The organism is Paenibacillus sp. P36 (assembly GCF_045866505.1).
GTDB lineage: Bacteria > Bacillota > Bacilli > Paenibacillales > NBRC-103111 > Paenibacillus_E > Paenibacillus_E chondroitinus.
In genome coordinates, this window is the sequence record NZ_AP038372.1 from 3,658,584 (window position 1) to 3,714,933 (window position 56,350).

The 56,350-nt window shown below is 46.9% G+C and carries 60 protein-coding genes and 1 riboswitch (2 of these 61 only partly in view); of the genes, 45 read left to right on the top strand and 15 right to left on the bottom strand.

The window, feature by feature from the left end; genetic code table 11:
• From ACKTT9_RS16320 to ACKTT9_RS16340, 5 genes are all read left to right on the top strand, one after another.
• On the top strand, positions 1-645 hold the 3' portion of the coding sequence (locus tag ACKTT9_RS16320; RefSeq protein WP_407872376.1) for an exosporium glycoprotein BclB-related protein. The gene continues 519 nt to the left of window position 1, outside the view; 645 of the gene's 1,164 nt are visible here — the last part of the coding sequence; its start codon lies beyond the left edge, outside the window; its stop codon occupies positions 643-645.
• A gap of 100 nt (positions 646-745) precedes the next feature.
• Positions 746-2,203 carry a BclA C-terminal domain-containing protein gene (locus tag ACKTT9_RS16325; protein WP_407872377.1) on the top strand — a complete coding sequence of 486 codons (1,458 nt, stop codon included), beginning with the start codon at positions 746-748 and terminating at the stop codon, positions 2,201-2,203.
• Positions 2,204-2,344: 141 nt separating this feature from the next.
• Positions 2,345-4,609 carry a DNA topoisomerase 3 gene (locus tag ACKTT9_RS16330; RefSeq protein WP_407872378.1) on the top strand — a complete coding sequence of 755 codons (2,265 nt, stop codon included), beginning with the start codon at positions 2,345-2,347 and terminating at the stop codon, positions 4,607-4,609.
• A gap of 6 nt (positions 4,610-4,615) precedes the next feature.
• Positions 4,616-5,299, top strand: a complete 684-nt coding sequence (locus ACKTT9_RS16335) for a uracil-DNA glycosylase (RefSeq protein ID WP_407873052.1) — start codon at positions 4,616-4,618, stop codon at positions 5,297-5,299.
• Positions 5,300-5,353: 54 nt separating this feature from the next.
• A complete protein-coding gene (locus tag ACKTT9_RS16340) occupies positions 5,354-7,048 on the top strand; it encodes a M3 family oligoendopeptidase (protein ID WP_407872379.1) in 1,695 nt (564 codons plus the stop codon).
• Here ACKTT9_RS16340 and ACKTT9_RS16345 read toward each other — a convergent pair.
• On the bottom strand, positions 7,045-7,977 hold the full coding sequence (locus ACKTT9_RS16345; RefSeq protein ID WP_407872380.1) for a zinc dependent phospholipase C family protein: 933 nt from the start codon (positions 7,975-7,977) through the stop codon (positions 7,045-7,047). The two genes, ACKTT9_RS16340 and ACKTT9_RS16345, sit on opposite strands and share 4 nt — an antisense overlap.
• 203 nt (positions 7,978-8,180) lie before the next feature.
• On the opposite strand from ACKTT9_RS16345, the gene ACKTT9_RS16350 reads away from it, so the two are divergent.
• A complete protein-coding gene (locus ACKTT9_RS16350; protein WP_407872381.1) occupies positions 8,181-10,427 on the top strand; it encodes a PAS domain S-box protein in 2,247 nt (748 codons plus the stop codon).
• 54 nt (positions 10,428-10,481) lie between these two features.
• Here the strand turns inward: ACKTT9_RS16350 and ACKTT9_RS16355 are convergent, their stop codons facing one another.
• Complete coding sequence (locus tag ACKTT9_RS16355) at positions 10,482-10,712, bottom strand: hypothetical protein (RefSeq protein WP_157326617.1); 231 nt, start codon at positions 10,710-10,712, stop codon at positions 10,482-10,484.
• A 232-nt stretch (positions 10,713-10,944) separates the two neighbouring features.
• On the opposite strand from ACKTT9_RS16355, the gene ACKTT9_RS16360 reads away from it, so the two are divergent.
• From ACKTT9_RS16360 to ACKTT9_RS16375, 4 genes are all read left to right on the top strand, one after another.
• Complete coding sequence (locus ACKTT9_RS16360; RefSeq protein WP_407872382.1) at positions 10,945-11,601, top strand: deoxynucleoside kinase; 657 nt, start codon at positions 10,945-10,947, stop codon at positions 11,599-11,601.
• A gap of 448 nt (positions 11,602-12,049) precedes the next feature.
• A complete protein-coding gene (locus ACKTT9_RS16365; RefSeq protein WP_407872383.1) occupies positions 12,050-13,261 on the top strand; it encodes an FAD-dependent monooxygenase in 1,212 nt (403 codons plus the stop codon).
• 33 nt (positions 13,262-13,294) lie between these two features.
• Positions 13,295-14,275, top strand: coding sequence for an NAD-dependent epimerase/dehydratase family protein (locus ACKTT9_RS16370; protein WP_407872384.1), 981 nt, complete (start codon positions 13,295-13,297; stop codon positions 14,273-14,275).
• 79 nt (positions 14,276-14,354) lie between these two features.
• Complete coding sequence (locus ACKTT9_RS16375; protein ID WP_127456473.1) at positions 14,355-14,663, top strand: DUF4870 domain-containing protein; 309 nt, start codon at positions 14,355-14,357, stop codon at positions 14,661-14,663.
• Between the two features lie 88 nt (positions 14,664-14,751).
• Here the strand turns inward: ACKTT9_RS16375 and ACKTT9_RS16380 are convergent, their stop codons facing one another.
• Entirely contained in the window at positions 14,752-15,504 is a 753-nt protein-coding gene (locus tag ACKTT9_RS16380) for an MBL fold metallo-hydrolase (protein ID WP_407872385.1), read from the bottom strand.
• 237 nt (positions 15,505-15,741) lie between these two features.
• On the opposite strand from ACKTT9_RS16380, the gene ACKTT9_RS16385 reads away from it, so the two are divergent.
• The 5 genes from ACKTT9_RS16385 (at position 15,742) to cyoD (ending at position 20,238) form a co-directional block, all read left to right on the top strand.
• The gene (locus ACKTT9_RS16385; protein ID WP_407872386.1) at positions 15,742-16,005 is read left to right on the top strand and encodes a hypothetical protein; all 264 of its coding nucleotides are present in this window, start codon (positions 15,742-15,744) and stop codon (positions 16,003-16,005) included.
• A 275-nt stretch (positions 16,006-16,280) separates the two neighbouring features.
• Positions 16,281-17,270 (top strand): ubiquinol oxidase subunit II, encoded by a 990-nt coding sequence (gene cyoA / locus ACKTT9_RS16390; RefSeq protein ID WP_407872387.1) that lies wholly within the window; start codon positions 16,281-16,283, stop codon positions 17,268-17,270.
• Between the two features lie 34 nt (positions 17,271-17,304).
• Entirely contained in the window at positions 17,305-19,287 is a 1,983-nt protein-coding gene (locus ACKTT9_RS16395) for a cbb3-type cytochrome c oxidase subunit I (protein ID WP_407872388.1), read from the top strand.
• Positions 19,287-19,904 carry a cytochrome o ubiquinol oxidase subunit III gene (gene cyoC, locus ACKTT9_RS16400; protein WP_157326611.1) on the top strand — a complete coding sequence of 206 codons (618 nt, stop codon included), beginning with the start codon at positions 19,287-19,289 and terminating at the stop codon, positions 19,902-19,904. Before ACKTT9_RS16395 ends, cyoC begins: the two co-directional genes overlap by 1 nt.
• 1 nt (position 19,905) lies before the next feature.
• Positions 19,906-20,238, top strand: a complete 333-nt coding sequence (gene cyoD, locus ACKTT9_RS16405) for a cytochrome o ubiquinol oxidase subunit IV (RefSeq protein WP_157326610.1) — start codon at positions 19,906-19,908, stop codon at positions 20,236-20,238.
• A 73-nt stretch (positions 20,239-20,311) separates the two neighbouring features.
• Here the strand turns inward: cyoD and ACKTT9_RS16410 are convergent, their stop codons facing one another.
• Positions 20,312-20,446 (bottom strand): hypothetical protein, encoded by a 135-nt coding sequence (locus ACKTT9_RS16410; protein WP_258567612.1) that lies wholly within the window; start codon positions 20,444-20,446, stop codon positions 20,312-20,314.
• A gap of 177 nt (positions 20,447-20,623) precedes the next feature.
• Between ACKTT9_RS16410 and ACKTT9_RS16415 the strand changes: the two genes are divergently transcribed.
• Positions 20,624-22,105 carry a L,D-transpeptidase family protein gene (locus tag ACKTT9_RS16415; RefSeq protein WP_407872389.1) on the top strand — a complete coding sequence of 494 codons (1,482 nt, stop codon included), beginning with the start codon at positions 20,624-20,626 and terminating at the stop codon, positions 22,103-22,105.
• 84 nt (positions 22,106-22,189) lie between these two features.
• On the opposite strand, the gene ACKTT9_RS16420 is transcribed toward ACKTT9_RS16415, so the two are convergent.
• Entirely contained in the window at positions 22,190-23,305 is a 1,116-nt protein-coding gene (locus tag ACKTT9_RS16420; RefSeq protein ID WP_127456465.1) for an aminopeptidase, read from the bottom strand.
• Positions 23,306-23,474: 169 nt separating this feature from the next.
• Between ACKTT9_RS16420 and ACKTT9_RS16425 the strand changes: the two genes are divergently transcribed.
• Entirely contained in the window at positions 23,475-24,017 is a 543-nt protein-coding gene (locus tag ACKTT9_RS16425; RefSeq protein WP_407872390.1) for a hypothetical protein, read from the top strand.
• Complete coding sequence (locus tag ACKTT9_RS16430) at positions 23,932-25,167, top strand: MFS transporter (RefSeq protein ID WP_407872391.1); 1,236 nt, start codon at positions 23,932-23,934, stop codon at positions 25,165-25,167. The genes ACKTT9_RS16425 and ACKTT9_RS16430 overlap by 86 nt, the downstream gene beginning before the upstream one ends.
• A 45-nt stretch (positions 25,168-25,212) precedes the next feature.
• Here the strand turns inward: ACKTT9_RS16430 and udk are convergent, their stop codons facing one another.
• Both udk and ACKTT9_RS16440 read right to left on the bottom strand, forming a co-directional pair.
• Positions 25,213-25,848, bottom strand: coding sequence for a uridine kinase (udk, locus tag ACKTT9_RS16435; protein ID WP_407872392.1), 636 nt, complete (start codon positions 25,846-25,848; stop codon positions 25,213-25,215).
• 115 nt (positions 25,849-25,963) lie between these two features.
• The gene (locus ACKTT9_RS16440) at positions 25,964-26,281 is read right to left on the bottom strand and encodes a hypothetical protein (protein WP_157326606.1); all 318 of its coding nucleotides are present in this window, start codon (positions 26,279-26,281) and stop codon (positions 25,964-25,966) included.
• A 401-nt stretch (positions 26,282-26,682) separates the two neighbouring features.
• Between ACKTT9_RS16440 and ACKTT9_RS16445 the strand changes: the two genes are divergently transcribed.
• From ACKTT9_RS16445 to ACKTT9_RS16495, 11 genes are all read left to right on the top strand, one after another.
• Entirely contained in the window at positions 26,683-27,063 is a 381-nt protein-coding gene (locus tag ACKTT9_RS16445) for a hypothetical protein (RefSeq protein WP_407872393.1), read from the top strand.
• Between the two features lie 13 nt (positions 27,064-27,076).
• On the top strand, positions 27,077-28,612 hold the full coding sequence (locus ACKTT9_RS16450) for an ATP-binding protein (RefSeq protein ID WP_407872394.1): 1,536 nt from the start codon (positions 27,077-27,079) through the stop codon (positions 28,610-28,612).
• Positions 28,609-30,174 carry a DUF3369 domain-containing protein gene (locus ACKTT9_RS16455; RefSeq protein WP_407872395.1) on the top strand — a complete coding sequence of 522 codons (1,566 nt, stop codon included), beginning with the start codon at positions 28,609-28,611 and terminating at the stop codon, positions 30,172-30,174. The genes ACKTT9_RS16450 and ACKTT9_RS16455 overlap by 4 nt, the downstream gene beginning before the upstream one ends.
• Positions 30,175-30,250: 76 nt before the next feature.
• The gene (locus tag ACKTT9_RS16460; RefSeq protein WP_164819706.1) at positions 30,251-30,391 is read left to right on the top strand and encodes a hypothetical protein; all 141 of its coding nucleotides are present in this window, start codon (positions 30,251-30,253) and stop codon (positions 30,389-30,391) included.
• 236 nt (positions 30,392-30,627) lie between these two features.
• Entirely contained in the window at positions 30,628-31,479 is an 852-nt protein-coding gene (locus tag ACKTT9_RS16465) for a patatin family protein (RefSeq protein WP_407872396.1), read from the top strand.
• Between the two features lie 117 nt (positions 31,480-31,596).
• Positions 31,597-31,704, top strand: a riboswitch (TPP riboswitch).
• A gap of 112 nt (positions 31,705-31,816) precedes the next feature.
• Positions 31,817-32,860, top strand: coding sequence for an ABC transporter substrate-binding protein (locus ACKTT9_RS16470; protein ID WP_407872397.1), 1,044 nt, complete (start codon positions 31,817-31,819; stop codon positions 32,858-32,860).
• Between the two features lie 27 nt (positions 32,861-32,887).
• A complete protein-coding gene (locus ACKTT9_RS16475) occupies positions 32,888-33,178 on the top strand; it encodes an MTH1187 family thiamine-binding protein (protein ID WP_407872398.1) in 291 nt (96 codons plus the stop codon).
• A complete protein-coding gene (locus ACKTT9_RS16480; RefSeq protein WP_407872399.1) occupies positions 33,178-33,945 on the top strand; it encodes an ABC transporter permease in 768 nt (255 codons plus the stop codon). Before ACKTT9_RS16475 ends, ACKTT9_RS16480 begins: the two co-directional genes overlap by 1 nt.
• 18 nt (positions 33,946-33,963) lie before the next feature.
• Positions 33,964-34,728, top strand: coding sequence for an ABC transporter ATP-binding protein (locus ACKTT9_RS16485; RefSeq protein ID WP_407872400.1), 765 nt, complete (start codon positions 33,964-33,966; stop codon positions 34,726-34,728).
• On the top strand, positions 34,725-35,531 hold the full coding sequence (locus tag ACKTT9_RS16490) for a TatD family hydrolase (protein ID WP_407872401.1): 807 nt from the start codon (positions 34,725-34,727) through the stop codon (positions 35,529-35,531). Before ACKTT9_RS16485 ends, ACKTT9_RS16490 begins: the two co-directional genes overlap by 4 nt.
• 81 nt (positions 35,532-35,612) lie before the next feature.
• Entirely contained in the window at positions 35,613-36,176 is a 564-nt protein-coding gene (locus ACKTT9_RS16495) for a DNA-3-methyladenine glycosylase I (RefSeq protein WP_407872402.1), read from the top strand.
• A gap of 63 nt (positions 36,177-36,239) precedes the next feature.
• Here the strand turns inward: ACKTT9_RS16495 and ACKTT9_RS16500 are convergent, their stop codons facing one another.
• The 3 genes from ACKTT9_RS16500 to ACKTT9_RS16510 form a co-directional block, all read right to left on the bottom strand.
• Entirely contained in the window at positions 36,240-36,542 is a 303-nt protein-coding gene (locus tag ACKTT9_RS16500) for a hypothetical protein (protein WP_407872403.1), read from the bottom strand.
• Between the two features lie 121 nt (positions 36,543-36,663).
• Positions 36,664-37,653 (bottom strand): YpdA family putative bacillithiol disulfide reductase, encoded by a 990-nt coding sequence (locus tag ACKTT9_RS16505; RefSeq protein WP_407872404.1) that lies wholly within the window; start codon positions 37,651-37,653, stop codon positions 36,664-36,666.
• A gap of 146 nt (positions 37,654-37,799) precedes the next feature.
• Positions 37,800-37,976, bottom strand: a complete 177-nt coding sequence (locus tag ACKTT9_RS16510; RefSeq protein WP_407872405.1) for a hypothetical protein — start codon at positions 37,974-37,976, stop codon at positions 37,800-37,802.
• Between the two features lie 200 nt (positions 37,977-38,176).
• Here ACKTT9_RS16510 and ACKTT9_RS16515 point away from each other — a divergent pair, with 200 nt between their 5' ends.
• From ACKTT9_RS16515 to ACKTT9_RS16525, 3 genes are read left to right on the top strand one after another with little or no spacing between them, the layout of a single operon-like run.
• Positions 38,177-38,485 (top strand): Dabb family protein, encoded by a 309-nt coding sequence (locus ACKTT9_RS16515; protein ID WP_127456444.1) that lies wholly within the window; start codon positions 38,177-38,179, stop codon positions 38,483-38,485.
• A gap of 11 nt (positions 38,486-38,496) precedes the next feature.
• On the top strand, positions 38,497-38,751 hold the full coding sequence (locus tag ACKTT9_RS16520) for a DUF2164 domain-containing protein (protein WP_407872406.1): 255 nt from the start codon (positions 38,497-38,499) through the stop codon (positions 38,749-38,751).
• Positions 38,752-38,788: 37 nt separating this feature from the next.
• Positions 38,789-39,427 (top strand): NUDIX hydrolase, encoded by a 639-nt coding sequence (locus tag ACKTT9_RS16525; RefSeq protein ID WP_407872407.1) that lies wholly within the window; start codon positions 38,789-38,791, stop codon positions 39,425-39,427.
• Positions 39,428-39,856: 429 nt separating this feature from the next.
• Here ACKTT9_RS16525 and ACKTT9_RS16530 read toward each other — a convergent pair whose 3' ends face one another.
• Positions 39,857-40,021, bottom strand: coding sequence for a hypothetical protein (locus tag ACKTT9_RS16530; RefSeq protein WP_157326596.1), 165 nt, complete (start codon positions 40,019-40,021; stop codon positions 39,857-39,859).
• 13 nt (positions 40,022-40,034) lie between these two features.
• Positions 40,035-40,289 (bottom strand): YpbS family protein, encoded by a 255-nt coding sequence (locus ACKTT9_RS16535; protein WP_127456441.1) that lies wholly within the window; start codon positions 40,287-40,289, stop codon positions 40,035-40,037.
• Positions 40,290-40,484: 195 nt separating this feature from the next.
• On the opposite strand from ACKTT9_RS16535, the gene hrpB reads away from it, so the two are divergent.
• The 11 genes from hrpB (at position 40,485) to ACKTT9_RS16590 (ending at position 51,589) form a co-directional block, all read left to right on the top strand.
• A complete protein-coding gene (gene hrpB / locus ACKTT9_RS16540; protein ID WP_407872408.1) occupies positions 40,485-42,977 on the top strand; it encodes an ATP-dependent helicase HrpB in 2,493 nt (830 codons plus the stop codon).
• A 43-nt stretch (positions 42,978-43,020) separates the two neighbouring features.
• Positions 43,021-43,755 carry a hypothetical protein gene (locus ACKTT9_RS16545; RefSeq protein WP_407872409.1) on the top strand — a complete coding sequence of 245 codons (735 nt, stop codon included), beginning with the start codon at positions 43,021-43,023 and terminating at the stop codon, positions 43,753-43,755.
• Complete coding sequence (locus tag ACKTT9_RS16550; RefSeq protein WP_157326592.1) at positions 43,748-44,011, top strand: hypothetical protein; 264 nt, start codon at positions 43,748-43,750, stop codon at positions 44,009-44,011. Before ACKTT9_RS16545 ends, ACKTT9_RS16550 begins: the two co-directional genes overlap by 8 nt.
• Before the next feature lie 35 nt (positions 44,012-44,046).
• A complete protein-coding gene (locus ACKTT9_RS16555; protein WP_407872410.1) occupies positions 44,047-44,691 on the top strand; it encodes a class I SAM-dependent methyltransferase in 645 nt (214 codons plus the stop codon).
• Between the two features lie 128 nt (positions 44,692-44,819).
• Positions 44,820-45,917 carry a GntR family transcriptional regulator gene (locus ACKTT9_RS16560; RefSeq protein ID WP_407872411.1) on the top strand — a complete coding sequence of 366 codons (1,098 nt, stop codon included), beginning with the start codon at positions 44,820-44,822 and terminating at the stop codon, positions 45,915-45,917.
• A 79-nt stretch (positions 45,918-45,996) separates the two neighbouring features.
• Positions 45,997-47,676, top strand: coding sequence for a ribulokinase (locus tag ACKTT9_RS16565; RefSeq protein WP_407872412.1), 1,680 nt, complete (start codon positions 45,997-45,999; stop codon positions 47,674-47,676).
• A 42-nt stretch (positions 47,677-47,718) separates the two neighbouring features.
• Positions 47,719-49,206, top strand: a complete 1,488-nt coding sequence (gene araA / locus ACKTT9_RS16570; protein WP_407872413.1) for an L-arabinose isomerase — start codon at positions 47,719-47,721, stop codon at positions 49,204-49,206.
• Between the two features lie 202 nt (positions 49,207-49,408).
• Positions 49,409-50,410, top strand: coding sequence for an aldose 1-epimerase (locus ACKTT9_RS16575; protein ID WP_407872414.1), 1,002 nt, complete (start codon positions 49,409-49,411; stop codon positions 50,408-50,410).
• A gap of 106 nt (positions 50,411-50,516) precedes the next feature.
• Positions 50,517-50,672, top strand: a complete 156-nt coding sequence (locus tag ACKTT9_RS16580; protein WP_181646487.1) for a hypothetical protein — start codon at positions 50,517-50,519, stop codon at positions 50,670-50,672.
• Positions 50,673-50,744: 72 nt separating this feature from the next.
• Positions 50,745-51,077, top strand: coding sequence for an ASCH domain-containing protein (locus ACKTT9_RS16585; RefSeq protein WP_315949732.1), 333 nt, complete (start codon positions 50,745-50,747; stop codon positions 51,075-51,077).
• A gap of 44 nt (positions 51,078-51,121) precedes the next feature.
• Complete coding sequence (locus tag ACKTT9_RS16590) at positions 51,122-51,589, top strand: hypothetical protein (protein ID WP_407872415.1); 468 nt, start codon at positions 51,122-51,124, stop codon at positions 51,587-51,589.
• Positions 51,590-51,591: 2 nt separating this feature from the next.
• Here the strand turns inward: ACKTT9_RS16590 and ACKTT9_RS16595 are convergent, their stop codons facing one another.
• From ACKTT9_RS16595 to ACKTT9_RS16605, 3 genes are all read right to left on the bottom strand, one after another.
• Positions 51,592-52,290, bottom strand: a complete 699-nt coding sequence (locus tag ACKTT9_RS16595; protein ID WP_407872416.1) for a class I SAM-dependent methyltransferase — start codon at positions 52,288-52,290, stop codon at positions 51,592-51,594.
• Positions 52,291-52,443: 153 nt separating this feature from the next.
• Positions 52,444-52,869 carry a threonine/serine exporter family protein gene (locus ACKTT9_RS16600; protein ID WP_407873053.1) on the bottom strand — a complete coding sequence of 142 codons (426 nt, stop codon included), beginning with the start codon at positions 52,867-52,869 and terminating at the stop codon, positions 52,444-52,446.
• Positions 52,870-52,871: 2 nt separating this feature from the next.
• Complete coding sequence (locus ACKTT9_RS16605) at positions 52,872-53,651, bottom strand: threonine/serine exporter family protein (protein ID WP_407872417.1); 780 nt, start codon at positions 53,649-53,651, stop codon at positions 52,872-52,874.
• Positions 53,652-53,828: 177 nt separating this feature from the next.
• Between ACKTT9_RS16605 and ACKTT9_RS16610 the strand changes: the two genes are divergently transcribed.
• Together ACKTT9_RS16610 and ACKTT9_RS16615 are read left to right on the top strand one after the other, a co-directional pair.
• Positions 53,829-56,255: a CoA-disulfide reductase gene (locus tag ACKTT9_RS16610; protein ID WP_407872418.1), complete on the top strand. Its 2,427-nt coding sequence runs from the start codon at positions 53,829-53,831 to the stop codon at positions 56,253-56,255.
• A 14-nt stretch (positions 56,256-56,269) separates the two neighbouring features.
• Positions 56,270-56,350: the start of a metal-sensitive transcriptional regulator gene (locus ACKTT9_RS16615; RefSeq protein WP_145655952.1), read on the top strand. The gene runs 180 nt beyond the window's last position; the window shows 81 of its 261 coding nt (coding positions 1-81); its start codon is at positions 56,270-56,272; its stop codon lies off the right edge, out of view.

Consider the following 56,350-nt stretch of genomic DNA (forward strand, 5'->3'; position numbering starts at 1 on the left):
GGTGCGACTGGGGTTGCTGGTCCGACAGGTGCAACGGGATCAATTGGGGTAACGGGTCCAACTGGAGCAGGGGCAACGGGAGCAACAGGTGTAGCTGGACCAACAGGGGCAACAGGACTTGATGGGTCTGGACCTATTATTCCTTACGCGTCGGGATTGCCGACGACCTTGACGACCATTGCCGGTGGTCTAGTGGGCACAGTGAGCTTGGTAGGTTTTGGAAACACAGCGACAGGCGTTTCCGTTTTGGGGGGAGTTATCGATTTAACCGGTGCGGGTGGAACACTGCTTAACTTCTCATTCTCAATGCCAAGGGCAGGAACAATCACGGCGATCTCCGCTTACTTTAGCACAACGGCTGCCTTGTTGCTAACGGGTTCGACCGTGACAATTACGGCTCAATTGTGGAGCTCGACGACGCCGAACAATTCATTTACGGCTATTCCAGGTGCTGTAGTAACCTTGACACCGGGACTTACAGGCATTCTGCCGATCGGCACGATTGCCAACGGAATCACGACTGGCTTGACGATACCTGTTACGGCACAAACAAGACTTTTACTCGTGTTTTCCTCTACAGCTACTGGTCTTTCTTTGGTGAATACAATTATTGGTTACGCTAGTGCCGGAGTTTCTATGGTTTAATTTGAACTTATAATTATAATGAAAAAGGGGTTGACTTCGACCAAAAGTCAACTCTTTTCGTATTTTAATGACTCCTTAGACGAGAGCGGGGGACTTCATCATGTCTTTAAGTGACTTTCCTAATCTTACACCGAACATTTCTATTACAAGAGAAGAGGCCATCAATCTGCTTCTCGCTTCAATCGCGTTGCAGGAACTTGGATTAAGTCATATTTTGAACGCTGAAGGTGAGAAGCTGCAGTATGTTTTAGGAACACTTCCCGGTGTAACTCCGATCCCGGCAACCATTAGCGACATCCTGCTTGTCAATGAAAGCATTAAGGATACGATTGCAGCGGTGAGTCTGGAGGAAGCCATTCTGCAAGCTAAATTAGCAGATGTGCTAGCTGCTCAAACGCTGCCGGGTCCTACGGGGCCAACTGGACCGACGGGTCCGCTTGGCGGTCCATCTGGACCAACAGGGGTGACGGGTGCGACGGGAGCAACGGGAGTGACGGGCGAAACGGGTGCGACAGGGCCGACTGGGGCAACGGGAGAGACAGGGGCGACGGGAGCAACGGGAGCAACGGGTGCGACAGGGGCGACAGGGGCGACAGGTGCAACGGGAGCGACGGGAGCAACAGGAGCGGCGGGTGCGACGGGAGCAACAGGAGCAACGGGAGTAGCGGGAGCGGCGGGTGCGACAGGGGCGACTGGAGCAACGGGAGCGACGGGAGTGACAGGTGCAACGGGTGCAACAGGTGCGACGGGAGCAACAGGTGCGACGGGAGCAACGGGAGCAACGGGAGCAACGGGAGCAACGGGAGTAGCGGGAGTGACAGGGGCGACGGGTGCGACGGGAGCAACGGGAGCAACGGGAGCAACGGGAGTAGCGGGGGCGACGGGAGCGGCGGGGGCAACGGGTGCAACGGGTGCAACGGGAGCGACGGGTGCAACGGGAGTAGCGGGAGCGACAGGGGCGACGGGAGCGACGGGAGCGACGGGGGCAACGGGAGCAATAGGAGCAACAGGGGCGACGGGAGCTGCGGGAGCGACGGGAGCAACGGGAGTGGCGGGTGCGACGGGAGCGACAGGGGCTACAGGAGCAACAGGAGCAACAGGCTCAGGAGCAACGGGTGCAACAGGCGCCACTGGAGCAACAGGTGATACAGGAACCAGTCTGACCGCGAATTCAGCGTTTGCATCAAACACGTCAGGCACGTTATTGGTTGTACTGGGCGGACTTAATATTCCTCTGCCGAATAACCAAGATATTGGCCCGGGGATTACGATTAATGGTGCTAATACGACTTTTACACTTGCGAATGCGGGTCGATATTACATTTCCTATAAATTAAGCGCCACAGCGGGCGTGCTCGCACAAACTCGCGTTATGCTAAACGGCGTAGCCATTCCAGCGTCCGTAACATCACCTGCAGTTGCCACGTCATCTTATTTAGCAGATTTTATCACTACGGTTACTGCAGGATCAACCATTATTCTCCAAATGTTCGGGTTGGTTGCGACGGTTGTATTATCGCCTCCGGGAGCAACCATTAATATCATTCGACTTAGCTGATCAAGGGATAAAAGGACATCTTACTGGACTGTAAAAATCATAAATTGAACCTTTGCCATATTGCAGACGCTTATAAAGTGGGATACACTGAGTCGATAGATGAGATCCATTTAGAAAGAATGAGTAAGGAGCGATACTCTTTTGAAGACACTTATTATTGCGGAAAAACCGGACATGGGGCGAAATATAGCCGCCGCAATAGAACCTAAAGCCAAAAATCTTAGGTCCTATCTGGAGGGTGAGCAGTACATTATCACCTGGGCGATCGGACACTTAATCGAGTTGGCTGAACCAGATCAATATGATGAGAAATATAAAAAATGGAACATAAGCCATCTGCCGATCATTCCTGATGAATTTAAGTTGATTCCCAATCCGCGGACGTATGATCAACTGAAGGTAATTGCTGAACTTGCGAAAAAGTGTAATCAACTCGTCAATGCCTGCGATGCGGGACGGGAGGGCCAACATATTTTCTCTTTGATCCAGCGGCATTTAGGGCTGAAACAGCCGGTGAAGCGCCTTTGGATTTCGGACTTAACGTCGGAAACGATCCGCAATGGCTTCGCTACGTTGAAAGACGGATCCGAATATGAGAATCTGACCCGGGCTGCACGTTCCCGAAGTGAAGCCGATTGGTTAATCGGCATGAATGGCTCGCGTGCTTTTACAACAAAGCATAATGTCCTGCTTTCAGTAGGTCGCGTTCAAACACCGGTCCTTGCGCTCATTTACGATCGTCAGAAACAAATAGAAGCCTTTTCCTCACTCAAATTTTACGAGTTGGAGGGTTACTTCACACAAGGCGATACCACGTATAGAGGCATGTGGCAGGGCGAACGCTTAACGGACCAACCGAAAGTGGAGGCATTAGCGGCCAAGGTGAAGGGGAAACCGGCACGCATTATTTCCTATGAAGTAAAGGAAACAAAGGAATACCCCTTTAAATTGTATGATTTGACGCTGCTGCAGCGTGAGGCGAATGGGAAATATGCTTTTTCGGCCAAAAAAACGCTCGATACCGCTCAGTCGCTTTATGAGAAACACAAGGTCATTTCGTATCCGAGAACGAATTCCAACTATGTCACCGAGCAAAATATTCCGGAAATGCACAAGTCGCTATCCGCTTTGCAAGGCACCGCGTATCATGACCTTGTTCAGGGAGCTAACCGCAATCTGGTGCATAAAAACAATAAAAATATTTGCAATCCGTCTAAAGTGGAAGATCATCATGCGATTCTGCCAACGAATCGTAAAGCATCTGGACTCACGCCGGATGAGCAGAAATTGTACGATTTGATCGTGAGACGTTTTTTATCACAATTTTATCCGCCTGCCGAATATAAGGTTCACACGGTGATGACCGAGGTCGAGCAAGAGATGTTCAAGACGACGGTGAAAGAACTTCTCCATTTGGGCTGGAAGGTCATTTATGCCGATCAGAAAAAAGAAAAGCCCAAAAGCACCAAAGGCAAAGAGAAGGAAGAGGAAGAAGACGAAGAGGTTGAAGTCAGCGAACCCTTCTCCATCGATGCGCAAGGTCAAGTTGTTTGCAGTGATGCCGTCGTCAAAGAGAAAGATACTCAACCGCCAAAGCATTTCAACGAAGGTACGCTGCTTAAAGCGATGGAAAGCGCAGGCAAGCAGATTGAGGACGAGGAGCTTCGCGATGCCATGAAGGATTCCGGTCTCGGGACACCAGCGACACGCGCAGCAACCATTGAACGTTTGAAGAAGGTAGGCTATATCGACATGCAGGGCAAAAAGATTGTCCTTACCCAAAAGGGCAGAATGGCCGTCGAACTCATTCGCGGAGCCGGCATCGAGCTGCTTACTTCTCCGGAAATGACGGGCCAATGGGAGCGCAGGCTGAACGAGATCTCCCGCGGCACAGCGTCGGACGAGCAGTTTATGCACAATGTCAAAAGGTTTGCGACATTAATCGTCGACAAAGTCCGCGTGCAGCCCAGAGCTGCCAAAACAGCCTTCGAAGGTGAAACGCCTGCTCCTGCCGGAACCAAGAGAGGATCCGCGGCACGTGCGAAGTCATCTGCTCCTTCGGGCAGCGCCAAGGCGAAAACAGCGTCCAAGAAATCGGCGGATGCCAGCAGCAGCCCTTCGGATGGTGCCAATTCATTCCTGGCAGCTTGTCCGCGGCCGGGCTGCGGCGGCTCCCTTTTTATGGGGCGTAAAGGGTATGGGTGCTCTCATTATAAGGAAGGCTGCAAGTTTGTCATTTGGAAGGAAAGTTTTGGCAGGAATTTGACCGATACACAAGTGCAAGCACTTGTTCAAAAAGGGAAAACAACGAAACTAAAGCTCGTGCTTCCAGACGGAACAGCCACAGACGGACGTATTGTATTGAAAAACATCGATACGGGAGAGCTCGGAACGGAAACAGAGTAATGGGGGATCAAAAAAGTGTTTGATTTAACGAACGATTGGGCTAAGGTAGTAGGCTCCGAATTTGAAGAGCCTTATTTTCAAGCATTATGTGAGTTTCTGAATGAAGAATACCGAGACAATACGATCTATCCCGAACAAAATGAAGTTCTGAATGCATTGCATTTAACCTCCTACGAAGCTACGAAGGTTGTCATATTGGGACAAGATCCTTACCACGGAAGAGGCCAAGCGCATGGCCTCAGTTTTTCCGTTAAACCGGGCATCACATCACCGCCGTCCTTACAAAATATGTACAAAGAATTGCAGTCCGATTTGAGCTGCTTTATTCCCAATAACGGTTATTTAGTGAAATGGGCCGAGCAAGGCGTACTTCTCCTAAATACGGTGTTAACCGTTCGTGAAGACACACCTAATTCCCATAAAGGGAAGGGATGGGAGCGTTTTACGGACAAAGTGATTGAGGCATTGAATTCACGGGAGCAGCCAGTTATTTTTGTCCTGTGGGGAAGTCATGCCCAAGCCAAGGAGCGACTCATTCATACAAATCGGCACTTTATTCTAAAATCTGTTCATCCAAGCCCGCTATCTTCTTATCGCGGTTTTTTTGGCAGCAAGCCATTTTCGCAGGTTAATAAGCTTCTTAAGGAGCTAGGGAGTCAGGAAATTAATTGGCAAATCCCCAATTTATAAGGGATAATGAAGACGTAGCCGTTACATTGAAAAAAATGCGAGGGAGAGAAGTCAATGAAATTTCAAGACTTTACTTATGTAAGACCCGAATTTAGTACATTTGAAGCGGCGTTTAAAGAGCTTTTAGAACAGTTTAAGCAAGCAGCTTCATTTGAGGAGCAGGACCATGCGATGGAAGCTATCGTCAAGCTTCGGAGTGAGCAAGAGTCTATGGAGTCTATTGCACGAATTCGGCACACCGTGGATACGACGGATGAATTTTATAAAGCGGAACAAGAATATTTAGATGAAATTGAACCTTTATATCAAGGTTCCATCACTGAATTCTACAAAGCGTTGATCGGTTCGGCCTATCGAGCTGAACTGGAAGCCAAATGGGGCAAGCAATTGTTCAGAATTGCTGCTTTATCGCTCAAAACCTTTTCACCGGAAATTGTTGAAGATCTCGTCCAAGAAAATAAACTGGCCAGCGAATATTCCAAGCTGCTTGCTTCGGCAAAGCTGGTTTATGCAGGAGAAGAACGAAATTTATCACAGCTGATCCCTTTTCAATTATCAACAGACCGAAATGTACGTAAAGAATCGAATGATGTAAAATATAACTTTTTTATCGAAAATGAAGCGAAATTGGACGACCTTTATGATCAGTTGGTAAAGGTTCGTACGGCTATTGCTAAGAAGCTTGGATACAGCAATTTTGTAGAACTTGCCTATGCGCGCATGAACCGCTCCGATTATAATGCCAAGGACGTGGAAGCGTTCCGCAATCAAGTATTGGCACATATTGTACCCGCGGCTACGAAATTGAAGGAACGGCAGAAAGCTAGAATCGGCGTAGACGCCCTTCATTACTACGATGATAAGTTCGGCTTCCCGTCTGGAAATGCAACACCCAAAGGGAATGCCGATTGGATTGTCGAGCAAGCACGGAAGATGTATGCGGAGTTGTCGCCGGAAACGGATGAATTTTTCACATTTATGATCGAAAATGGTTTGATGGATTTAGTGGCTAAGAAGGGGAAACGAGTTGGAGGCTACTGCTCTTATATTAGTACATACCAAGCACCATTTATTTTCTCGAATTTTAACGGTACATCAGGAGACATTGATGTCTTAACGCATGAAGTTGGCCATGCCTTCCAAGGTTATAGCTCCAGAGAGTTTCAAGTGCCTGAATATGTTTTTCCAACCTTGGAGGCTTGTGAAATCCATTCTATGAGCATGGAGTTCCTGGCTTGGCCTTGGATGTCACTGTTTTTCGAAGAAGAAACGGATAAATATAAATTTAAACATTTGAGCGAATCCCTGTTGTTTATTCCTTATGGCGTAGCGGTTGATGAATTCCAACACCGCATCTATGAGCAGCCGGAACTGACGCCGGTGGAGCGTAAACTTGTTTGGCGCGAGATTGAGCGGAAATATTTACCACATCGTGTTTATGAAGATAACGACTTTTTGGAAAGAGGAGGCTTCTGGCAGCAGCAGCCACACATTTACAAAAGCCCGTTCTACTACATCGACTACACGCTCGCGCAGGTTTGTGCGTTTCAGTTCTGGAAACGGGCAAATGAAAATCCGGAGCAAGCCTGGGAAGATTATTTAAGATTATGCCAGCAAGGAGGAAGCCAAAGCTTCACGGAACTTGTTCAAGTAGCGAACTTGATCTCGCCTTTCCATGATGGCTGCGTAGCTTCTGTGATCGGCCAAATCGAGAATTGGTTGGACCAAGTCGACGATTCGAATCTTTAAAGCATGGGCTTCACATGCGTGATTTCGAGGCCGCTATCACAGTCTTTCCCGGTTTCGTAAGAGCGATTGCCTAATACGGCATCAAAGGCTTGCAGGTCGGCAGACGACCCTCTAAGCAAAACTTGAATAGCCGCTTGGAGGACGATTTCACCATCTGCCATAGCCATATTCCACAAGTCCCAGATACTATGCGTATAGGTCTCTTCCAGCGATGTCGGACAGTTCCAAACCGTGTGGGCTTCGTTTAAATAATCAAGCGGAGCCACACGCTTTTTATAAACCAGCGGCGATATTTTACCGAAGGTTAATACCCTCTTGATTCCTTTAGGATCGTGAAAAAGGCGCTGCGCTTTAATCATATCGAAGTATGCATCGTTCCAATCTTTCTCCGTTATGCTCGTAGTAATGTCCGGGTAGTTGTTAGCCGTTGCTTGGAGTAGAGCAGGTACAACGCCAAGCGGCAGCTTTTCACCCACATAAATTTCTTTCCAAACTGGTGTTTTCCATGTCTGAATTCCACGTTTGTGTTTGACGATCAGTGTGTCCATAATGATTTCAAATCGTTGATGATCCCATTTTTTGAAACCTGATTTATAGAAAACATATGGATGCATGTTGCGGTCTAAAATATGATGCGTGATGAATCCAAGCACATAAACAACAGCCGGATTATACAAACCGCGGCCTTGCACCTGATGTAGGAAATCTTGCAGGAACGGACCGCAATTTTTCGCATGCATGAGACTTCCTAATTGATTTAGTGTTTTATCCTTTTTCCAAGGCAAGAAATTATGATAGAACAAGAAGTCCGGCCCTTGACAACCAAGGGAGAAAACTTGTCGCAGTTGTCTGTCATTCAACATTTGGTCATGACCCAGTTGCGCCAGCAATTCTTGGCCGAATATGAGATGAGTCCAGATGTTTGGCAAGTTGTGATTCCTCCTTCGTACAAACCGATAAATTATAGTGCGACCACTTACATTCTAACATAACAATTACGCTCAAGGTCACATATCGTGAACTATTTATGTTCCAACAGCTTCTAAAGAAGGAATAATATGCAAGTTGTCGAATTCAAAAAACGATCGGTACTGAAAGCCATCCAATGCATATCTATGATAGGAGATAACGTATGAATAGGGTCAATAATCCGCAGGATCGTTCAAACCGTGCAGATCCCGACAATATTCAGGGTTTGCTTTCGAGCACAGAACCGTCTTTTGCCGCAGTTTTCGAATTCACCACGATGGGTATCGCCATTATTTCGCTGAACGGGTTATGGTTAAGAGTGAATACGAGTTTATGCACTTTAACCGGCTATGCAGAGGAAGAGTTAGTCAATAGGGAGCTGCACGCGATATTTTCACAGGATGAAGCCGAGGAATTAGAAGCTTATTTCGAGCAAATGCTCTCTGGGGATACAAGCTTCTATCAACTTGAGAAAAAATTGATTCGCAAAGATGGGAGCATCGCCTGGGTGGAATTCAGGATCTCTTTAATGAGAGATTCACAAGATGAACCGTTTTATTATATGGCCCAAATCAATTATCTTTCACAGAAAACGGAAATGGAACGGAAGCTTGCAGAGAGTGAGCAGCGGTATAAATCGTTAATTGAGCATAATCCTGCCGGAATCCTCACCTGTGATCTTAAAGGGATGATTAAAAGTCTGAATCCTGCGATGGAAAGGATTTTGGGGTATACAGAGCGAGAAATGGTAGGCCAGTCCATTAACCGTCTATGGAAGCAGGAACATCAAGAAAATAATTGGATCGATAGCATCGTCTCCAAGTCCGATAATTACATGCTCCGAGTTAAGCATAAAAACGGTGAGCAGATTGAGCTAGGCTTGAAGAACGTGCCCATCATCGTTGATGGCATGAATGAAGGGATTTATGTGATTGCCAGAGACATCACCCAGCATAACAAAGATCGCGAATCCCTGCGGGTTGCTCAACAGGATCTACACGATACGGTACGCAGACAGCAAGGCATGACGATGAAGTTCAGGCAAATGCAAGGAAAGTTTATTCATACGCTATGCGACGGCGAGCTTCTCTATCGATTGGGATTTCAACCTTCGAATATTCTTGGCAATCATCTCTATGAAATTTGGCCTTATTCTATGGCTGTTAATATGGATTCGTTTTACCGCAGGGCGTGGAATGGTGAGGAAAATGTCATGTATGAAGCGACCTTTCGTGGAATTACATACTTAACTTCCTTGCGACCGATTTTTGAAAATGGCCGCGTTGTTGAAGTTATCGGATCCTGTGTGGATATTACGGAACGCAAACGTATGGAAACAGAGCTTAGAGAGACCAAAGATCTTCTTGAATCGTTCATCAGCAATACGACAGATGCCATTTGTGTACTTGATTTACGTGCAAGAGTTACTTTGGTCAATGGGGCGTACGAGCAAATATTTGGTTGGCACCAAGATGAATTATTGAATAAGCCGCTGCCGATTTATCCTGATTTCCTGGAGGAACAGCGCAAAGAAATCTATGACATGCTGAAGGCTGGTAAGCAGATTTCGGGACTTGAGACCGTCAGATTGCGGAAGGATGGACAGCTTGTACATGTGAGCGTAACGAAAACGCCGATCAAAAATGAAAAAGGCGAAATTATTGGCTTCGCCGGCATCTCAAGAGACATCACAGAACGGAATCGAACGGAGGAATTGTTACGTAAATCGGATAAGCTATCTGTCGCAGGACAATTAGCCGCAGGATTAGCGCACGAAATCAGAAACCCCCTTACTTCACTTCGCGGCTTCTTGCAGCTGCTGCAAAATGATGTAAAGGGGAAACAGCACTATTTTGACATCATGCTCTCTGAATTAGATCGAATCAATTTTATTGTCAGCGAATTCCTTGTGATTGCCAAGCCGGAGGCGATTCATTACAAAAAAAGCGATCTGAAGGATATTCTTCAATCGGTTACTGCACTGCTTGAGACGCAGGCCGTGTTATGCGATGTTGAGCTTGTCTTGGAATTTGAAACGGAAAGCACACAGCTTGTTTGTTCGGAAATGCATTTGAAGCAATTATTTATTAATTTGGTTAAAAATGCGATGGAAGCCATTGCGAAGGATGGGCAAATCAAACTGACGGTTTCCCTGCAAGGTGACGATTGGATAAGGGTTCGGACAGAAGACAACGGCTGTGGCATTCCGGATGATCGATTAAAGCAATTAGGGGAACCATTTTACACGACGAAGGAAAAGGGGACAGGTCTCGGGTTAATGATGTGTTTTAAAATTGTCGAGGCTCATAAAGGGACAATGACCATCCAGAGCCATTTAGGAGAAGGAACGGTCATTGATGTGTGTTTACCTACGTTGACAAGTGGACAAAACAACATGGAATGGAACTGAGCTCGCGTGAAAAAACCGTCTTTCCACTTGGGAGAAGGGCGGTTTTTTCGTTAGTTAGAAACTGATGCTGAATTCATTGGATTCACGGGAATACCATTTTGAAATCGATGCGTCTTGCTCATTGTGGATTCGTACTTCATCAGGCGTATATTTGACAATAATCCCTGAGCTGACTTGATAATAAACGCCTAAAGGATCTAACGACCAAACGTAGACAGGTGTTTTGGTCAAAGCTGCAATAAAAATCTCTATATCTGTATCCAGTAGTTTAGTTCCGTAAATCATCGACACACCTCTGTCTTATTTTTTTATGAACTTGCACTTATTATTAGTGACAGTACGAACAATTAAACAATCACGAAAACATTGGAACATTTTTTTGTGGCGTTTTCGGAATAGACGCAGGATAAACCAAAAAAATAATGTTTGCAGGACTTTGAATTCCTTGTATAATAGGAAAGCTTTGCGAAAATTGACAGTAGGTAAATTATGATTGGGTAGAAGGAGAAAGGGGTCAATGGCTGTGATTGTGGTTGGGGGAATGATCGGTCTCGGTAAAACATCAGTATCCACTTTACTTGGAAAAGAACTGAATTCAAGTGTTTTCTATGAAAGTGTAGATGATAATCCGATTCTGCCGCTGTTTTACACGTCATCTCCGGAAGAGATTGAGAAGAAGCGTTATCCGTTTCTGCTTCAGCTGCACTTCCTGAATACAAGATTTAAGGCGATTAAACAAGCATTGGTACATAATCGAAATGTACTTGATAGAAGCATTTACGAGGATTGGTACTTTGCAAAAGTGAATAGGGAGCTTGGGCGAATCTCTCAACTGGAATTCGATGTGTACGAAGGGCTTGCTGACAATATGATGTCTGAACTTGCAGAGCTTCCCAAGAAAGCGCCTGATTTGATGGTCTATCTCAAAGCCTCCTTTGATACCGTGATGCATCGTATCGGATTAAGAGGACGCAGCTTCGAGCAGGATCAATCCTTGGTTGACTACTATCGACAGCTTTGGTCGGGGTATGATGACTGGGTGATGAATCATTATCACGCTTCTGAAGTGTTGATCGTAGATATGGATCAAGTGGATGTTGTGAACCGTCCTGAAGATGCGCAAGAATTAGTGAATCGAGTACGAGCTAAACTTTCCGAATTAGCGATTGTTTAATAATGAAGACCCCCTCTAACCAGAGGGGGTCTTTCGAATTATATACAAGGTTAAATGATTTAAAAAAGATAGCATATTGCCCCGTGCAGTTGCATATACATATCGAATATTGACGGTGTCGCGCTTTATTTGTCGGAAAATACAAGAAGGCTGTGCAAAAAATTCATAAAGGAATGGTGATGAATTTGTTATTTATCGTATGTTATAACGGGAAACCGATGTGCCCTCCACTGCCGAAATTGGCTGCAACTGAAAAAATGCAAAAGCTAAGCCTTTTTTTCTCCAACTTAGAACTGATAGAAGTGCAGCAAGAAAAAGTTGCCAATTGATCGTTAAATGACAATTCATATGCATGATCGTAATACTCCTTAGTCTTTGGATTAAGGAGTATTTGTCTTTCCCGGAATATGATAAAGTAGATGGAAATGACTGGATTTGGGAGGATGGCATGGAGTCTGTTGCATCTGGCAAGAAAGCGATTATTATTGGGGCAGGCATTGGAGGCCTCACTACAGCCCTATTTTTACAAAAAATCGGATGGGAAGCCGTCATTTATGAGAAAAAGGAAGCGCGTGCTGAATTCGGAGCAGGGATTGTCATCGCCGCGAACGCATTGGAAGTCTTGAAGGATCTTGGAGTCGCCGACAAGGTGAAGCAAGTAGGGGCCAAAGTCGGCATGGCGGACATTCGCTCTTGGCAAGGACAAGCCATCACATCCGTTCCGGTAGCCAAACAAGCAGCCCGCTATGGGACGTACAACTATCTTATTCATCGTGCGAAGCTGCAGGCTATTTTGGCAGAGTCTCTGAGGGATGAGACGAAGTTGTATGATCGGAAAAAGATGATGTCAATTGAACAAAATGAGCATGGTGTTAGCGTTCGGTTTGAGGATGGAACGGAAGATCACGCGGATATTTTGATCGGTGCAGACGGACTGCATTCTGATACGGCTAGGCTCTTGTTTGGGGCAGGTCCGCTGACGTATTCAGGATTTACGGCTTTTCGTGGCGTAGCTGCTTATGTAGACCCAGCTTACACCTTAGAGGTTGGCGGAGGTTTTGAAGCTTGGGGCAGTGGACGGCGATTTGGATTTTCGCAGCTGGGCGAAGGTCAAATCTATTGGTTTGCTGCAATCAATGCTCCTGAAGGCCAAGAAGTGCGGGGAAAGAAAGAGCATGTTCTTCAGCAATTAAGCGGCTGGCATGCTCCAATTGAACAGGTAGTGTTGGCGACAGACGAACAAGTGATTCTGAAGCATGATATTTATGATCGAGAGCCGCTTGCTTCCTGGAGCAAGGGCAGAGTGGTGCTGCTTGGTGATGCGGCACACCCGATGCTGCCGAATTTGGGACAAGGCGGAGCGCAAGCGATGGAAGATGCTTATGTGCTTGCAAAGTGTCTGAAGGAAGCCGCCGATATAACGCTACCTAGTATTAGAAGAGCGTACGAGACATATGAAGCGATTCGAATACCACGAGCTAATCGCATTGTACGGCAGTCAAGACGCATGGCCCGAATGGTACAAATGAAAAACCCGATGACCATAAAATTACGTAATCTATTGCTGAGTTTATTTCCTGATTCATTCAAAATCAAGCAGCTGCACTGGTTGATTGGCTATCGCATGTCCGATTGGGATCGTAAAGAGTGGCTGAACTGATACAATTAGAAGATATAACAATGGAGGGTACTAATGAAAATACTCATTCTTGGTGGTACTAAGTTTCTTGGACGAGCCCTAACGGAAGCGGCAATAGCGCAGGGGCATGACGTTACCTTGTTTCATCGCGGCTTGCATGATGCCAATGCCTTTCCAAACATTCGGCATATTATTGGCGATCGGAATAACGACTTAGACCTCCTGCAAGGTCGTGAGTGGGATGCGGTGATTGATACCAGCGGTTATGAACCTGAGTCGGTCTTAGCCGCCGCTAAGCAGCTAAAGAATCAAGCGAAACACTACACGTTCATCTCTACGATTTCCGTTTACGAGGATCTGAAACAAGTGCATGTTAATGAATCAGCTCCTGCTGCTAAACTGTCAGATCAAATGGATCCTGGTCAGAAATACGGGGCAAAGAAAGCCCTTTGCGAACTAGTCGTTCAGCAAGAATTTCCGAACCATACGCTGGTTATTCGTCCTGGTCTCATTGTCGGACCGTACGATGTGTCTGATCGTTTTACGTATTGGCCAGCTCGTTTTCACCGTGGGGGTGAAGTGTTAGTGCCTTTGCCGAAAGAACGGAAACTGCAATTTATTGATGTGCGCGACTTGTCAGCTTGGATTATTCGTTTAGTGGAGCAAGAGATGGTAGGCACGCTGCATGCGAGCGGAAGTGATTATACAATGGAGGAGGTTGTTCAAGCTTGTACACAAACTACTCAGCATGAAGTTATCTGTACGTGGGTGCCGGAAGAGTTCCTAGTGGCCAATGAGGTCGGAGAATGGATGGAGCTGCCGCTTTGGATTCAAAGCGATAGTCTAGTCGGGATGTTCTCCTTGGATAATACGAAGGCTTTTGCAAACGGTTTGACAACAAGACCATTGATTGAAATTGTTCGAGATACGTTGGCATGGGATCAAAATCGTTCTATGACTGCGACGCGTGCAGCCGGAATGGACCCTGCCCGTGAGGAGGAACTCTTGCGGATCTGGTCGAAAAATATTTTTTGAATTGTGTGAAAATCAATAGAATAGATGGAAAAGTCCGAATATAATGGAATAGTATACTTTGAGAAAAGAGGTGCTGTCCATGTACGATTCCACGGATATTCAAAGTAATAAAGGAATGGCTATTATTGCTTATATCTTGTTTTTCGTCCCGCTGATTGCTGCTAAAGATTCGAAGTTTGCTATGTACCACGCGAATCAAGGGCTGACACTTTTCCTCTGCTGCGTGATCTTGAACGTAGTGCTGGGGATCATCCCGATTATCGGTTGGATTCTGCTGCCGCTCGCCAACCTGGCGCTTTTCATCTTCGCCATCCTGGGCATTGTTGCAGCCGCTCAAGGTCAAGTCAAACCGCTGCCGGTAATCGGCGCATACACGCTTTTAAAGTAGTTTGACGTACATAATGGAAAGCAGGTTGCCTTTGGGGGCAGCCTGCTTTTTAGTTTAAGGACGTTCAGAAGGACCCGTATTTCGCCACTCAAAGCTCTCTTGCTAGCTCAGCAATCCGTGCGCTCGATTTATCATGAAACAGCCCACCGTGATAACAAATGACCGTTTCGATGTCATAAGCGGTAAACTTCTTAACCGACTGCTTCGCCAACTCATAATCGTAGCAATACGCCGGTATTGGACCCATCAACTGTCCGTCGGCTACAACCAGTGCATCCGCGGCAATCAATGTTTTACTTGGTATGTGATAAAAGCTCAAATGCCCTGGTGTATGGCCTGGCGTCAAAATGACTTGAAGGCCACCAGCAATCGCAAGCACCTGGCCATCTTCCAAGATGCCATGAACCTTCCCTTTAGGAGGATTTTCTAAATTCGTTCGAAAAGCTTTCCGCCATTCGGGCGAAACATCCGCGGGCAAGCTTGCGATAGCACGCTCTATGGCCTCCGGCGTGACTTTGATCAACATTTTGTCGCCTTCTATATAAGGTTTCTCGAACTGGCTGGCAAGTACAGTTAGTTTGCCTGGCATTTCTGTTAAAAATGCAGGCAAGCTCCCGATGTGATCAATGTCCTGATGAGAGATCACAATCGTATTTAAATGTTCAAGAGGGACAGAGGCGTGTTCGAATGCTTTACAAATAAGAGGGTAGTTTCCAGGGTACCCGGTATCGATTAATACGGCACCGTCGCTATCGCTCAATAGGATAGGATAAATAACGTTTGTTTGTCCCATGATGAGAACTTCCAGCTCCAACATATGAATTCCGTTTGCGATTTGCATCTTAATCCCTCCAAAGTGATAGTAAAGAATGAAACTATCATACCTATAGAGGATTTTAAAAGTCAATTAAATATTTAATTTTAACACAAATTAAATTAAATGTCAATAGTTGATTCTGTGAAATTCCGATTTTTATTTTTGTCCAAAATTTGATCAACGTGTGAATAAAATATGAACATTTTTTTGTTTTTTGTGTTATAATAACTGTATTAGACTTTTACTTCTGAGTTTGGAGTGATGATGATGGCTGTTAAAACAGTAACCGTAAGTAATGAACGCAGTGAACGTGATGTGGTGCCATTAGTAAAGTTAATGACTATCGCGGCATGGGCTTTGCTTGGCATAGGGTTAGTATTAAGCTTGTTGAGTTTGGATCATTTCAGTGATCGCAATGCTACGTTAATGATTGGAATCGGATTCATGGTAGGTAGTGTTTTCGTTTATGTGATTCGCACAGCCATTCACTTAGTTCATTCCCGTGCCGTATCGAAGGACGAATGAGAACAAAAATCATGAATAAATTTAGCCTTTCAGGTGAATAACTTGAAGGGCTTTTTGATTTTCATGGATTTTCATACTTTTACATAATAGTCAACAAACGTTGTGTGACATTTGTTTTACAGTAAAACGTCGATCCTTTGACGTATTTGTTAAGTCCTGCTAGTGCCTGTGTACTTTTAAATGCAATTTGTTATCTTAGTATTAGATAAAAAAGCGCATGTTAATAAATACTTAGAAACAGCACTTTGTAGATTGTGGATTAGGAGGTTAGTTGGATGAAGAAGAGAAAACTCGTAAAAGCATTGCTGCCCTTGATGATGATTGCCATCGTCGTGTTATTGGCAGGCTGCAGCGGTCAAGCAATGGTATTGGATCCGAAAGGACCGATTGCTGAAACGCAAAAAGATTTGATGTACATCTCCACGGTTATGTGTTTGGTCATTCTTGTTCCGGTTTTGGCACTAACGGCATGGATTGTATGGCGGTATCGGGATCGAGAAGGAAGTAAAGCTTCTTATAAACCGAACTGGGCACACAACACAACACTAGAAGCTGTATGGTGGTCAATACCGATTATCATGATTGCGGCACTTGCTGTAATCACCGTTAAATATACGTATGCCTTGGAGCCATCCAAGCCGATTAAGTCGGAGAAAGCTCCGATTACGATCCAAGTGACATCGCTGGATTGGAAATGGCTGTTCACTTATCCGGAGTTAGGCATTGGCACACTTAACTATGTGCAAATTCCAGCGGATACACCAATTAAGTTTGAACTGACCTCCGACGCTCCGATGAACTCATTCTGGGTTCCGCAGTTAGGCGGACAGATTTATACGATGTCAGGAATGGCCATGACCTTGTATTTGCAGGCGGATGAGATTGGTCATTATTTCGGAACGGGAGCTAATTTCAGTGGATCCCATTTCGCCGATATGACATTCGACGTGAATGCGACATCCCAAGCGGATTTCGATGCCTTCGTTGCAAAAACTAAACAATCGCCAACCAAACTTACGATGGAAAGTTATGAACAGCTGGCGAAGCCTGGTCAATTAAAAGAGGTTCAGTATTTCTCCGCTATTCCAGACGGACTATTTCAGAAGGTGGTAACGAAATATACGAATGGCCAATCCGCTCATAGTGGCCATGGAGCTTCTTCTGAAACCAATCATGATGCGATGAAAACATCATCGGCGTCAGAAAAAAGTGAAGCGAAAGATTCTAAACAAATGGATCATAGCCAAATGAATATGTCAAAATGATAGAACGAAGTTTTTACGAAAGGAAGTCATGCTCATGTTGGATCGTATTAAAGAGTTCGCATCAGAGTTTTTCGTAACGGGCGACCCGCTTATTCTGGGCGCTCAGGTAAGTATCGGGCTCTCGATGGTTGCTATGGTTTTCGTACTGACTTATTTCAGGAAATGGGGCTGGCTCTGGCGGGAGTGGTTAACAAGCGTTGACCATAAACGGATCGGAATCATGTACATCATTTGTTCCATCCTGATGCTATTCCGCGGCGGTGTCGACGCACTTTTGATGCGTGTACAGCTCGCCGTGCCAAATATGCAGTTTCTACAAGCCGATCACTATAACGCAATTTTCACAACGCATGGCGTTATTATGATTTTGTTCATGGCTATGCCGCTCATGTTCGGTTTGTTTAATATCGTTGTTCCTCTACAAATTGGAGCGAGGGACGTCGCCTATCCGTTCTTGAACTCACTCAGTTTCTGGTTGTTCTTCTGGGGAGCGATGCTGTTCAACGTGTCGTTCGTCATCGGCGGATCGCCGGATGCAGGATGGCTGAGCTATCCGCCGCTTTCCGAGCTTTCCCACAGTCCGGGCGTCGGACAGAACTTCTATATTTGGGGGATTCAAATCTCAGGTATCGGTAGTTTGGCGACGGGGATTAACTTTATCGTAACGATTATCAAAATGCGTGCGCCAGGCATGACTCTGATGAAAATGCCGATGTTTACTTGGTCTGTATTTTCCAGCTGCGTCACGATTATCTTTGCATTCCCTATTCTAACGGTTACTCTAGCGTTGTTGTTCCTGGATCGTTTCTTCGGTGCTCATTTCTTCACCTTGGATGGCGGCGGAAATCCGATGATGTACATCAACTTGATCTGGATGTGGGGACATCCTGAGGTTTACATTGTTGTCCTTCCGGCATTCGGGATTTTCTCGGAAATCGTTGCAACGTTCTCCAAGAAGAAATTGTTTGGTTACAAATCCATGGTTTTCGCGATGTTCATCATCAGCTTGTTGTCCTTCTTCACATGGGCGCATCACTTCTTCACGATGGGTTCAGGCGCGGATGTCAATGCGTTCTTCGCACTTACGACGATGCTGATTGCGATTCCTACCGGGGTCAAAGTCTTTAACTGGTTATTCACCATGTTCAGAGGGAAAATTCGTTTCTCGACGCCGATGATGTGGACGATTGCGTTCATACCGTGTTTCGTCGTAGGGGGAATGACAGGGGTCTTGCTTTCTGTTGCACCTGCTGACTTCCAATTCCATAACAGTTACTTCCTGATCGCGCATTTCCATCAAGTTTTAATTGGCGGTGTAGCTTTCGGATACTTCGCAGGTTTGTACTACTGGTGGCCGAAAATGTTCGGCTTCAAGCTCAACGAGCACTTAGGCAAATGGGCTTTCTGGCTGTGGAACATCGGCTTCTATGTTTGTTTCATGCCGCAATATTTCTTAGGCTTAGACGGTATGACTCGCCGTACGTATACGTACGATTTCGATATGGGCTGGGGACCGCTCAACTTGGTATCCACTATCGGCGGTTTCTTGATGGGGATCGGGTTCCTTTTCCAAGTATGGCAAATTGCTCACTCCATTAAGTTCAGAGAGCCGGATGTGACAGGAGATCCGTGGGATGGCCGTACGCTGGAGTGGTCGATTCCTTCGCCGGCGCCAATTTACAACTTTGCTGTACTTCCACAAGTGTCTACGATCGATGCATGGTGGGAGACGAAGCAGAAGCAAGGTACCCAAGCTAAAGCAGCAGCAGCGGTGGCACCAGTCGTCTATGAACCGATTCATATGCCAAAAAATTCGGCTATTCCATTCCTTAAATCTGCATTTTGGTTCTTCGCAGGATTTGGTTTCGTATGGGATTGGATGTGGCTCACGATTCCAGCGCTGATCGGTGTCGGAATTTGTATGATAGCTCGTTCATTTACTTATGACACAGACTACTACATTCCGGTTGACGAAATTAAACGGACAGAAGCCGCATTGAAAGGAGCGAAAGTATAATGGCACATGCAGCCGCGAACGGTGGGCACGACGCTCATGCACACGACCATGAACATGATCACGAATCGCTCAAGACCTTCGGATTCTGGATTTTTCTAATCACGGATGTCATCTTATTCGGATCGTTATTCGCCACATATATGGTTCTCCATCAGAATACGAATGGGGGACCTACACCGGAAGAGCTTTTCAAAATGCCGGGTATCATCGCTGAGACATTTATTTTGCTTACCAGCTCCTTCACAAGTGGTTTAGCAGTGTTAGGCATGAACAAGGGGAACATGAAGCAGTTAATCGGCTGGTTGATTGTTACCGTCATTCTAGGGGCTTCTTTCGTCGGGCTTGAGGTATCGGAATTCGTTACCATGGTGAATCACGAGGGAGCATCCATTAGTACAAGTGCTTTCTTGTCCGGTTTCTTTGCACTGGTAGGGACGCACGGGCTTCACGTTTCAGTGGGATTAATCTGGATGATCGGGTTAATCCTGCAGCTTAGACGCAGAGGCATTACAGCTGTGACAAAGCGCAAAGTGGAAATTATTTCTTTGTACTGGCATTTCCTTGACGTCGTTTGGATCTTTGTCTTCACAATCGTTTATTTGATGGGGGTGATGTAAGATGAGCGGACACCAACACCATACAGGAACTCACGATAACCATGCGCACGGGTCGTTAAAATCTTATATCATCGGCTTCGCGCTTTCCATCATCTTAACCATCATTCCACTGGTTGTTGTTATGAACCACATGATGAGTAAGACTGGAACACTGGTTTTAATTCTCATCATGGCTATTCTGCAGTTTGCGGTGCAATTGTTCTTCTTCATGCATGTGAAGGAAGGCGAGAACGCGCGTTGGAATATTATGACGCTGATTTTTGGTCTCATTATTCTCGTGACCATCGTTGGCGGCTCCATTTGGATCATGACTTACAACCAAGTGGCGCATTAATACAAAGGTTAAAAGGAAAAGACGCTCTAAACCGCGATCACGCGGGAAGGGGCGTCTTTTTCCTATTAGGAGTTTAGCATGATGACTTGTTATTGCGTTCTTTCATTTCACGTTTATCTTGTTGGGCGGCTTTGTCTCCAAATTGATCCAGGCGAGAAGGGCTGCCGGATGGTCCGTTGTTTTTCGGTTTGCTGTTTCTCCCACTCATCTCTATCACCTCCGAGATTCAGCTTTTGCTAAATAGACAAGGTTCATGCTGGTGCTTTCAGGAAGCAAGAAAGGGGTTGTTTTCATGTTGGTAACATGATACATTATGTATCAGAGATACTAAACGTATCAGTCATCCGTTATGGACAAGCTAATCTATTGAACGGAGAGGAGCCGAATGATACGCCGTAACCAGCGATTTCGTAACCATCTCGATGACAATCTCATTCATTTGCGCAAGAACTTGTTCATTTCTCCATCCGACCCGATGTACTATGAGAAGGTGATCCGGTATCTGGATGCTACTTCACCGGAAGCTCATTATAAGATCGGGCAAAAGTTTCAAAAAAGAGGGAATTTCAAGCGAGCTATTTTTCATTACAAGGAAGTTCTTCGCACCTACCCGTCGCCCTTCTATTCCGCCGCAAATCGAGCGATTCGCGACATTGAAGGGGAGAAGGCCGCACATGCGATGAACATGCAGCAAGCTTTCCCGGAGGAAGCGAAGGGGATTTTGCCCCCTTTTATGAAAACGCTGCTCATCGTTCTACTCGTTCTTAATCTTTTGTTAATCGTTTTGTTTGCGGGGAGTAATCCGCTCTACAAAACCATCTCTACGATGAAGGTTTGGGGTGCTGGCAGCGACATTACCTACGAAACGGTTGACGCTCCTTTCGTGATGTACATCGCACCTGAGACCGAGAACAAAGCGATTGAAACCGCTTTACACAAACAAGCGCTGGACCTGGCGAAGGAAATGCCGAAGACGAACATCCTGATTTACGGCGTTATTTCCCAGGATAACACGGCTCAGGGGAAAACCATGCTGCTCCGAGATGAGGGGCTGACGAAGAGTGCTGTGGTCGTTGCTGAGTATCATCCTGCGACAGATGAAGCCGTAAAAATTCGTTTCTTGAATACCGAATTTGGAAAGCACCAACCGCTTAGTGCGATTGGTGCTAATTTAGTTCGCACGGCACTGGAGGCATACACCAAAGATCACGGCAGCCCGCCAGCCCGTCTGGATGCGCTGCTGCAGGATTATCCGAACAACTATCTAAGCTTTATCCCTATGGAAGCGACAACGGGCTCTAATGGCATTTCTGAGGCTTTCACGGGGGATGGGGGATGGGTTTATGCACCGGATGCGGCAAACCCGTCGAGGATGTTCTATGCGAATTCTGCTGATGTGCAGGACATTCCTTACGAACCTGTTCACATTGAAATTAATAAAAAGGAACATCAACTTAAACTTGTTAGTGGAGATTATATTTTATGGGATAAAGAAATCGGCCTTGGCGCAAATGACCGCACACCGCAAGGTCAATTCCTCGTGAAGGACCGCGTGCAAAACCCTCAGGGAAGCCGCACACAGAGTTACGGGGAAGCCGGTTTGGGGCTGGGGGCAATTGCGCTTCACGGTACTTACGATGAGAGCTCCATCGGTTCGGACAAATCGCTGGGGTGTGTGCGATTGACGAACGGGGACGTGCAGCAGCTCTTTCCATTTGTACCTAAGGGCGCAGAAGTGCAAATCCAGGCATCGACATGGGCTGGGGCAAGCCATGAGCAGCTGAAGGACATCAATCTGCTTATTCCTGCCACGCGGCCGACCTTAGATGAGTCGCCGGAAGACGTCATGTTTCATTGGCTAGGGTAAGTGATTATGCCAAATTTAATGCCATTACATAAAAAAGCAGCTGAAGCTATCCGATCGTTCCGGATGCCTCAACTGCTTATTTGATTACATTAAGTTTTCCGGATTCAGTTTCTCAAGCTCCGGTAGGACGAAACGTCCGTCTTTGCGAATAAGTACATCGTCAAAGTAAATTTCTCCGCCGCCGTATTCCGGACGTTGGATCAGGACCATGTCCCAATGAACGGAAGAGCGGTTCGTGTTATCCGCGGTTTCATAGGCTTGGCCTGGTGTGAAGTGGATGCTGCCATCAATTTTCTCATCGAAAAGAATGTCTTTCATCGGATGCTGAATATAAGGATTCACCCCGATAGCGAATTCACCGATATAACGCGCTCCGTCATCCGTATCCAGAATATCGTTTAATTTCTTGGTGTCATTGCTGGTCGCTTCCACAATGCGCCCGTTTTCGAAACGAAGCACGATGTTCTCGAAGGAGGTGCCGGAGTAGATCGTTGGTGTATTGTAGCTGATTACACCGTTCACAGAATCTTTCACCGGAGCCGTGTACACTTCGCCATCCGGAATATTTCTCAGCCCGGAGCAAGGAACTGCGCCAATATTTTTAATGGAGAAGGAGATGTCCGTGCCTTTGGCAACAAGACGAACTTTATCTGTTCGTTTCATCAAGTCTACCAGCGATTCCATAGCTGTCGCCATTTTACTGTAATCGAGGTTGCAAACATCAAAGTAGAAATTTTCGAATTCCTCGGTGCTTTTGCCGGCTAGCTGGGCCATTGAAGGATTCGGGTAGCGCATGACACACCATTTGGTATTGTTAATGCGCTCGTCAAAGAGCGGACGTTGGAAATATTTCAAGTACAGGCGCATTTGCTCATCTGGCACGTCGGACGATTCAGTAATGTTATCTCCGCTGCGAACGGCTACATAAGCATCCATCTTCTTCATGCGGGCAAGCTCAAAATCAGCCCATTCACTAAATTGTTCTTGAGTCCCTTTCATTTGTAAGCTTCTCATGACCATAGGATCACGCAGTTCAATGAATGGCTTGCCGCCTACGGCATATACTTCTTCGATGAAGCATTTGGCGAGTTCGGGATCTTTGACGCCAATCATCTCAATCAGAATGTTCTCGCCAGGTTGAAGGCTAACCGAGTAGCGGATAATGTTGCGGGCAAATGTTTGAAGTCGCGGATCTCTCATTCTATAGGTCTCCCTTAATTGAAAATTAGTACTTAGAAAGTATATCGCAATGGGAGCCTTAAAGCCAATTGAGCCCTCATTTCATAGAACTTTAAAGGGTATGCTACAATAGAGAATTGTGAAGAACTAGACTTGCTTGAGCACATCAAACATCAAGAGGAGGACATGCATGGCAAGAGAGCAGATTAAAGTGCCTTTCGGGTATGAACCCCCTGCCCAAACACACAAAGGCACGGTGTTTGTATTCGAAACATTCGAAGATTGGACGGAATCCGACATGCAGGCATTTACGGCATGGGCGGAGGAGAAGAAATTCGTCAGAGCCATCTTTTACCCGCAACATGAAGAAACGCTTCGTAGAATGGCTATTACGAGCAGCATGCCCTATTATGCCAGAGTGAAGCATTTGGAAAGCCTTGTGAAACAAGTGGACACTTCGGTTCAAGTGGATGTAGACACATGGGAGGGAAAACGTAAGAAATATACCCCTCTGGACACTTCCTTGCATTTTTTAACGGAGAAATCATCAGGTCCTTATTTTTTATGCCTAAGTGATCGCTATGCCAACTTGTTCGTTACTTATCCGTCCTTCAAGGAATGGATTAAGAATCTAAGATTATACATTCATGAGCAGTTCCATGTCCCGCTCCATGGCAAGCTGCACGATTACGCTCAAAGATGGGAAACTGTTCGTTTTGGAAATGGCTCTTAAAGAGGGGCTCGCCCCCAAAAAATTAACCATATTAATTATGGTGATTATCGTAGCGGGCATGAGCCAAGGCATGCTTCTGCCGCTGCTTACGATTTTGTTGGATCGATCGGGTGTATCTACCGATGCCAATGGCCTGAATGCCGCTGCCCTGTATATCGGTATCTTCTCGACGATGTTCTTCATCGAAAAGCCGGTCAGGCGGTTTGGTTATAAGCCGGTTATTATGGTTGGGATGGGATTGGTCATCGCGGCGAACTGCTTGTTTCCTGCCTGGCAGCATATTGGATTCTGGTTTGTGCTTCGCTTAATGGTAGGAGTAGGGGATAGCGCTCTCCATTATGCCACACAGTTATGGATTGTAACGTCCAGTCCCAAAGAGCATAGGGGACGCAATATCACGCTGTACGGAATGGCCTACGGCATCGGATTCAGTTTAGGGCCAGTTGGGATTACGCTTTTAAAAGTGGGGATTTGGGGGCCGTTTCTGACCACAAGCAGCTTTTTTATTGTCATTTTGCTGCTCATGACAAGGCTGAAAAATGAGCGCCCTGAAAGAGGCGAACGCGTGGAAGCTGTACACAAGCGTGCTTCAAAAGTGGCTGCCATGGCCTGGTTTCCACTAATTACTTCGCTTTTATATGGGTATATGGAAGCCTCGATGAACAGCAACTTTCCGCTCTACGGTTTACGCATAGGTCTGTCAGAGGCTAACATTGGAGTTCTATTGCCTGTCATGGGGGTAGGCGGCCTTATCATGCAGCTGCCGCTGGGCATATGGAGTGACCGCATTGGGCGGAAGAAAATCCTCATTTCATCCGGACTTATTGGCGCACTAGCTTTTCTATGTATCCCGTTTGCAGGCACGAAACTATGGCTGATTGGCTTGCTATTTGCCATTGCCGGAGGCATGGTAGGCTCGTTTTTTTCGCTTGGACTTGCCTACGCGGCAGACATTTTACCCAGACATCTGCTTCCCACGGCCAACGTATTGGCGTCGATTCAGTACAGTGTCGGGAGCATTGCCGGGCCTTTAATCGGAGGAATGGCAATTCGTTATTCCAGTGCGGCCAGCATTTTTTATGTACTCAGTCTTATTTACGTCCTATTTGCACTCTCTGGGCTTATGTTTCGCCGTGAAAGAGCGGCATAATGAAAGACACTCTTACCAAGAATGGCGAGAGTGTCTTTGCTTGTTTTAACCTATTTCATAATCGGCTGCCTGATCCGTCATATAACGTTCCGTCAGAATCGTCAGCATGGAGATCCCGATTTGGTTTTCTCCGCCTTCAGGAATAATAATGTCCGCATATTTCTTGGAAGGCTCGATGAAAGCATCATGCATCGGCTTCACCGTCGTCAAATATTGATCGAAGACCGATTGCAGCGTGCGCCCCCGTTCATTAATGTCCCGGGAAAGTCGGCGAAGGATACGCACATCCGGGTCCGTATCAACAAACACCTTGATATTCAAAGCGCTTCGAAGATCTTCATCGGTTAATACATGGATGCCTTCTAGCAACACAATAGGCTTAACTTCAACTCGGATCGTTTCTTGCGAGCGCGCATGCTTCGAGAAATCATACACGGGGATATTGACTGCGTTTCCGTTCTTCAATTCATTCAGATGCTGAAGCAGCAGCTCGTTCTCAAACGCGCGCGGGTGGTCGTAGTTGATGCGCTCCCGCTCTTCAAAAGTAAGACCACTATGATGAAGATAGTAATTATCTTGTGAAATTAATGTCACGTTCGTGGATCCCAGTTTATTAATGATCGATCTGGCTACTGTAGTTTTTCCTGAACCGGTACCTCCGGCAATTCCGATAACGAGCATGAAATGTAGTGCCTCCCCAAATAACTTGAAAACCTTCCCCAGTAGTTTAACATATTGTTCATATAAAAAGAAAAAAGCGATCGAATTTCGATCACCTTTTACATAGAACCGATGTTTACCGAATTTGTTTAGGGGTGTGAAATTTCACCTGATTGGCATCGACGTCTTGAGAAGCTTGATTCAACTGCTCCAACGTTTGCTGGATTTGCTGCCCATACTGCTCATTATTGTACGTTTCAAGCTGGGCCTGTGCATCTCTGACTTTGTGCTTGGCTTGCGTCAGAGCGGCTTGTGCGGATTGTATATCATGAGGGTGAGCCTGCATGACGGCTCTTTGCAGTTTATACTCAGCGTCTGAAGCCAATCGTATGGCTTGATCTGCTGCGTCAATGGCGTGTTGGACCTGCATCGAAAAATCACGGGTGTCGGACATAGGGGAGAGCCTCCTAAGAATCGAGTTATTTTAAAATGAACAGTGACTTTACTACATTGCTCCAAAGCTGGGGAAATCATTCTTCATTCGGGAAATGAAATTATTTCCTGGGTAAGCGCAAAATGTGAGCGTTCTCATGATGATTCGACAAGAAAAGTCTGAAAATTGAGAATACATTGAATAGTGTTCAAATAAAGGATTTTGTTTCCAAAATATAAGTGGACAAACCATATGAATATTCATAAGCTAAAGAGGATAGCTTTTTTTGAGTAGATAAGAAAGTATAAGTTTTATACTTTTACTTCGCATCTACCTTGACAAACGCGTTCGTCCTAACAGGACGACGAAGTCGTTTATCCTTGCATGAATAGACAATTAACGATTAAATAGGGGATGAAAAGATGAGAATTTGTAAAAGTATTTGCTTGACAGCTGCAATGGCCATCTTCATTTCCGGATGTGGGTCAGCGAAAACGAGTACAGCGCCGACAAATACGTATACGCCAACATTAGAAGTCAGTGCAGCTGTTAATGGCGATGCCGTAACACTGCAGATGACGACCGACCTGAAGATTTCCAAGGAGCATTATGATCATCAACGAGTTGCAGGGGAAGGGCACATCCATATTTCCCTGGATAAAGGCGAGAAAATTGTCGTGACGGACAAGCAGAAAGTGCTGGACCATTTGAGCAAGGGGCCGCATGAAGTCAAAGTATCCTTACATAACAACGATCATACGCCTTACGACGTTAGCAAAACGATAACGTTCGACGTGAAATAGGAGCCTCTTGCATATGCCCATACTGCGAAAGAAGCTCAGTTTACAGAAACGAGTCGTATTTCTGATTACATCAGTGACAGTCATTATGATTTCGACGATGATGGTGTTTGACACGAAGAGTTTAAATCAATCCATCAAAGAAGCTTATGTGAGCCAAATTAGCGGCATGACCATCGCCATCAACGGGCGTTACGAGGAATCCCGCTCGATTTCGGATGTGCAGCAAATTTTTGACTATATTCAATATAAAAACACGCGGGTTCTCGAAATGAAGCTCTACAGCAAAGACGGTGCCATTCTGGCTGCTTCTGATCGCGAACAGGTCGGCAAGCGTCTAGACCCATCTAGCGTGATTATTCCAAAGCAGGACAAAACGATCGTAGACCGGCTGCCGATGGCGAAAAGCGAGAAGCCGGTTGTAAGGCTCATTGCGCCGCTGCAGGAAGATGGCATGGTTGTTGGAGCCGTGGAAGTCATTTTCGATTCTTCCGAGGAGTCTGTGCTGCTTAAGAAGCGCACGAAGCTCATTTTAGCTGTAGGCATTAGCATTGCTATCATCTTATCCGTTTTGCTATGGCTTATCTTACGCACAATTGTCATTCGACCATTAAGCAAGCTTCGCGAAGCTGCTGTGATTGTCAAGCAGGGCGGGGAGCTTCCGCTGCTGCAATTCCAGACTTCTCCCGAAATTACGGAAGTATCCGAGGCTTTTAATGATATGGTAAAAAATCTGGACGAACGCTATAGGGAGCTCCAGCAGGCGCTCAACACGCTGCAAATTACGCAGGATCAATTGGTTCAATCCGAGAAGATGGGAGCCTTAGGTAACCTCGTTGCGGGTGTCTCTCATGAAATTAATACACCTATTGGTATCGGAGTTACCGCGATCACCTATTTGGATCAGAAGACGAAAGATTTCCGGAGCTTGTACGAAACAGGTAAAATGAAAAAGTCTGATTTGGAACAGTTTCTTTCCATCATCGGCGAAACGAACGCCATGGTCCAGACGAATTTGGAACGAGCCTCTTCACTAGTGCGGAGCTTTAAGCAAATTTCCGTCGATCAGAGCGTGGAAGTGAAACGTACGTTTCTTTTGAGGGAGTATCTAGAAGGAATCGTTGCCAGCTTGAAGCCATCACTGAAGAAAACGAGACTTCGTGTAGACATCTATTGTGATGATGGCCTTAATCTTTTTACATATCCCGGAGCGTTATCGCAAATTGTTACGAATTTAGTTATGAATTCAGTGAATCATGCCTATGGGCCAGAGGATGAAGGAAGTCTAAGCATTCGTGTCACTGAACACCAAGATCATATTCAGATCGCTTATTCCGATGATGGCAAGGGAATGACGCAGGAGGTACTGGATCATATCTTTGATCCCTTCTTTACGACTAGCCGCGGCAAAGGCGGTACCGGCTTAGGCATGAATATCGTTTATAACCTTGTCACGCAATCGCTGAATGGCAGCATCCAGTGCTTGAGTACGCTGGGACAAGGCAGTTTGTTTATGATCACGATTCCGTTAGAGGAGGAGTCAGAGCTATGACGAGACAGGATGGGTTAATGGACCTGGATGAGCTTCTTTTTGCTGATGAGGAAGAGAACGTTCCCACAAATGATGTTGTGATGGAACAGGATCCTTGGGTTGTCTTAATTGTCGATGATGAAAAACAGATTCATCAAGTGACGAAGTTGGTTTTGCAGGATTTTGAGTTTGATGGCAGGAAGTTGGAGTTTCATAGTGCTTTTTCCGCTGCAGAAGCTAAACAAGTCTTGCAACAGCAGCCTAATGCAGCATTGGTTTTGCTCGATGTAGTGATGGAACAGGAAGATGCAGGGCTTCAAACTGTAAGATATATACGTGAGGAATTAAAAAATACAGCGATACGCATTATTTTGCGTACAGGCCAGCCTGGCCAAGCCCCTGAGCGTACAGTCATTATGGATTATGACATTAATGATTACAAAGAGAAAACCGAGCTAACGACACAAAAGCTGTTCACGACCGTCGTTACCGCGCTGCGCTCCTATCGGGACTTGAAGACAATTGAGAAAAGCAGATCAGGCTTGGAAGAAATCATTAAATCTTCGGCAACGCTGTTTGAGCTGCAATCTATGAAGAAGTTTGCTTCGGGCGTATTAACGCAAATGACCTCAATTGTTAACTTGCATAAAAATGCTATTCATTGCAGCTTTGCCGTAACAAAGGGTGTCGAGGATATTTATATCTTGGCTGCGAGCGGCGACTATGCGTCCAATCAGGATGAAAGAGCGCGTGATGTCGTTCCCGAGCACGTACTCGGTGAAATTGAGCTCGCTTTTTTAACGAAAAAAAGCTCGTTCGCTTCCGACCGTTTTGTGATTTATTTTCAAAGCAAGATGGGGATGGAGAATGTCATTTATATGAATGGCTTCAAAGAGCTAAGCGAGTGGGAGCGGTATTTGATCGATATCTACTGCACGAACGTTTCCGTTGCTTTCGAGAATATATATTTGAATGAAGAGTTGGAAAGCACGCAGCAAGAAATCATCTATACGATGGGTGAAATCACGGAAACACGATCCCGGGAAACGGGGCATCATGTGAAGCGAGTAGCGGAATATTCGCGTTTGCTGGCGATAAAATACGGATTGTCAGAGCAAGAAGCAGAGGTTATTCGTCTAGCCTCGCCGATGCACGATGTGGGGAAAGTCGGGATTCCGGATGCGATCCTGAACAAGCCGGGCCCATTGACACAGGAAGAATTCGAAATTATGAAAACCCACTCGAATTTGGGTTATGAAATGCTGAAGCATTCGAACAAGCAAGTGTTGAACGCAGCGGCAATCATTGCGCAGCAGCATCATGAGCGGTTCGATGGTTCGGGGTATCCGCATGGACTTCGTGGCGAGGATATTCACGTCTATGGACGTATTACGGCGTTAGCCGATGTGTTTGACGCACTGTGCAGTGATCGTGTCTATAAGAAAGCATGGGAGCTGGATAGGGTGCTGGATTTATTAAAATCAGAACGCGGACGCCATTTTGACCCCGTGGTTGTGGATCTTTTTCTGGAGCACTTGGATGAATTTCTGGTGATCAAGGAGCTTTACAGAGAACAACGTTAACGGCATTAAGGATCGATAAAGCATAATAAGCCGACAGCCTTCTCATACTAGGTGGGAGATGATGGAGGTGAAGGCAATGACCAAAGTGAATCGTCCTGATAAGAAGAATAATCAGCAGAATGACGCTTCCTTGATGGAAGAAGCTCAGACGTTAAAGAAGCAAAATGCTGCTGAATTTCCACCTAGCTTAAACAACATTAACAAAACTAATTCATAGTTAAAGCGGTAAGGCTGTTCAAAAGGTCACGATAGACCTGCGAGCAGCCTTTTCTTATAGGCTTGCGGAATTTGGTCAAAAACGCGGATTATGTGGGGTAATCCCCGAATCCATATAAAAAAAGAGCTTGAACCTGCTTCTTTGTCACTCTTACGGAGACGGAGGAGCATTTATTTTAATTGACATTTCCTGTATGCTAATAAAGGGCTAGAGATAGACAGAAAGAAGGTGTCACGATGGAAGGAATTGGACTCGTACTGGAAGGCGGAGGTATGCGAGGCGTATACACCGCGGGAGTCTTGGAATACTTTATGGAACAAGATTGGTATTTCCCGTATGTAGTTGGTGTATCAGCGGGAGCCTGCAACGCGGTATCCTATATTTCGAAACAACCTGGTCGCAATAAGAAAGTGACCATTGACTATATTGGAGATCATCGGTATTTAAGTTATCGCAATTTATTGCGTCATAAGAGCATATTTGGCATGGATTTTATCTTCAATGAACTGCCTAATAAATTAGTACCGTTTGATTACGATGCATTTTATCGTTCACCCCAGCAATTCGCTATCGGAACGACTGATGCGCATACAGGAGAACCGGTCTATTATACGAAGCATCAACTTGACCAACAAACGATGCCGATCGTTCAAGCATCAAGCTCGCTGCCGTTTGTTGCGCAGCCCATTCTTTATGATGGCCGTACTTTATTTGATGGCGGCTTGGTAGATCCGATCCCTGTGAGGAAATCAGTTGCAGATGGGAACAGAAAGCATATCATCGTCTTAACCAAAGAGATGGGTTATCGCAAGACCCCTTTTAAGCAGCGCTGGTTAGCTAAAAGCTTTTATCCGAAATATGATGGCTTGGTGGATGTGTTAGTTAATCGCAGTGAAATTTATAATGGCACTTTAGAGCTTGTTAGGCAAATGGAAGCGGATGGCAGTGCAATCGTCATTCGTCCATCGTCCAAAGTGCTGGTAGGCCGAATGGAGAAAAATCCTAGGAAACTCGAAGTTTTACATGAGTTGGGTTATCAAGATGCGAAGCGGCTGGGCTCACAATTGAAAGACTGGCTTGTTAATTAATCGATGGATAAGAAGAAAAAGTAACCGAATGTTCATATAAACCGCGATTTCTGTGAAAAGGAATGGTGGTTTTTGTTTGCATTCATAGCGAACATGCGGTATGGTAATATCAAACCAATAAGAACCCACGGGAGCTTGAGTCGTCAGGCTGAGATTGTGACCGAAATGTCACTAACCGTTAATCTGATCTGGGTAATGCCAGCGTAGAGAATTCACACAAAATGTTTGTCTATTTCTTAATTTTGTATGGGTTTATCATTTTTCTACCAATGGCGCTCCCGGATAACGGGAGCTTTTTCTTGTGGTTATATAGATATAAGGGAGAGGGAAACAAGAAATGAACTGGAAAAAAATTGCACCACTTATGCTGGTGAGCTTGACTGTCCTTGCAGCAGGTTGCGGGAAACAAGAGGCGAAACCAGCCAATCCGGCAAGCCCGGCTGCTTCAGCAAGCCCAGCCGCTTCGGCTAAACCGCTGACGGATGTCAAGGTTGTCCTGGACTGGACGCCGAACACCAACCATACGGGTCTGTATGTGGCGAAAGACCAAGGATTTTTTGAACAAGAAGGACTGAATGTTCAAATCATTGCACCTGGCGAAGCCGGGGCGGATGCGATGATTGCTTCAGGAGCGGCTGAATTCGGGGTTTCCTATCAAGAAAGCATTACGCAGGGACGCATCCAAGGTGTACCCCTCGTTTCCATTGCAGCTGTTATTCAGCATAATACATCGGGATTTGCTTCACCGGTAGCGAAAAACATTAAAACACCTAAGGATTTCGAAGGGAAAACATACGGTGGTTGGGGAGCCCCGGCTGAAAGCGCAATGATCGACTCGCTGATGCAATCCGAGAAAGCTGATCCAAGCAAAGTGAAAAACGTAAATATCGGTGATGCCGATTATTTCACAGCAGTCAAAAGAGATATCGATTTCGCCTGGATTTATTATGCTTGGACAGGTGTGGACGCCGAGCTTCGCGGAGAGCCGCTGAACATGATTTATTTGAACAAATATTCGGATAAACTGGACTACTATACTCCTGTATTAGCAACAAACGAAAAACTGATTAAAGAGAAGCCGGAGCTAGTTAAAGCATTCACGGCAGCAGCAGCCAAGGGTTATCAATTCGCAATCAGCAAGCCTGAGGATGCCGCCAATATTTTGATCAAAGCTGTACCTGATTTGGATGCCAAACTCGTGATGGCCAGCCAAAAATGGCTTAGCCCTCGTTATCAGGATGATGCGCCGCGTTGGGGCGAACAAAAACGTCAAGTATGGGAAAATTACGCGAACTGGATGTTGGAGCATAAGCTTTTGGAGAAAAATCTCGATGTAGACGCAGCGTTTACGAACAATTTCTTACCTGCTGGCACGAAATAATTTTATGACTCGGAAGGGGCTTTTACGATGGCTAACGCGCTTGTAAGTATTCAAATTATTCCTAAAACAAAAAACGGTGAAGATGTGATTCCTTATGTGGATCGCGCGATTGAAGTCATCGCTAAGTCAGGTGTGAAATATTTCGTTTCCCCGCTTGAAACGACGATGGAAGGGGAACTGGATCAGCTTATGCTGATCATTCAAGATATGAACGAAGCGATGATTGAGATGGGTAGTCCTAACGTTATCTCGCAAGTGAAAATCTACTTTAACCCGTCTGGCGCATCGATGGACAAGCTGACGGAGAAATACAGATAATGAAACTGAAGAACGGATTGAAAGCAGGGTGGCCACCGATTGTTGTGGTCATCCTTCTCTTGCTTATTTGGCAGCTTGCGGTGACTTGGGGAGGAACGGCAAGCTGGTTGCTTCCAAGTCCACTCAAGATCTGGCAGGACGGTACAACGGACATGCCACGGGTATGGATGCATACATTTGCTACAGTACGTTTAATGTTAATAGGGTTTATTGTTGGCGTAACAGGAGGCGTTATCGTAGCAAGCTGCTTGCATCGAGTACCTTTTTTGAAGGCGGGATTTTATCCGCTCCTGATCCTGTCGCAAAATGTCCCGATTATCGCGCTGGGACCTCTGCTCATTATTTTATTTGGTTTTGGCATCATACCTAAAATTATTTTAATTGCACTAGTTTGTTTCTTTCCTGTCACTATGTCAACGCTGGACGGATTTATGCAGACGGACCGAAACATGTACAACTATATGCAAATGATTGGCGCCAGCAGACGGCAGATTTTTTATAAATTAGAGCTGCCGCACGCCCTTCCGTTTCTGTTTACCGGGCTGAAAATATCCGCTACCTACAGCGTGATGGGGGCTGTCATTGCAGAATGGCTTGGTGGCGGTGTCGGCCTGGGTTATTATATGATTTTGCAGAAATCAGGGTTTCGTGCAGATCGTGAATTTGTCGCCATATTAATCATTGTTGTGATTAGTTTGTTGTTCTTTTGGCTCATTGCCGGGCTCGAAAAGCTCGTTGTTCGATGGAACGTGAAACGGTCGTCTTAAGGAAGGGGAGAAAGGAACTTGAGCAAATTAGAACTGAAAGGGATCCATCATACGTTCACTGGCAAAAAACAGCAGGTCCCCGTGCTATCTAATATCTCACTGCATGTCAAAGAGGGAGAGTTCGTTTCCATCATTGGGCCATCCGGAAGCGGGAAAAGCACACTGTTTCACATCATTGGTGGGCTCATTGCTCCTTCCTCAGGAGAGGTTTGGCTGGATGGCTCCAACGTGACTGGAAGCAAGGGGCTTATCAGCTATATGCCGCAGCAGTCGGCGTTATTCCCTTGGCGCTCTATTGAAGCGAATGTTGCGCTCGCGCAGGAGGTTGCAGGGGTATCGCGGGCTGATGCCTTGGACAAAGCAAGAGAATGGCTGCCTAAGGTTGGATTAGGGGGCTATGAGCACGAGCTGCCGCATGTGTTGTCAGGTGGTATGCAGCAGCGCGTTTCATTCCTGCGGGCACTTTTGAGCCCCCAAGAGGTCATGTGCCTCGATGAGCCGTTCGGCTCCTTGGACGCACTAACACGGCAAGCGATGCAGTCTTGGCTGCTAAACATATGGGAGCAAAACAAACGGTCCATTCTGTTTGTGACACATAGCATTGAAGAGGCGATATTCCTCTCGGATCGCATTTATGTTCTCTCGAGCAAACCTGCACAAGTACTCGAACAATTTGTTGTGCCGTTTGAACGGCCACGACATGAAAAAGTGATGATGGACCCGAAATTTCACGAGCTCCGCCAACAGATTCAAGGCCTACTGCGTCAGGAGATCTTATCATGAATAATAACAATGCCATTGATGCACATATACATCTTGATATGTATTCAGAAACAGAAGCTCAGAAGATCGTGTCTGACCTGGATCATTCGCACGTCGAGGCGCTGATTGCCGTATCCAGACACTTGACATCCTGTTTGGCAACGGAGAGGCTGAGCCTACAAACACCAAAACAGGTTTATGCGGCATATGGCTTTCATCCCGAGCAAGAGATCCCTCATGAGGCTGACGTCCAGGAGCTGTTAAGATGGATAAGTGAGCGTGCGAGTACTATGGTCGCAGTGGGAGAGATCGGCTTGCCGTACTATCGGAGGCTCGAAGCGGAAGAGAGGGGGGAACAACTTGATTATTCCCCTTATGTTCAACTGCTGGAGCGATTCTTGGAGCTGGCAGCAAAGTTAGAAAAACCTGTCGTCCTGCATGCGGTCTATGAAGATGCCGATATCGTGTGCGATCTGCTTGAGAAGCATGGGATCTCAAAGGCGCATTTTCATTGGTTTAAAGGGTCGCCTCAAACCGTTCAACGTATGATTCAAGCCGGATATTATATTTCCATCACGCCAGATGTTCTCTATGAAGAAGAAATTCGAGAACTCGTTCGCAATTATCCGCTTGAGCTGCTTATGGTCGAAACTGACGGACCATGGCCGTTCGAAGGCAGCTTCGCGGGGCAGATGACACATCCTCGAATGATTCACAAAGTTATTGAGCAGATTTCGCTTCTGCATGCTGTGGAGTCAGACATCGTGGCAGAGACGATCCTGCACAATACGAAACAATTTTACGACCTGCTTACCCTTGGTTAATTGAAACTGGACATCTGTTCGCATTGGTTCTATAATAAAAGGGAACAAATGTTCGATATCTAGATGAGGTGAGTGTATAAAATGACGGTCAGATGCTCTTGGGTCAATGAGGATCCGTTATATGTCAATTACCATGATCATGAATGGGGAGTTCCAGTCCATGATGATCGCAAATTATTTGAGATGCTGAATCTGGAAGGGGCACAAGCTGGATTAAGCTGGTATACTATATTGAAAAAGCGGGAAGGTTATCGCGAAGCATTTGATGGATTTGATCCGGAAATCATCAGGCAGTATGATGACAAGAAACTGGCAGAGCTTCTGCTGCATCCCGGGATCGTACGCAATCGATTGAAAATCGCAGCTGTCGTCCAGAATGCCAAAGCTTATCTGAAAGTGCAGCAAGAATTCGGGTCTTTCGACCAATATATATGGGGGTTTGTTGGCGGTCAACCGATCATGAATCACTGGACGGATATGAGTCATGTGCCGGCGACATCGGAGATTTCAGATGCCATGAGCAAGGATTTGAAGAAACGTGGTTTCAAGTTCGTAGGTTCGACGATTTGCTACGCGTATATGCAAGCCGTTGGCATGGTGAACGATCATAATCAAAAGTGCTTCCGTTATCACGGTGTGAATTAAAAAGGAGAAGGCCATCGGTTAAGGATGAAAGTCCCTAGCAGATGGCCTTTTGTGTGCTTTCACTCAGGCATATTGGAGTTGCTTCTCCATCAAATTATATTTGATTAAATAGATCCGCTTGCGAATGTAAAAATCATAAACCGCGCCAGTTAATTCTCTTGGCTTGATTCGGTTATTCGTGTCGTTGTCTATGATAATCACGGAGCCGTCGTCATAGAACTTGAACGTATAATCGGCATAGTGAGTGTGTGCTTCATCCAGCATGACGTCAATCTGTCCAGGGAGCAGATGGTCAGTGTCACACAATGCCTTATGGTACCAATAATCTCTCTCAATAAACCGGAAATTGTGACTGGCGTTCATCATGTAACTACCTCCTCATCTAAATGGAACATTTGTTCTTGTTTTTATTATATCAAACAAATGTTCGTATTGGAAGAGGGATCTATGAAAAACAGGAAATATTTTCATAGAAAAAACCCTTCAATCAGCTAGATTGAAGGGTAATTGTGGACATGATATGTTTAGTAATCGCTAAACCATGCAACCGGCCAGATTCAATGAAAATTTCGTTCGCATCATATTTGGAGGAAGCCACGACACCCGCAACATACAAGCCCGGGATACTCGTCTCCATCGTTTCGGGATTCACAATCGGAGCATTCGTTTCTTCGTGAAAACCAACGCCGAGCGAAGTCAGCAGTTCGCGATCAGGTCGAAAGCCGGTTAGGGCCAACACGAAGTCATTATCCAAGGTGACTCGTTCGCTTTCTTTTCGCACCAAGATGGAGTGTTCATCAATGTGTTCAACCTGGGAGTCAAACCACATCTGGATTCGGCCTTTGTTCACCATGCTTTCAAAAAGAGGGCGGACCCATGGTTTAATACTGGCTGAGAAATGGCTCCCACGATAAATAACCGTGACCTCAGCGCCTACGCGGAGCAAATCCATAGCGGCATCGACAGCGGAGTTGTTTCCCCCAATGATGGCTACCTTGGCGCCGGAATAAGGATGAGCCTCCTTATAATAGTGCGTCGTTTTCGGCAGATCCTCTCCAGGGATTCCAAGCATATTCGGATGATCAAAATAACCGGTAGCTACAATAACTTTCTTGGCTGTATAGACTTTCTTTTTACCAAATTGATCTGCGGTATGGACGCTAAATCCTGTCTCTATTGGTTCAATAGAAACAACTTCCTCATAGGAATTAGTGCGAAGCTGCTCTCTTCTGGCGACCTCTCTATAGTAAACCAGTGCTTCTTGGCGATATGGCTTTTCATGAGGGGTGGAGAAAGGGTAGCCGCCAATTTCTAGCAGCTCCGGTGTGCTGAAAAACTGTAAATACGTAGGATACAAATAGATTGCGTTCACGATGCAGCTTTTTTCTATCACTAAGGGGGAAAGCCCTTCACGCTGCAAAGCTACGGCGGCGGACAATCCGCAAGGCCCTGCCCCTACGACGATAACTTGTTCCAAAGTATGACAACCTCCTCTTAGCATTTCCCTCATCCTATAGTAGCGCAAGCTGAAGGGGATGCCAAGTTCGGGCAAGCAAAAATAGAGCAGAGAGCTGACCGATTAAGTTTCGGAAAGCAATCTGCCCTACATTTACGCTGCCTAAATTACTTCTGATTCAATTGATGGCCCTCATCATTTTCGCTAATATCGTCTTTAGCTAAATTGACAGGGGTAATACTAGGAGCATTTTCTAACGTGTCATTCACGAACTCCATGTCCTGATTTTTTGCATTCATATTCGTTGTTCCTTTGTAGTTGCCGGTATGTTTTTTGTTTTCCATCGTTTTCAATCCTTTCTGCATCAGATTAACGTTCAGCCTTAACGTGTACACTTGGGGACTATTTTATTCTCCATATTAAGGAAGGGGTGCGAAAAATCTCTTTAGAGCTGTGCATGAAAGCTGATCTTGAGGTTGTGTAGTTCACACCGGCAAATTCCGCTATAATAAGTGAAGTTGGATAAAAAAGGAGACATGAGACGATGAATTCAAAGCGTATTAAACATATGGTTGTTTTTAATTTGCAAGTTGGCAAGGACACTCCTGAAGCTGAGCAGTTTCTCAGAGGAAGCGCGCAAGAACTTGCGGCCATACCTGGGGTCGAGCAATTTGAAGTATTTCGTCAGGTGAGTGCCAAGACGGATTATGATTTCGGATTTTCCATGGTTTTTGCGGATCAAGCGGCTTACGACGCGTATAATGTTCATCCCGTACATACGAAATATGTTGCAGAGCGTTGGGTAAATGAAGTCAGCCGTTTTCAAGAAATTGATTTAACTGTATACGAATAAGGAGCTTCAAGATGAAACCGTTAAAACTACCGAAGGAAGAGAAAGATACACTGATCAGTGACTTGCAAGAGCATATGGAAAATGACTATGGTGTTACGATGGGCAATTTAGCGACGGAACAACTGTTAGACTATATGATCCAACAATTGGCGGCACCTATTTATAATCAGGCAATTGAAGATGCCAGCAAAACGTTAATGGACAGAATGAGTGTCTTGGAAGACGATCTGTACGCGATGAAAATCTCCAAAAAAACACGCAGATAGCTAGTTGTCAGGTTGGTCTGAGGAGGAACAGAGCACGTTGAATAAGTCCGAAGAAATGTTTGATATTTATGATGAGAAAATGAATAGGCTTGGACAAGCACCACGCTCTGAGGTTCATGCGAAAGGTTTATGGCATGCTACTTTTCAATGCTGGATTGTAAGTCTGGAAAACGAAGAACCTGCTCTTTTGCTTCAGTTAAGACACCCGGACAAGGATTTATTTCCGAATCTGCTCGACATCTCCTGTGCTGGACATCTGGCAGCGGGGGAAACCGTTCAAGATGGCGCGCGCGAGATGAAGGAAGAGCTGGGATTGAGCGTGGACTTCAATGAGCTGGTACCATGTGGACTTTTTGCAGAAGAAGATCTGATGTCTGATCATCTTATCGATCGTGAGTTTTGCCATGTTTTTATTTACCGCTGCGATCAATCTCTGGACAAATATGTTTTACAACCAGATGAGGTAACGGGTTTATTTAAAGTGAGTGCAGTGGGGTTAGAGCGTTTGGTGCATGGAGAAATCGGAGAGTTGAAAGCAGAGGGCTATCGAACAGGAGGAAACGGACAACTGGAAGAAACGAGTTTGCTCGTGTCTCTGCATGATTTGGTCCCGCATCCAGCGGCTTATTATGATCTGGTTTTTCAAACGCTAAGGAAACATGACTTGTTTGTGTGAAAAAGAATGAAGTAGCACCGGTGGAGAACACCCATTGCCGCTAAAAATTCAGCGTTACTGCGACACTTGGCGGAGGGTAACCCTCATACTAGTGAACGATCCCCCCTTTGAGGAACTACAGGCCGTTATTCTAGCAAATTCACCCGTTTCCGCGTTTAAGCGGAACTACAGGGCTTTATTTGACCGCCAAATCCTGTTTTCTTGAAGAAAACGGACAAATAGAGGCCCACAGTTCCTCTCCGCGCGAAAATGAGCCTGTTTCGATGAAATAGCGCCCTGTAGTTCCCCTCCCTCTGCCAGGGTGGAACCGCTCAAGCGAAAGCAGCGAATTTGCAGGAGCGAGTGCTGAACACAGCTAAATTTAAGGGTAAGCTTGGCTTAAGTTGAAAAAGAACCGGTCGGCTAAGCCGACCGGTTCTCCAAAGCATGTTAGACGAAGTATTTAGTCGCTATGTAGGAGTAAACGATATAACCTGCGATGGAGAGTCCGAAGCACACGATTCCAAGCGCAATTTTACGTTTAAACAAAAGCAAGAAACCGGCGCTAAAGGCCGATCCTATCACTAGCATGGCTACAAATGTTAGAATTCCCATTGAATTTTATCTCCTACCCTTTGTTTACGTAATCGCGTACCATGTCCTCGGTTACATAAGAACGTAGAGGAGAAATACCTTCTTTGGCGTGGGCGATGATTTGAGCCGTAACCGCATTGATCGCATCAACGGTAAACGGCTGTCCGCTTTTGCATAGTTCAACTGCTGCATCAATCGCACTCTCGCGCTGCGCGTCCAGTTCTGCAAAACGCACGAGGTGCAGATGCTGTGCATTCGAATGTTTGGTTATCGCTTCGTGTACATTCATCTTCAAGTACTCCTTTTCGTGACCAGATATTCCTTCAGTATACACGATTGAGTGGGTCAGGAACAGTTTTTACAAGCGGAATTCCGAATAATAATCGACAAATATCCGGATATTTCGGAGTGGAGGACCTGAAAACCTATTAAAGCGTACAGATCAATCGATGATAAGACTTATTGACAGCTCGGAGTGAAAGAAATGAATACATTACCGATTGAGTCGGTTCTCCCGCAATTGAAAGAAGCATTGCGAACCCATGCGTGCGCTGTGCTGGTCGCTCAACCGGGTGCGGGGAAAACAACGCAAGTGCCGCTTGCTCTTCTGCAAGAAACATGGCTGCATAACCAGAAGATCTTAATGCTGGAGCCTAGGAGATTGGCAGCACGCGCTGCGGCGCGTTATATGTCGCGACTTCTGGGCGAGGCCGTTGGACAGACCGTGGGATATCGCGTAAAAAATGATACCTGTGTCGGACCCAACACACGGATTGAAGTCATCACGGAGGGAGTCCTTACCCGTATGCTTCAAACGGACCCTGCCCTGGAGGGGGTGGGGATTGTTATTTTTGATGAGTTCCATGAGCGAAGCCTTCATGCAGATTTGGGCTTGGCACTCAGCCGGCAATCGCAAACCCTTCTAAGGGAAGATCTGCGAATTCTCATCATGTCTGCGACAATTGAAGCTGAGCCTGTAGCTGTCATGCTGGATCAGGCTCCGATTATTCAAAGTGAAGGGCGCGCTTTTCCCGTGGCCACGCATTACTTGACTGCGAAACAAGAGGAAAAACTAGAAACCACGGTGGTCAAAAGCATTCGCCAAGCTTTACAAACAAACGAAGGCAGCTTGCTCGTTTTTCTTCCGGGCGCAGCGGAAATCCACCGAGTGGCGGGCAGCCTGACGGCGCTGCAGCTTGGAAAAGAGGTGGAAATCGCACCTCTCTACGGGAATCTGGCGCAGGAAGCGCAGGATCGCGCCTTGGCGCCCTGTCTGCTGCCAGGGCACCGCAAGGTCGTGCTCGCGACCTCGATCGCCGAGACCTCTTTGACCGTCGAAGGCGTCACGGTTGTAATCGACAGCGGCCTCATGCGGGTGCCGCGTTTCTCACCGCGCACCGGCATGACTCGCCTGACGACGGTGCCTGTGTCCGCAGCCTCTGCCGATCAGCGCAGAGGCCGGGCCGGCCGTCTCGGTCCAGGCGTGTGTTACCGCCTGTGGACCGAGACCGAGCAGCGGCAGCTGGCGCCAAGCTCCACGCCAGAGATCCGCGAAGCGGATCTAGCGCCGCTTGCGCTCGAGCTGGCCGCCTGGGGCGTGACAGACCCAGCGGAGCTGGTCTGGCTGGACATGCCGCCTGCTGCTGCTTATCAGCAGGCGCGGGAACTGCTCGTGCAGCTCGGCGCGCTGCACGAGGACGGCGGCCTAACACCGCACGGGAAGCGTGTGGCGGCGTTAGGCCTGCATCCGCGGCTTGCGCACATGGTGCTGCAAGCTATACCGCTTGAGCACGGCGCACTGGCGTGCGAGCTCGCGGTTATGCTGAGCGAGCGCGACATCCTGTCAAGCGCTCGGGGTCGTGATGCGGATGTACGCACCCGCATCGAAGTGCTTTGGCGCGCTGCGCAGGGCGAGCAGCGCGCAGACGTTGACTTTGGCCTATGCCGCCGAATTACGGCGGAGGCCAAAGGGTTGATGCAGTCGCTCGGCTTGCGGCCGAGCGAGCAGCGGGCATCGGCGAGCGGCTTGCTGCTCGCCTTCGCTTACCCCGATCGTGTCGCACAGCGGCGATCGGCAGGGCGGTTCTTGCTCAGCAGTGGGCGCGGAGCCGTACTGCCTGAGCTGCAGGAGCTCTCGAACGCACGTTATCTTGTCGCGGCCGAGCTGGATGACAACGGTACGGAAAGCCGAATTTTTCTGGCTGCCCCTGTACAGGAGGAAGATCTGCTGCAAGCTTTTGGCGATCGCCTCCTGGAGGAACAGGAAGTGCTTTGGGATGCTGCGGCTGGCGCAGTCAGAGCCAGACAGCGCCTACGGTTAGGCGCAATTATACTGAAAGAGAAGCCCTTGCAGGAGCCTGATCCAGAGCTGCTCGTGCAAGCTTTGATTGCCGGCATTCGGGCTGAGTCGCTGGAGCTGCTGCCCTGGAGTCGCAGTGCGCGCCAGCTGCAGGAGCGAGTTGTTTTTCTGCATCATCATCATGCAGGCGAATGGCCCGATATGCGTGAAGGCGCGCTGCTCGAAGGATTGGAAGATTGGTTAGCACCGAATCTCTTCGGGATGACAAGTAAAGGTGCCCTTGGGCGGCTTAACTTGACAAATATATTAGAGGAAATGCTAACATGGGAGCAGCGGCGTTGGTTGGATGAGTGGGCGCCAACGCACATTCAAGTGCCAAGCGGTTCGCGTATTCCAGTTGATTACAGCGTGACAGAATCGCCGACATTATCTGTGCGTCTGCAAGAGATGTTCGGGTTGTCGGACACCCCGCGAATTGCCAAAGGGCGGGTGCCGCTTACCCTGCATTTATTATCGCCGGCACAGCGTCCCGTTCAGGTGACGAAGGATTTGGCGAGCTTTTGGCGTGAGGCTTATTTCGAGGTCAAAAAAGATCTCAAAGGCCGCTATCCCAAGCATTATTGGCCGGACGATCCCATGGCCGCAATGCCGACGAATCGAGCGAAACCGCGCGTTTGACTTATTTGGCACGAAGGGTGCTGTGAAGGGAACTGAATGATCTATGACCGTTCACTCCGAATCGGAGGAAATCGTCATCTATATAACGGCCGGCTTTGCTACGGCGCCGGATTTTTTGGACCGCTTTGGCGCAGCGCTGGCCGCTCGCTTTGAAGAGGCGGGTAAACGTGCCCGCGTTGTGATTCATTTTCCGTATGGAGATTGGAGTCGGCAGCGGCAAAAGCAGCTTCGTGAAATAACAAGTGATATGTGGAATAATGCCCACCGGAAGCCTTCGAGATATGGTGGCAAAAGCCTGGCCAAGTTAGTCACCGACCAGTGGAACACTGGTCAAACTTTGCTTTTTATCGGGCACAGTGCGGGTGCCGTTGCTTCAATTCAAGCGGCAGGAGCTTTGATGAAGGCGGGCTTCCCCGTTCTTGGCGTGATCCAAATCGGATCGCCGAAATGTGCGATTTCTCCTGAATTGAAGAATCGAGTACTATGTATCCATGGGGTCAATCCCATGGATCAAAAAGTAGATCCGATTCCGCGGCTGGGCACTTGGGGAGGCTGGATCAAGTCTCGTTTTGGCGTATTTCGCTGGCATCGATTGAAGCATGCGCCCATTCACAGGGAAACTTTGCCAATGATTGGCGGGCATGCGGATTATTTTAGAGATCACAATCCCTACATATGGCAGGATGCAACGAATCTGCAAACGACGATTGCGTCCATCTGGTCGTGGTTGGCACAACAGCAGGAACATTTTAAAGAAAAGGAAGATGAAGATGTTTAACATTTTAAAAGCTAATATGGAATACAGCAAAGCGGAGGGGTACCTTGGTCATGTGCAGTTTAGCGTAGAAGGTCACGAGCATCCTTATGAAATTACGCTGCAAAGCTTGCGTGGCAAAGACGATTGGAGTTATGCGTTGAACTTTTTGAGTGAATCCGGTAAAGAAGAGGACATTGAAGCGGTTGAAGAGCTTTTGGAAGAAGACGAGTGGTTTGATTTGCTTGTGAACGCGGGACTTCAAGTTTTAGAGAAATAGTTGGATTGTGCACAGGCGTAAAGGGGGATGACAGCTTGGATTCATCGAATGATGCTGGGGTCAAACAGGTGCTGAAGGCGAGTTATGACCAACAGGCTAGACAGCGAAACGGCGAGACGATGCAGTCGTGGAAGATAGATGAGCTGAATGATTTTCTAGCCAGATTGGATAAGGCTGGCGGCAACAGCAAGCGTGTGCTGGATCTAGGGAGCGGACCGGGTCATCAAGCTAACTACTTGCGGGAACACGGGTGCGAAGTGGTATGCATCGACTTGTCTGAAGAGATGGTCGCCATTTGCCGTGAAAAAGGGCTCGAAGCTTATGCCATGGATTTCTTCGCTTTGGATTTGCAGCCAGCTTCGTTTGATGCGGTTTGGTCAATGAACACGCTGCTGCATGTACCGAAAGATAACCTTCTGCAAGTGCTCAGGAACGTTGAGCGCGTGCTGAAGCCTGACGGTTTCTTCTATTTGGGCCTCTATGGCGGGTACGAAAGCGAAGGGATTTGGGAGAACGATTCGTATCGACCGCAAAGGTTTTTTGCTTTTTATGAGGATGAGCACATTCAGAAGAAAGTGAGCGAGGTGTTCGATCTCGAGCGTTTCAATGTGCTGCAGATGCCGGATATGCAGCCCAATTACCAGTCGATCATCGCGAAGCGCAGACAAGTAAACCCGTGACCTCACGGGTTTTTGTTTTATATTCCCTAAGCTTTGCAGGGTTAATAGTAAGCCCCTCAATATGTACATACAAGTTAAGCGAGTGTTATAATACGTTCAGAATCAAACGCCTGAGGTGAAAGCGAAACATGAAAGAAAAGCAAATGCCGAAATACTTGCAGTTGAAACAGGAAATATTAACTTGGCTTCATACGGGGAGATTGAAACCGAACGATCAGATGCCGTCCGAGAACGAAATTGCCGAGCAATTTCAGATGAGCCGTCAAACGGTGCGCCAGACATTTGGCGAACTGGAGCAAGAGGGCTGGTTGTATCGGATGCAGGGAAAAGGTACTTTCGTCTCAACGCCCCAAACGCAAAAAAGCCGTGATGTACAGACGATCGGCATTCTAACCACGTATATATCCGATTATATTTTTCCTCATATCGTGAGAGGGGCGGAGTCAGCTTTACGTGCAAGAGGCTACAGACTTGTCTTGTCGTCAACAGACAACGATAAGGACAAGGAAAAGGAAAGTTTGGCAATGATGTTAAGCCAGCCCCTAAGCGGGCTGATTATAGAACCTACGAAAAGCGCGGAAGGCAACCCGAATCTCAATTACTATCTCTCGCTCGACTATCAACATATTCCGTATTTGATGATCAATGAACGTTATCCGGAGATGAACTGCCCGTCTCTGGTTGTCGACGATGAAGAGGGCGGCTTCAAGGCGGCGCAGCATCTGATCGAGCTCGGGCACCGCAAGATTGCCGGATTTTTTAAGACAGATGACTTGCAAGGGGTCAATCGCCTGAAAGGATTTATTCGCGCTCATCACCATTACCAGGTTCCTTTATTGCCGGAGCTTGTCATCCACTACACAACGGAGGAAAAAAGGCAGAAGCCTTATGAGCATGCGCTTTCGCTGCTAGGCCATGAGGACGAGCGTCCAACGGCTTTCGTCTGCTATAACGATGAGCTGGCTGTCCACTTGCTTGAAGCTGTACGTACCTTAGGGCTTCAAGTACCTCAAGATGTCTCGTTAGTCGGTTTTGACGACTCTTCTTTGGCGATGGCGACGGAAGTGAAATTAACGACACTTTCGCATCCCAAAACCGAGTTAGGCACAGATGCTGCTGAGCTTTTAATTGATATGATTGAGAATAAGCGAGTAACGGGAAGAGAGACAGGCAAAACCTATAAGCCTGAACTCGTGGTTAGGGAGTCTACGATCCGCCTTTTCTGAGGAAAAATTTCATCTAGCCAACTTGTACGTACAAGTGCTATACTGGACATAGGGATTGGAAAATCGAAGGAGGTTCTCTATGTCTAAGAAGTATGCAATTGGCGTCGACTATGGAACGGAATCCGGACGCGCCGTTCTGGTTGATTTGAGTGACGGCACAGAGGTTGCAGATCATGTAACCCCTTATCCGCACAATGTGATTGACGAGAAACTGCCGAATTCCGGCATTAAACTTGAATATGACTGGGCGCTTCAGCATCCGCAAGATTATCTGGATGTGCTTACGCGCTCAGTACCTGCTGTTGTGCAAGCTTCCGGCGTTGACCCAGCCGACATCATCGGTCTTGGTATCGACTTTACAGCCTGCACGATGCTTCCGGTCGATGCGCAAGGCCAGCCGCTTTGCTTCAATCCGGAGCTGGCGAATCAGCCGCACAGCTGGGTGAAACTGTGGAAACATCATGCCGCTCAAGACGAGGCGAACCTGATTAACGAAATCGCTGAGCGCAGAGGCGAAGATTTCCTGCCTCGGTACGGCGGTAAAATTTCATCCGAGTGGATGATCGCGAAGGTATGGCAAATATTGAATGAAGCTCCTGACATTTATGAGCAAACGGATCGCTTCCTGGAGGCGACGGACTGGGTTGTTTCACAAATGACAGGCGCTTCTGATATTGTGCGTAACAGCTGTACGGCTGGCTACAAAGCAATCTGGCATAAGAAGAAGGGCTTTCCGAGCAATGAGTTCTTCAAAGCGTTGGACCCGCGGCTGGAAAATGTCACTGAGACTAAGCTTCGAGGCGAGGTTGTGGCGCTTGGCACCAAAGCCGGCGAATTAACGGAATCGATGGCCAAATTAATGGGCTTACAGCCAGGCATCGCTATTGCTGTAGGGAATGTAGATGCCCACGCGGCTGTACCAGGTGTCGGTGTTGTAACACCGGGCAAATTGGTGATGGCGATGGGAACTTCGATTTGCCATATGCTGCTTGGGACAGAGGAGCGGGAAGTTGAGGGTATGTGCGGTGTTGTTGAAGACGGCATCATCCCGGGGTATTTAGGTTACGAAGCTGGGCAATCAGCTGTTGGGGATATTTTTGCTTGGTACGTGGAACAGGGAGTGCCTGCTTATGTGCAAGCTGCGGCAGAGCAAGAAGGAACGAATGTGCATGAATGGCTGGAGCGCTATGCATCCGCTTACAAACCAGGTGAAACAGGTTTGCTTGCGTTGGATTGGTGGAATGGCAATCGATCCGTGCTGGTTGATACGGAGCTTAATGGCCTTATTCTGGGCTATTCGCTTTTGTCAAAGCCGGAAGAGGTTTATCGATCGCTGCTGGAAGCAACCGCTTTTGGAACTCGTAAAATTGTTGATGCTTTTCACAATAATGGCGTTGAGGTACAGGAATTGTACGCATGTGGCGGACTTCCGCAAAAAAATCGCTTGCTGATGCAGATTTATGCGGATGTAACGAATCGCGAGATTAAAGTCGCGGATTCCAAACAAACGCCGGCACTAGGAGCCGCCATGTTCGGGGCTGTAGCCGCAGGTGCAGCTAACGGAGGTTACGATAGTATCGTAGATGCCGCGCAAAAAATGGCGCGTGTACGCAAAGATACGTTTAAACCGATCCCAGAAAATGTCGCTGTTTACGAGAAGCTTTACCAAGAGTACAGCAAGCTGCACGATTATTTCGGCCGCGGAGAGAACGATGTCATGAAACGTCTTCGTGCAATCCGTGAGGAAGCCCGGCACTAATTCACATTCATCCATTCCCATTATCCAAGGAGGCAAATTGCCATGAAAGCTTCGACAGAAAAAGTATTTTGGTTTGTAACCGGAAGTCAACACCTGTACGGACCTGAGACATTGCTTCAAGTAGAAGATCATTCGAAACAGATTACGGAAGGGATTGACCGTGATCCTTCAATTCCTAGCAAGCTTGTGTTCAAACAAGTATTGACGACGCCAGATGCGATTCGCAGATTATGTTTGGATGCCAATGCGGACGACAACTGTGCAGGTATCATTACCTGGATGCACACCTTTTCTCCGGCGAAAATGTGGATTGCCGGCCTTGCCGAGTACCGCAAGCCGCTCTTACACTTACATACCCAATTTAATCGTGATATCCCGTGGGAAACGATTGATATGGATTTCATGAACCTCAATCAAGCCGCGCATGGCGATCGCGAGTATGGTTTTATTGGTGCACGCATGGGGATTTCCCGTAAAGTGGTTGTTGGTTACTGGGAAGATCCGGCCGTCCTCTCCCGAATCGCGGGATGGATGCGTACAGCGACAGCTTTTGTCGAAGGACGCAGCTTGAAAGTAGCTCGTTTTGGCGATAACATGCGTGAAGTGGCTGTAACTGAAGGGGATAAAGTTGAAGCGCAGATTAAATTCGGCTGGTCGATTAATGGTTATGGCGTAGGCGACCTTGTTCAGCGCGTAAGGGACATTTCCGAATCGGAAGTGGATCAATTAATGGATGAATACAATGAAGTTTATGATATAACACCTGAGGGGCGCTCAGCAGGACCGATACGTGAGGCGATTCGTGAGCAAGCGCGTATTGAACTTGGGATGAAAAGCTTCTTGGAAGAAGGCGGATTCGGGGCGTTTACGACGTCGTTTGAGGATCTTCATGGTCTGAAGCAGCTGCCTGGCCTTGCTGTGCAACGTTTGATGGGGCAAGGTTATGGCTTCGGCGGCGAAGGCGACTGGAAAACTGCAGCGCTCACGCGTGTCATGAAGATTATCGCAGGTAATAAAGGGACTTCCTTTATGGAAGATTACACCTATCATATGGAGCCGGGAGCGGAGCTTGTGCTTGGCGCACATATGTTGGAAATTTGTCCGACGATCGCAGCGACACGTCCAACCATCGAAGTTCATCCGCTTGGTATCGGCGGGAAAGCGGATCCAGCGCGTCTTGTTTTCGACGGAGCTTCCGGTCCTGCGCTGAATGCATCAATCATCGATATGGGCAACCGTTTCCGGTTGTTAATTAACGAAGTGGATGCCGTGCAACCAATGAAAGCGATGCCTAAGCTGCCAGTGGCGCGCGTTCTATGGAAACCGCAGCCGTCTCTGCGTGATTCCGCAGAAGCTTGGATCTATGCGGGCGGAGCGCATCACACGGTTTTCTCTTACGAGGTAAGCACGGAGCAATTGGTAGATTGGGCGGAACTGGCTGGCATTGAAGTTGTCATTATTAATAAAAATACATCTACGCTGCAGTTCCGTAACGAACTACGTTGGGGCGAGGCGGCTTGGAAGCGCTAGGATCGCAAGCTGTCAAATGAACGTAAGACCGAGGACCGTTCTTCCCTAGTGGGAAGACGGTTTTCTTTTTCCATCGAAAAGAAGTCACTTTTGTCGATATCGGCGCAATTTTCATCCATTGACTTCCTTGTTTCTCATGCTTTAAAGTAAATTCATATGAGCCTGTCCAAATTATGGGCATCGCAATAGGAGGATAACACAGATGACAACGAAAGCCTACGAAGGTATATTCCAAGGAGAGAAAGCGGTTTGGCTGCAAGCGGGCCGTTATGAAGCAGCGGTATTGCCGGAAATCGGCGCGAACCTGATTGCTTTTAGAGACAATGAGAAGGAATACCGTTTTTTGCGTGAGCCGTCCCTGGATGAAATGGAAGCGTTTAAAGCACGTCCAATTATACACGGTATTCCTGTCTTATTTCCGCCAAACCGTTACGAAGACGGGAAGTTCCCATGGAAAGGCAAAGTTTTTCAATTTCCGGTTAATGAGCCGAAAACGGGCAATCATCTGCACGGTTTTGTCCATGATATCCCTTGGGAAGTAGAAAGATTTGGCGCAAATGAAAGCGAGAGCAGCGTTACTCTGGCGCTTAAAGTAAGAGAAGGGCATTCCGTATATACCTATTTACCGTTTGATTTCACGCTTCGCTTGACTTATGTGCTGAATCAATTCGGTTTGCAGCAGCATATTTCGGTCCATAATGAAGGTCAAGAAGCGATGCCTTGCCTGATTGCCTACCATACAACAATTAATGCGCCTTTTGCACCGAATTCGCAAGCAGCGGATTACACCTTCAAAATGACCATCGGCAACCGCTGGGAGATGAGCGAGAGAATGCTGCCAACTGGCGAGTATCAACCGTTTTCAAGCGAAGAAGCGAAGATGAAAGTCGGAGGCTTGTCGCCATTCTTCGAGTCGATGGACAATCATTACACGACGGCTCCGCAAAATGGACGAAATTACATGGAATTGACAGACGCACGCGAAGGCGTCAAACTGGTGTATGATGTGGGCACATCCTATAAACAATGGATGATCTGGAACAATGGCGCTACGGAAGGCTTTTTCTGTCCGGAGCCGCAAATGAATTTGGTTAATGCTCCTAATGTCGATATGCCGGCTGATCAAATCGGTCTGGTGAGTTTGGAGCCAGGCGAAGTGTGGAGCGAGTCTGCTCGCCTTTACACGATTGAGATCAAGAAATAAAGAAATAAGGCAATAAGTCAGCCCCCTTTTGACGCATGGAGAGAATCCACCGTGATGCTCTGCAGGCGGGGAGGGGGCATTTTTATCGAAAGCTCAGGTGAACCGCATGGACAAAGAACAATTACTCGCAGAAAACGAACGTTTGAAGCTGGAGAACGAGAAGCTGAAGCAGGAAATAGCCAAGCTTCGCGGTGTTAAGCGGCCAACAGCAGGTTCGATGGACAGCATGTCTACGAAACTGAAGGAAGCGCTCAGAGAGTAGGGAATCCGGTGTCGTTCGACAAATCGGATCTCATTCGTTATAATGAGTACTGGAAAAAGGAGGGAAACATGAATGAACGAAACATTACCGCCAAAAACTTGCACCATTGACCGCCTTGTGACCAAAGAAGCTGAAGTTGGCAAAGTGCTAGCCGGTCAAAAGACAGCTTGCAGACGCAATGGGCGTTATGCAGACATCGGTGAAACGATGGAGCTGCAGGGCAATTCTTTTACTGTAACGAAAGTCTACCAGCAAGCGCTTGGTGATCTGACAGTGGAAGATGCCATCGCCGAAGGACATGCAACGATTGACGAATACCGTGACAGTATCTTATCCATTCATCCCGGCATGCCATGGCTGCCGCAAATGAAAGTATGGGTACACGAATTTCAAAAAGCCGAATAAGTGATGAAAAAAACAGTGTGGATCGTAGGATCTACACTGTTTTATTGAATTTTTCTACAGAATGGATGATGAAGTTGTCCTGGTACATCTTGCTTTTATATATTCATATTTTCAGTGTTGTACTCAGCATTGGCCCTTATTTTGTGTTATTCCCGTTATTGGCTAAAATAAGAACCGCCTCGTTTGAACTCCTTCCTGAGTTTTTGGAGCCTTTCCGGATTACGGTTCGACTGACGAAACATGCTGGACATGTGTTGGTAGCGACCGGAATTTTGCTTACTTGGCTGACCGAATGGACGTGGAAAACATCATGGATCGTTTTCACGGTGCTTATTATGGTAGCTTCCTTATATTTCATTGCTCGTGCATTTTCACCGCTGCTGAGAAAGCTCCGTGCGCCGCACGAGGACCGGAACGTATTGGTGAACCAACTGCGCAGCGCGTTAATTTGGTATGTGATCATTACGTTGTCAATGATGTGGTTCATGGTGGCGAAACCTTCATTTTGGTAACCTTAAGCTTCCGGCTTCTGAGCAAACATGACGACAAAATTATAATATTTGTAGACACAATCAACATCTGCGAAACCACTGGCTTTCAGCCAGGCAAGCTGCTGGTCGAGAGGCGCCATTTTATCCAGTTTGGTTCTTTCATAGGCAGCTTGAAGCGCTTCGCGGGTTAAGTCAGTGGCCTCTATTTTCGCCTCCCAATCCGCGCGGTACAACTGATCAAGAAAAGGCGTGCTTCCTAGAATTTGATCTGCATTTACGAAAATGCCCCCTGGTTTTAACAGCTTAAAAATCCGCGCATATAAGTTCTGTTTGGCTTGATCCTCCAGATGATGAATAGACAAAGCCGATACCACACAATCAAAGGGTTCATCCGATTCGAAAGCGGTATAATCTCCTGCTAGAATCGTCAAATTTGCGTTCATCTCACCGAAGCGCAGCTTCGCAATGTCTAGCATCCCTTGGGAAAGATCAATTAACGTCAGCTTCGCAGCCGGATATTGGCCCAGGATATACGAGGAGAGCAGGCCCGTTCCAGCGCCAAGATCCAGAATGCGCGGCGCAGCTGTTTGCGGCTGAACCAGCGAAGTGGCCGTCCCATAAAAATCATCAAAACAAGGAATGAGCTTCCTTCGTTGACTATCATACTTCTCAGCGATTTCATCGAATTTCGTTATCAGTTGGTTATTGTTTTTGTCCGTCATAGGAAATCATCTCCATATCGTTGTTTGGCGAGACTTGCTTCTTGGGACTATTTTATAGGGAAAAGAAGGAAAAATCTAAGACATAAATCCGATCATGTTTATAGGTTGAACCTATGAAAGTGACACGACCTATTAAGATAGGTCAGGAAATGGCTATTTTACCCGGCGGCGAAAAAGCTGATTCAACACTTCGGAGAAGACTAGTCCGATCGCGATTGCACCTGAAAGCATAAAGGCTTTGGCGGCCAACTGCACGGCAAGATCGTAATGATTAAGCACGGCGTTTTTCATCGCGTCATAAGCTAAACCGCCTGGCACTAGGGGGATAATTCCCGCGACACTGAACACAATGACCGGAGTTTTATATATTCTTGCGAAAAATTGGCTGATGACGGTCACGAGAAAAGAGGCCATCAGCGTTGACAGAATTGGATCTAATGGAATCAATTGTGTCGAAACGTACATCATCCAACCAACCATTCCAATGAATCCACATTGTATGATCGTGCTTCGCGGCACATTGAACAAGATGGCAAACGCTGCTGTGGAGACAAAGCTGGTGACGAGCTGCCCAAGCATATTCACACCATCCCCTCCCCATTGTAAAAGGATAATACAAAGGCGATGCCTGCTCCGATGGCAAAAGCCGTGAGAAATGCTTCAGCCCCTTTGGAAACACCTGACACAAAATGTCCGGCCATTAAATCCCGCACGGCGTTCGTAATGAGAAGCCCTGGAACTAGCGGCATGACAGAACCGATAATGATCGTATCCAAATCATGGCCAAAGCCAATGTGCACGAATAAAAATGCTAACGCTCCTATGAATAATGAGGCCAGAAATTCAGCAAAAAACTTAATCCGAACGATGCGATTAAAATAACCGAGGAAGGTTAAACCTGCTCCTCCTGTAAGAAATGCCGGTAAGAAATCATGCCACATTCCTTTGAACATGATTAAGAAACAACCGCTCGCAACCGCGGCTGCCAGTATTTTAACCCATGTCGGGAAGCTGGTATTGGCCGCATCGATCTCTGAAAGCAGGCGGTAGGCTTCTTGGGGTGATAAATCTCCTTTGCTGATGCGTCTGGAGATGGCATTCACGACGGTCACTTTATGCAGGTCGGTGGATCGGGCCGAAATCCGAATCAGTCTTGTCGTCTGCTCAGGCCCATCGATGGAAAATATAATGCCGGTCGGTGTGACGAAGCTGTGTGAATTAGGGACGCCGAAGCCTTCAGCAACGTGCGTCATCGTATCTTCGACGCGATAGGTTTCGCCGCCGTTTTCGAGCATAATTTTACCGGCTAACAAACAAACTTGCGCAATTTCATAATTGGTTGGTGGGAGAGGTTCCGTCATTGCTTGTCTCCTGTTTTTGTATTTGACCAAAGTATAATACATTTTGGCAGTAATTCCTAAGACAAGCCTAACGTATGGGGAGCAGCCCGTAAATAGATCTGGACATTTATATACCCCATGGGGTATTATTTATACCCATAGGGGTATATAAAATATGAATCAACAGGAGTGAACATCATGAGTAGAACGATTGTTATTATCGGCGGTGTAGCAGGAGGAGCATCTGCGGCCGCGCGTTTACGGAGACTAAATGAGAATGATGAAATCATTATGTATGAACGGGGAGAGCATATTTCTTTTGCAAATTGTGGATTGCCTTATTATATCGGTGAAACGATCACGAACCGCGATAAGCTTCTCATTCAAACACCTCAGGCTATGAAAAACCGCTTTGGCATTGACGTAAGAACCCAAACCGAGGTGACGGCAATTGACCGGCATGCCAAAAGAGTGACTACCCGACATGTAGGGACAGGCGTAGTTCAAGATCAGGCTTATGATATTTTGATTATGTCACCTGGAGCAAAGCCAATCGTACCTGATATTTCAGGTTTGGCAGAGGCTAATCATGTGTTTACACTTCGCAATATCCCGGATACAGACCGAATCAAAACCTATGTAGACTCAAGTAATCCAAAGCATGCCACAATTCTTGGCGGAGGATTCATCGGCATTGAGATGGCGGAGAATCTCCGTCACCGCGGTTTGGAAGTGACCGTTATTGAACGCAACCCACAGGTGCTTGGCCCTCTGGATATCGAGATGGCTAAGCTCATCGAACGTCATTTGTTGTTAAAAGGAGTTAAGCTGATTTTCAATGATAATGTACAGGAATTGATGGATAACGGAAGAACGTTGAAACTTCAGTCAGGTAAAGTTTTAACCACGGATATGATGATCTTATCTGTCGGGGTGAGACCCGAAAGTCAATTGGCTGCGGAGGCAGGTCTCATGCTTGGTGTCAAAGGTTCGATACAAGTCAACGCACATATGCAGACGAATGATCCATCGATTTATGCGATCGGGGATGCGGCAGAGGTGAAAGACAGGGTTCAAGGCTTTGAGACGGTCGTTCCGCTGGCTTGGGGCGCTAACCGACAAGGCCGCCTCGTTGCGGATCACATTAACGGCCTTCAAGCTTCTTATCAAGGTGCCTTCGGTACCGCAATCGTAAAGGTGTTTGATCTGACGGCTGCCGTTACCGGAAACAACGAGAAGACGCTTCGCCGCTTAGGCGTGCCTTATGAAGTCATTCATATTCATCCGAATTCGCACGCCGGTTATTATCCGGGCGCGGCTTCGATGTCGATGAAGCTTCTGTTTGACAAAGATAGCGGGCGCATACTTGGCGCTCAAGCCGTTGGAGCGAGCGGAGTGGATAAACGTATCGATGTGATTGCAACAGCTATGAGAGGTGGTTTGAGGGCGGATGAACTGGCTGACATTGAACTGTCGTACGCACCGCCTTACTCATCGGCCAAAGATCCTGTCAACATGGCTGGATATGTAGCAGCAAATATGATGGATGGCTTGGTTGAAACGATGCAGTGGCATGAGGTAGATCGTTATGTGGAGCAAGGCGGGCTCCTCATCGATGTGAGAGATGAAATTGAACGGGAGCTCGGTTATATTCCTGGTTCCGTTTGTATACCTCTGAATGATATTCGAGAGCATTTGCACGATATTCCGGTTGGCTCAGAGGTTGCTGTCTCCTGTCAGGTCGGTTTACGGGGATATCTGGCAGCCAGAATCCTGAAGCAGCATGGTTACCGAGTTAGAAATGTAGATGGCGGTTATAAAACCTATAGTTCGATGAAGGAAGCATCGCTGCCTCCAATTCAGGCGCCAAAAGTTTCTATAACGAGTCAAGCGCCAATTCTGATTGATGCTTGCGGCTTGCAATGCCCGGGTCCGATCATGAGGGTGTATGAAACCATGAAAGGTTTGAACGACGGAGAGCAAATTGAGGTGCATGCGACAGATTTCGGATTTGCGGCGGATATCCAGAAATGGTCCGAGAAAACAGGGAATACGCTGCAATCTTTGGATACTTCCACGGGAATCGTGAAAGCTGTCCTCAGCAAAGGTCAATCTGAAGATGAGGATCATTTGTCAAAGGCTGCAGAGGTAAGTGCCAATGGGACAACCATGGTTGTTTTCAGTGGTGATTTGGATAAAACGATTGCTGCTTTCATTATTGCATCGGGAGCCGCGGCGATGGGCAAGAAAGTAACGATGTTTTTCACCTTCTGGGGGCTTAATGTATTGCGTAAGGATGATGCGCCTCCTGTCCGGAAGGACGGGTTAGAAACAATGTTTAGTATGATGATGCCGAAAGGGACGCGTAAACTGCCGATGTCCAAAATGAATATGGGCGGCATGGGAGCCAAGATGATTCGCCATGTTATGAAGCGGAAAAATGTTGAATCGTTGGAATCACTTATGCAAGGAGCTATTCAAGCCGGAGTAAAATTAATTGCATGTACGATGAGTATGGATATAATGGGAATTAAACGCGAAGAGCTAATGGATGGCATTGACTACGCTGGAGTTGCCAGTTATCTGGGGGATGCGGAGGATGCCGGACTAAATCTCTTTATTTAAGGAGAGAGTGTAGGATGGAGTATGATAAAGCACTGAAAAATAGATTAAAACGGATGGAAGGCCAAATCCGAGGGATTCTCGGGATGATGGAGGCG

Bases quoted from the DNA above. Each gene is read 5' to 3' on its own strand.
- ACKTT9_RS16325 (WP_407872377.1), top strand. From the start codon at position 746: ATGTCTTTAAGTGACTTTCCTAATCTTACACCGAACATTTCTATTACA.
- ACKTT9_RS16340 (WP_407872379.1), top strand. From the start codon at position 5,354: ATGAAATTTCAAGACTTTACTTATGTAAGACCCGAATTTAGTACATTT.
- ACKTT9_RS16350 (WP_407872381.1), top strand. From the start codon at position 8,181: ATGAATAGGGTCAATAATCCGCAGGATCGTTCAAACCGTGCAGATCCC.
- ACKTT9_RS16355 (WP_157326617.1), bottom strand. From the start codon at position 10,712: ATGATTTACGGAACTAAACTACTGGATACAGATATAGAGATTTTTATT.
- ACKTT9_RS16360 (WP_407872382.1), top strand. From the start codon at position 10,945: ATGGCTGTGATTGTGGTTGGGGGAATGATCGGTCTCGGTAAAACATCA.
- ACKTT9_RS16365 (WP_407872383.1), top strand. From the start codon at position 12,050: ATGGAGTCTGTTGCATCTGGCAAGAAAGCGATTATTATTGGGGCAGGC.
- ACKTT9_RS16370 (WP_407872384.1), top strand. From the start codon at position 13,295: ATGAAAATACTCATTCTTGGTGGTACTAAGTTTCTTGGACGAGCCCTA.
- ACKTT9_RS16375 (WP_127456473.1), top strand. From the start codon at position 14,355: ATGTACGATTCCACGGATATTCAAAGTAATAAAGGAATGGCTATTATT.
- ACKTT9_RS16380 (WP_407872385.1), bottom strand. From the start codon at position 15,504: ATGCAAATCGCAAACGGAATTCATATGTTGGAGCTGGAAGTTCTCATC.
- ACKTT9_RS16385 (WP_407872386.1), top strand. From the start codon at position 15,742: ATGATGATGGCTGTTAAAACAGTAACCGTAAGTAATGAACGCAGTGAA.
- cyoA (WP_407872387.1), top strand. From the start codon at position 16,281: ATGAAGAAGAGAAAACTCGTAAAAGCATTGCTGCCCTTGATGATGATT.
- ACKTT9_RS16395 (WP_407872388.1), top strand. From the start codon at position 17,305: ATGTTGGATCGTATTAAAGAGTTCGCATCAGAGTTTTTCGTAACGGGC.
- cyoC (WP_157326611.1), top strand. From the start codon at position 19,287: ATGGCACATGCAGCCGCGAACGGTGGGCACGACGCTCATGCACACGAC.
- cyoD (WP_157326610.1), top strand. From the start codon at position 19,906: ATGAGCGGACACCAACACCATACAGGAACTCACGATAACCATGCGCAC.
- ACKTT9_RS16410 (WP_258567612.1), bottom strand. From the start codon at position 20,446: ATGAGTGGGAGAAACAGCAAACCGAAAAACAACGGACCATCCGGCAGC.
- ACKTT9_RS16415 (WP_407872389.1), top strand. From the start codon at position 20,624: ATGATACGCCGTAACCAGCGATTTCGTAACCATCTCGATGACAATCTC.
- ACKTT9_RS16420 (WP_127456465.1), bottom strand. From the start codon at position 23,305: ATGAGAGATCCGCGACTTCAAACATTTGCCCGCAACATTATCCGCTAC.
- ACKTT9_RS16425 (WP_407872390.1), top strand. From the start codon at position 23,475: ATGGCAAGAGAGCAGATTAAAGTGCCTTTCGGGTATGAACCCCCTGCC.
- ACKTT9_RS16430 (WP_407872391.1), top strand. From the start codon at position 23,932: ATGAGCAGTTCCATGTCCCGCTCCATGGCAAGCTGCACGATTACGCTC.
- udk (WP_407872392.1), bottom strand. From the start codon at position 25,848: ATGCTCGTTATCGGAATTGCCGGAGGTACCGGTTCAGGAAAAACTACA.
- ACKTT9_RS16440 (WP_157326606.1), bottom strand. From the start codon at position 26,281: ATGTCCGACACCCGTGATTTTTCGATGCAGGTCCAACACGCCATTGAC.
- ACKTT9_RS16445 (WP_407872393.1), top strand. From the start codon at position 26,683: ATGAGAATTTGTAAAAGTATTTGCTTGACAGCTGCAATGGCCATCTTC.
- ACKTT9_RS16450 (WP_407872394.1), top strand. From the start codon at position 27,077: ATGCCCATACTGCGAAAGAAGCTCAGTTTACAGAAACGAGTCGTATTT.
- ACKTT9_RS16455 (WP_407872395.1), top strand. From the start codon at position 28,609: ATGACGAGACAGGATGGGTTAATGGACCTGGATGAGCTTCTTTTTGCT.
- ACKTT9_RS16460 (WP_164819706.1), top strand. From the start codon at position 30,251: ATGACCAAAGTGAATCGTCCTGATAAGAAGAATAATCAGCAGAATGAC.
- ACKTT9_RS16465 (WP_407872396.1), top strand. From the start codon at position 30,628: ATGGAAGGAATTGGACTCGTACTGGAAGGCGGAGGTATGCGAGGCGTA.
- ACKTT9_RS16470 (WP_407872397.1), top strand. From the start codon at position 31,817: ATGAACTGGAAAAAAATTGCACCACTTATGCTGGTGAGCTTGACTGTC.
- ACKTT9_RS16475 (WP_407872398.1), top strand. From the start codon at position 32,888: ATGGCTAACGCGCTTGTAAGTATTCAAATTATTCCTAAAACAAAAAAC.
- ACKTT9_RS16480 (WP_407872399.1), top strand. From the start codon at position 33,178: ATGAAACTGAAGAACGGATTGAAAGCAGGGTGGCCACCGATTGTTGTG.
- ACKTT9_RS16490 (WP_407872401.1), top strand. From the start codon at position 34,725: ATGAATAATAACAATGCCATTGATGCACATATACATCTTGATATGTAT.
- ACKTT9_RS16495 (WP_407872402.1), top strand. From the start codon at position 35,613: ATGACGGTCAGATGCTCTTGGGTCAATGAGGATCCGTTATATGTCAAT.
- ACKTT9_RS16500 (WP_407872403.1), bottom strand. From the start codon at position 36,542: ATGATGAACGCCAGTCACAATTTCCGGTTTATTGAGAGAGATTATTGG.
- ACKTT9_RS16510 (WP_407872405.1), bottom strand. From the start codon at position 37,976: ATGGAAAACAAAAAACATACCGGCAACTACAAAGGAACAACGAATATG.
- ACKTT9_RS16515 (WP_127456444.1), top strand. From the start codon at position 38,177: ATGAATTCAAAGCGTATTAAACATATGGTTGTTTTTAATTTGCAAGTT.
- ACKTT9_RS16520 (WP_407872406.1), top strand. From the start codon at position 38,497: ATGAAACCGTTAAAACTACCGAAGGAAGAGAAAGATACACTGATCAGT.
- ACKTT9_RS16530 (WP_157326596.1), bottom strand. From the start codon at position 40,021: ATGGGAATTCTAACATTTGTAGCCATGCTAGTGATAGGATCGGCCTTT.
- ACKTT9_RS16535 (WP_127456441.1), bottom strand. From the start codon at position 40,289: ATGAATGTACACGAAGCGATAACCAAACATTCGAATGCACAGCATCTG.
- hrpB (WP_407872408.1), top strand. From the start codon at position 40,485: ATGAATACATTACCGATTGAGTCGGTTCTCCCGCAATTGAAAGAAGCA.
- ACKTT9_RS16545 (WP_407872409.1), top strand. From the start codon at position 43,021: ATGACCGTTCACTCCGAATCGGAGGAAATCGTCATCTATATAACGGCC.
- ACKTT9_RS16550 (WP_157326592.1), top strand. From the start codon at position 43,748: ATGTTTAACATTTTAAAAGCTAATATGGAATACAGCAAAGCGGAGGGG.
- ACKTT9_RS16560 (WP_407872411.1), top strand. From the start codon at position 44,820: ATGAAAGAAAAGCAAATGCCGAAATACTTGCAGTTGAAACAGGAAATA.
- ACKTT9_RS16565 (WP_407872412.1), top strand. From the start codon at position 45,997: ATGTCTAAGAAGTATGCAATTGGCGTCGACTATGGAACGGAATCCGGA.
- araA (WP_407872413.1), top strand. From the start codon at position 47,719: ATGAAAGCTTCGACAGAAAAAGTATTTTGGTTTGTAACCGGAAGTCAA.
- ACKTT9_RS16575 (WP_407872414.1), top strand. From the start codon at position 49,409: ATGACAACGAAAGCCTACGAAGGTATATTCCAAGGAGAGAAAGCGGTT.
- ACKTT9_RS16580 (WP_181646487.1), top strand. From the start codon at position 50,517: ATGGACAAAGAACAATTACTCGCAGAAAACGAACGTTTGAAGCTGGAG.
- ACKTT9_RS16585 (WP_315949732.1), top strand. From the start codon at position 50,745: ATGAACGAAACATTACCGCCAAAAACTTGCACCATTGACCGCCTTGTG.
- ACKTT9_RS16595 (WP_407872416.1), bottom strand. From the start codon at position 52,290: ATGACGGACAAAAACAATAACCAACTGATAACGAAATTCGATGAAATC.
- ACKTT9_RS16600 (WP_407873053.1), bottom strand. From the start codon at position 52,869: ATGCTTGGGCAGCTCGTCACCAGCTTTGTCTCCACAGCAGCGTTTGCC.
- ACKTT9_RS16605 (WP_407872417.1), bottom strand. From the start codon at position 53,651: ATGACGGAACCTCTCCCACCAACCAATTATGAAATTGCGCAAGTTTGT.
- ACKTT9_RS16610 (WP_407872418.1), top strand. From the start codon at position 53,829: ATGAGTAGAACGATTGTTATTATCGGCGGTGTAGCAGGAGGAGCATCT.